Annotated in this window: 55 protein-coding genes and 1 riboswitch (2 of these 56 running past the window's edge); of the genes, 5 read left to right on the top strand and 50 right to left on the bottom strand. The window is 42.1% G+C overall.

Features of this window, described 5'->3' with window-relative positions; translation table 11 throughout:
* The 18 genes from L884_RS0107700 to hinT form a co-directional block, all read right to left on the bottom strand.
* Window positions 1–753 carry the 5' portion of an efflux RND transporter periplasmic adaptor subunit gene (locus L884_RS0107700; RefSeq protein WP_051435585.1) on the bottom strand. The gene continues 408 nt to the left of window position 1, outside the view, so only the first 753 of its 1,161 coding nucleotides appear in the window; its start codon is at window positions 751–753; its stop codon lies beyond the left edge, outside the window.
* Between the two features lie 119 nt (window positions 754–872).
* Complete coding sequence (locus L884_RS0107705; protein ID WP_051435571.1) at window positions 873–2,039, bottom strand: efflux RND transporter periplasmic adaptor subunit; 1,167 nt, start codon at window positions 2,037–2,039, stop codon at window positions 873–875.
* Window positions 2,036–3,085: an HlyD family secretion protein gene (locus L884_RS0107710; RefSeq protein ID WP_028766953.1), complete on the bottom strand. Its 1,050-nt coding sequence runs from the start codon at window positions 3,083–3,085 to the stop codon at window positions 2,036–2,038. The genes L884_RS0107705 and L884_RS0107710 overlap by 4 nt, the downstream gene beginning before the upstream one ends.
* On the bottom strand, window positions 3,075–3,761 hold the full coding sequence (locus L884_RS0107715) for an ABC transporter ATP-binding protein (protein WP_028766954.1): 687 nt from the start codon (window positions 3,759–3,761) through the stop codon (window positions 3,075–3,077). Before L884_RS0107715 ends, L884_RS0107710 begins: the two co-directional genes overlap by 11 nt.
* Before the next feature lie 528 nt (window positions 3,762–4,289).
* Entirely contained in the window at window positions 4,290–4,601 is a 312-nt protein-coding gene (locus L884_RS0107720) for a hypothetical protein (protein WP_245603087.1), read from the bottom strand.
* A gap of 664 nt (window positions 4,602–5,265) precedes the next feature.
* Window positions 5,266–5,670 (bottom strand): hypothetical protein, encoded by a 405-nt coding sequence (locus L884_RS0107730; protein ID WP_028766957.1) that lies wholly within the window; start codon window positions 5,668–5,670, stop codon window positions 5,266–5,268.
* Between the two features lie 198 nt (window positions 5,671–5,868).
* A complete protein-coding gene (locus L884_RS0107735) occupies window positions 5,869–6,477 on the bottom strand; it encodes a GNAT family N-acetyltransferase (RefSeq protein WP_037410568.1) in 609 nt (202 codons plus the stop codon).
* Window positions 6,478–6,588: 111 nt separating this feature from the next.
* Window positions 6,589–7,137 (bottom strand): NAD(P)H nitroreductase, encoded by a 549-nt coding sequence (locus L884_RS0107740; RefSeq protein ID WP_028766959.1) that lies wholly within the window; start codon window positions 7,135–7,137, stop codon window positions 6,589–6,591.
* Window positions 7,138–7,270: 133 nt separating this feature from the next.
* Window positions 7,271–7,867, bottom strand: a complete 597-nt coding sequence (locus L884_RS0107745; RefSeq protein ID WP_028766960.1) for an HvfX family Cu-binding RiPP maturation protein — start codon at window positions 7,865–7,867, stop codon at window positions 7,271–7,273.
* A gap of 135 nt (window positions 7,868–8,002) precedes the next feature.
* Entirely contained in the window at window positions 8,003–8,848 is an 846-nt protein-coding gene (locus L884_RS0107750) for a DUF6279 family lipoprotein (RefSeq protein ID WP_028766961.1), read from the bottom strand.
* A gap of 317 nt (window positions 8,849–9,165) precedes the next feature.
* Complete coding sequence (locus tag L884_RS21870) at window positions 9,166–10,302, bottom strand: phosphotransferase (RefSeq protein WP_084221413.1); 1,137 nt, start codon at window positions 10,300–10,302, stop codon at window positions 9,166–9,168.
* On the bottom strand, window positions 10,299–10,964 hold the full coding sequence (gene pnuC / locus L884_RS0107760; RefSeq protein WP_028766962.1) for a nicotinamide riboside transporter PnuC: 666 nt from the start codon (window positions 10,962–10,964) through the stop codon (window positions 10,299–10,301). Before pnuC ends, L884_RS21870 begins: the two co-directional genes overlap by 4 nt.
* A 116-nt stretch (window positions 10,965–11,080) precedes the next feature.
* Complete coding sequence (locus tag L884_RS0107765) at window positions 11,081–11,341, bottom strand: YkoF family thiamine/hydroxymethylpyrimidine-binding protein (protein WP_028766963.1); 261 nt, start codon at window positions 11,339–11,341, stop codon at window positions 11,081–11,083.
* A gap of 86 nt (window positions 11,342–11,427) precedes the next feature.
* Complete coding sequence (locus tag L884_RS0107770; RefSeq protein ID WP_028766964.1) at window positions 11,428–13,563, bottom strand: TonB-dependent receptor; 2,136 nt, start codon at window positions 13,561–13,563, stop codon at window positions 11,428–11,430.
* 52 nt (window positions 13,564–13,615) lie between these two features.
* Window positions 13,616–13,745: riboswitch (TPP riboswitch) on the bottom strand.
* Window positions 13,746–13,880: 135 nt separating this feature from the next.
* Window positions 13,881–14,270 (bottom strand): YcfL family putative periplasmic lipoprotein, encoded by a 390-nt coding sequence (locus L884_RS0107775; RefSeq protein ID WP_028766965.1) that lies wholly within the window; start codon window positions 14,268–14,270, stop codon window positions 13,881–13,883.
* Between the two features lie 54 nt (window positions 14,271–14,324).
* On the bottom strand, window positions 14,325–14,795 hold the full coding sequence (locus tag L884_RS0107780; protein ID WP_028766966.1) for a PaaI family thioesterase: 471 nt from the start codon (window positions 14,793–14,795) through the stop codon (window positions 14,325–14,327).
* Complete coding sequence (locus L884_RS0107785; RefSeq protein WP_028766967.1) at window positions 14,788–15,288, bottom strand: PaaI family thioesterase; 501 nt, start codon at window positions 15,286–15,288, stop codon at window positions 14,788–14,790. Before L884_RS0107785 ends, L884_RS0107780 begins: the two co-directional genes overlap by 8 nt.
* Window positions 15,285–15,641, bottom strand: coding sequence for a purine nucleoside phosphoramidase (gene hinT, locus L884_RS0107790; RefSeq protein WP_028766968.1), 357 nt, complete (start codon window positions 15,639–15,641; stop codon window positions 15,285–15,287). The genes L884_RS0107785 and hinT overlap by 4 nt, the downstream gene beginning before the upstream one ends.
* Before the next feature lie 191 nt (window positions 15,642–15,832).
* Here hinT and L884_RS0107795 point away from each other — a divergent pair, with 191 nt between their 5' ends.
* Window positions 15,833–16,246: a helix-turn-helix domain-containing protein gene (locus L884_RS0107795; RefSeq protein WP_028766969.1), complete on the top strand. Its 414-nt coding sequence runs from the start codon at window positions 15,833–15,835 to the stop codon at window positions 16,244–16,246.
* Between the two features lie 68 nt (window positions 16,247–16,314).
* On the opposite strand, the gene L884_RS0107800 is transcribed toward L884_RS0107795, so the two are convergent.
* The 22 genes from L884_RS0107800 to bioB form a co-directional block, all read right to left on the bottom strand.
* A complete protein-coding gene (locus tag L884_RS0107800; RefSeq protein ID WP_028766970.1) occupies window positions 16,315–16,764 on the bottom strand; it encodes a hypothetical protein in 450 nt (149 codons plus the stop codon).
* Window positions 16,764–17,153 (bottom strand): hypothetical protein, encoded by a 390-nt coding sequence (locus L884_RS0107805; protein ID WP_051435573.1) that lies wholly within the window; start codon window positions 17,151–17,153, stop codon window positions 16,764–16,766. Before L884_RS0107805 ends, L884_RS0107800 begins: the two co-directional genes overlap by 1 nt.
* Before the next feature lie 144 nt (window positions 17,154–17,297).
* Window positions 17,298–18,146, bottom strand: a complete 849-nt coding sequence (locus L884_RS0107810) for a CsgG/HfaB family protein (RefSeq protein WP_028766972.1) — start codon at window positions 18,144–18,146, stop codon at window positions 17,298–17,300.
* Window positions 18,147–18,148: 2 nt separating this feature from the next.
* Window positions 18,149–18,562, bottom strand: a complete 414-nt coding sequence (locus L884_RS0107815; RefSeq protein WP_051435574.1) for a curli assembly protein CsgF — start codon at window positions 18,560–18,562, stop codon at window positions 18,149–18,151.
* A gap of 12 nt (window positions 18,563–18,574) precedes the next feature.
* Entirely contained in the window at window positions 18,575–19,030 is a 456-nt protein-coding gene (locus tag L884_RS0107820; protein WP_028766974.1) for a CsgE family curli-type amyloid fiber assembly protein, read from the bottom strand.
* Window positions 19,027–19,662, bottom strand: coding sequence for a LuxR C-terminal-related transcriptional regulator (locus L884_RS0107825; protein ID WP_028766975.1), 636 nt, complete (start codon window positions 19,660–19,662; stop codon window positions 19,027–19,029). Before L884_RS0107825 ends, L884_RS0107820 begins: the two co-directional genes overlap by 4 nt.
* 93 nt (window positions 19,663–19,755) lie before the next feature.
* A complete protein-coding gene (locus L884_RS0107830; RefSeq protein ID WP_169731783.1) occupies window positions 19,756–20,379 on the bottom strand; it encodes a curlin in 624 nt (207 codons plus the stop codon).
* Between the two features lie 211 nt (window positions 20,380–20,590).
* Window positions 20,591–21,739, bottom strand: a complete 1,149-nt coding sequence (locus L884_RS0107835; protein ID WP_028766977.1) for a tetratricopeptide repeat protein — start codon at window positions 21,737–21,739, stop codon at window positions 20,591–20,593.
* 167 nt (window positions 21,740–21,906) lie between these two features.
* Window positions 21,907–23,763 carry a bifunctional protein-serine/threonine kinase/phosphatase gene (locus tag L884_RS0107840; protein WP_084221414.1) on the bottom strand — a complete coding sequence of 619 codons (1,857 nt, stop codon included), beginning with the start codon at window positions 23,761–23,763 and terminating at the stop codon, window positions 21,907–21,909.
* 4 nt (window positions 23,764–23,767) lie between these two features.
* Window positions 23,768–25,234 (bottom strand): NarK family nitrate/nitrite MFS transporter, encoded by a 1,467-nt coding sequence (locus tag L884_RS0107845; RefSeq protein ID WP_028766979.1) that lies wholly within the window; start codon window positions 25,232–25,234, stop codon window positions 23,768–23,770.
* On the bottom strand, window positions 25,235–25,606 hold the full coding sequence (gene nirD, locus L884_RS0107850; protein ID WP_028766980.1) for a nitrite reductase small subunit NirD: 372 nt from the start codon (window positions 25,604–25,606) through the stop codon (window positions 25,235–25,237).
* Window positions 25,603–28,212 (bottom strand): nitrite reductase large subunit NirB, encoded by a 2,610-nt coding sequence (nirB, locus tag L884_RS21875; RefSeq protein ID WP_037410572.1) that lies wholly within the window; start codon window positions 28,210–28,212, stop codon window positions 25,603–25,605. Before nirB ends, nirD begins: the two co-directional genes overlap by 4 nt.
* Before the next feature lie 352 nt (window positions 28,213–28,564).
* Entirely contained in the window at window positions 28,565–29,128 is a 564-nt protein-coding gene (locus tag L884_RS0107860) for an ANTAR domain-containing response regulator (protein WP_028766981.1), read from the bottom strand.
* A complete protein-coding gene (locus L884_RS22605) occupies window positions 29,115–30,461 on the bottom strand; it encodes a hypothetical protein (RefSeq protein ID WP_051435576.1) in 1,347 nt (448 codons plus the stop codon). Before L884_RS22605 ends, L884_RS0107860 begins: the two co-directional genes overlap by 14 nt.
* On the bottom strand, window positions 30,454–31,512 hold the full coding sequence (gene cobA / locus L884_RS21885; RefSeq protein WP_245603088.1) for a uroporphyrinogen-III C-methyltransferase: 1,059 nt from the start codon (window positions 31,510–31,512) through the stop codon (window positions 30,454–30,456). Before cobA ends, L884_RS22605 begins: the two co-directional genes overlap by 8 nt.
* The gene (locus L884_RS21890; protein ID WP_051435578.1) at window positions 31,509–34,481 is read right to left on the bottom strand and encodes a nitrate reductase; all 2,973 of its coding nucleotides are present in this window, start codon (window positions 34,479–34,481) and stop codon (window positions 31,509–31,511) included. The genes cobA and L884_RS21890 overlap by 4 nt, the downstream gene beginning before the upstream one ends.
* A gap of 752 nt (window positions 34,482–35,233) precedes the next feature.
* Window positions 35,234–35,581 carry a tetraheme c-type cytochrome CctA gene (gene cctA, locus L884_RS0107885; protein ID WP_028766982.1) on the bottom strand — a complete coding sequence of 116 codons (348 nt, stop codon included), beginning with the start codon at window positions 35,579–35,581 and terminating at the stop codon, window positions 35,234–35,236.
* A gap of 289 nt (window positions 35,582–35,870) precedes the next feature.
* Window positions 35,871–36,734, bottom strand: coding sequence for a protease HtpX (gene htpX, locus L884_RS0107890; RefSeq protein ID WP_028766983.1), 864 nt, complete (start codon window positions 36,732–36,734; stop codon window positions 35,871–35,873).
* A 372-nt stretch (window positions 36,735–37,106) separates the two neighbouring features.
* Window positions 37,107–37,772: a dethiobiotin synthase gene (bioD, locus tag L884_RS0107895; protein WP_028766984.1), complete on the bottom strand. Its 666-nt coding sequence runs from the start codon at window positions 37,770–37,772 to the stop codon at window positions 37,107–37,109.
* A 23-nt stretch (window positions 37,773–37,795) separates the two neighbouring features.
* The gene (locus tag L884_RS0107900; RefSeq protein WP_028766985.1) at window positions 37,796–38,566 is read right to left on the bottom strand and encodes a methyltransferase domain-containing protein; all 771 of its coding nucleotides are present in this window, start codon (window positions 38,564–38,566) and stop codon (window positions 37,796–37,798) included.
* A 37-nt stretch (window positions 38,567–38,603) separates the two neighbouring features.
* On the bottom strand, window positions 38,604–39,797 hold the full coding sequence (gene bioF / locus L884_RS0107905) for an 8-amino-7-oxononanoate synthase (RefSeq protein ID WP_028766986.1): 1,194 nt from the start codon (window positions 39,795–39,797) through the stop codon (window positions 38,604–38,606).
* Window positions 39,798–39,909: 112 nt separating this feature from the next.
* Entirely contained in the window at window positions 39,910–40,962 is a 1,053-nt protein-coding gene (bioB, locus tag L884_RS0107910) for a biotin synthase BioB (protein WP_028766987.1), read from the bottom strand.
* A gap of 218 nt (window positions 40,963–41,180) precedes the next feature.
* Between bioB and bioA the strand changes: the two genes are divergently transcribed.
* Window positions 41,181–42,521: an adenosylmethionine--8-amino-7-oxononanoate transaminase gene (gene bioA, locus L884_RS0107915; protein ID WP_028766988.1), complete on the top strand. Its 1,341-nt coding sequence runs from the start codon at window positions 41,181–41,183 to the stop codon at window positions 42,519–42,521.
* Between the two features lie 405 nt (window positions 42,522–42,926).
* On the top strand, window positions 42,927–45,020 hold the full coding sequence (gene fusA, locus L884_RS0107920) for an elongation factor G (protein WP_028766989.1): 2,094 nt from the start codon (window positions 42,927–42,929) through the stop codon (window positions 45,018–45,020).
* Between the two features lie 135 nt (window positions 45,021–45,155).
* Here the strand turns inward: fusA and L884_RS0107925 are convergent, their stop codons facing one another.
* Both L884_RS0107925 and cobB read right to left on the bottom strand, forming a co-directional pair.
* A complete protein-coding gene (locus tag L884_RS0107925; protein ID WP_028766990.1) occupies window positions 45,156–45,614 on the bottom strand; it encodes an AAA family ATPase in 459 nt (152 codons plus the stop codon).
* Between the two features lie 39 nt (window positions 45,615–45,653).
* The gene (gene cobB / locus L884_RS0107930; RefSeq protein WP_028766991.1) at window positions 45,654–46,373 is read right to left on the bottom strand and encodes a Sir2 family NAD+-dependent deacetylase; all 720 of its coding nucleotides are present in this window, start codon (window positions 46,371–46,373) and stop codon (window positions 45,654–45,656) included.
* A gap of 268 nt (window positions 46,374–46,641) precedes the next feature.
* Between cobB and fur the strand changes: the two genes are divergently transcribed.
* Complete coding sequence (gene fur / locus L884_RS0107935) at window positions 46,642–47,073, top strand: ferric iron uptake transcriptional regulator (protein WP_028766992.1); 432 nt, start codon at window positions 46,642–46,644, stop codon at window positions 47,071–47,073.
* 60 nt (window positions 47,074–47,133) lie between these two features.
* Here fur and L884_RS0107940 read toward each other — a convergent pair whose 3' ends face one another.
* Complete coding sequence (locus L884_RS0107940) at window positions 47,134–47,634, bottom strand: GNAT family N-acetyltransferase (RefSeq protein WP_028766993.1); 501 nt, start codon at window positions 47,632–47,634, stop codon at window positions 47,134–47,136.
* Window positions 47,635–47,781: 147 nt separating this feature from the next.
* Between L884_RS0107940 and L884_RS0107945 the strand changes: the two genes are divergently transcribed.
* A complete protein-coding gene (locus tag L884_RS0107945) occupies window positions 47,782–49,434 on the top strand; it encodes an FMN-binding glutamate synthase family protein (protein ID WP_028766994.1) in 1,653 nt (550 codons plus the stop codon).
* Between the two features lie 68 nt (window positions 49,435–49,502).
* On the opposite strand, the gene L884_RS0107950 is transcribed toward L884_RS0107945, so the two are convergent.
* The 7 genes from L884_RS0107950 to L884_RS0107980 form a co-directional block, all read right to left on the bottom strand.
* Window positions 49,503–50,423, bottom strand: coding sequence for an AEC family transporter (locus tag L884_RS0107950; RefSeq protein ID WP_028766995.1), 921 nt, complete (start codon window positions 50,421–50,423; stop codon window positions 49,503–49,505).
* Window positions 50,424–50,693: 270 nt separating this feature from the next.
* On the bottom strand, window positions 50,694–51,002 hold the full coding sequence (locus tag L884_RS0107955) for a hypothetical protein (RefSeq protein ID WP_028766996.1): 309 nt from the start codon (window positions 51,000–51,002) through the stop codon (window positions 50,694–50,696).
* 278 nt (window positions 51,003–51,280) lie between these two features.
* Window positions 51,281–52,153: a succinate--CoA ligase subunit alpha gene (gene sucD / locus L884_RS0107960; protein ID WP_028766997.1), complete on the bottom strand. Its 873-nt coding sequence runs from the start codon at window positions 52,151–52,153 to the stop codon at window positions 51,281–51,283.
* The gene (gene sucC / locus L884_RS0107965) at window positions 52,153–53,319 is read right to left on the bottom strand and encodes an ADP-forming succinate--CoA ligase subunit beta (protein WP_028766998.1); all 1,167 of its coding nucleotides are present in this window, start codon (window positions 53,317–53,319) and stop codon (window positions 52,153–52,155) included. Before sucC ends, sucD begins: the two co-directional genes overlap by 1 nt.
* Before the next feature lie 78 nt (window positions 53,320–53,397).
* Window positions 53,398–54,594 carry a 2-oxoglutarate dehydrogenase complex dihydrolipoyllysine-residue succinyltransferase gene (gene odhB / locus L884_RS0107970; RefSeq protein WP_028766999.1) on the bottom strand — a complete coding sequence of 399 codons (1,197 nt, stop codon included), beginning with the start codon at window positions 54,592–54,594 and terminating at the stop codon, window positions 53,398–53,400.
* 33 nt (window positions 54,595–54,627) lie between these two features.
* Window positions 54,628–57,447, bottom strand: coding sequence for a 2-oxoglutarate dehydrogenase E1 component (sucA, locus tag L884_RS0107975; RefSeq protein ID WP_028767000.1), 2,820 nt, complete (start codon window positions 57,445–57,447; stop codon window positions 54,628–54,630).
* 206 nt (window positions 57,448–57,653) lie between these two features.
* On the bottom strand, window positions 57,654–57,671 hold the 3' end of the coding sequence (locus L884_RS0107980; RefSeq protein WP_028767001.1) for a succinate dehydrogenase iron-sulfur subunit. 690 nt of this gene lie beyond the right edge of the window; 18 of the gene's 708 nt are visible here — the last part of the coding sequence; the start codon falls outside the window, past its right edge; the stop codon is at window positions 57,654–57,656.

A 57,671-nucleotide genomic window follows, 5' to 3' on the forward strand; every position in this document is an offset into this window, starting at 1 on the left:
AGCTAAGCCCAATGCCTCAGACTCAAGCACATATAATTTTGCCTGCATCTTTGAAGTATCTGGTAATAAGCCGATAGCCATGCCAGACCACATCATATCGCCAGCAACGGGTAACGCACCGTTCCAACCAGGCTGAGCGACAAATAAGCCATCGTGAGGTGCGACTATCTCCATCTGTTTGAGGTTACTTGAATAACGGTTTATTTTCGCTTTATGACCCTGCTGCTTAAGCTTAATAAGCTCTTGCTCCGCAGCAGCTTGAGACCCATGTTGATCTAGCCCCCAGCCATAGAAGTCCATTTTAGCTTCAAGATAATCTTGGTTACGCATCTGATCGATAATATCAATCTTGGTATACACCCGCTCATCTTCACTGAAAAACCTGTCAGCAAGCTCTTGCTCTTCGGCAGTCAACTTAGTATCGGTATTCAAGGTCTTATCAATGGTTTTGTCTTTTTGTGACTGGATCTGACTGTCTAAACCAAGCCTATCGTAATCTAGCTCTTCCATTTCTAAACGAAAGCTTTCACGGGTACCGTCCATTCTAGCAACGACATCGCCAGCCTTTACGCTACTAAAGTTATCCATTATCCATGCAAGCGACTGTGGTCCTCGTAAACCCATAGGTACATTGACTGTGGTGGAATTACTGGCCTCTAGTTCACCTGTTGCCGGTATATCAACTTTAAAGTCAGAACGATTGACATCGATTGTCAGCACGCCATCACTCGAAGGATCACTGCAGGCCGTCATCAACAATATTGCACAAGCAAACAGCCATGAGCGAGATAACAGCCATGAGGGTGAGCCAAGCTTAGTGCTAGCAACATAGCTTGAACTCTGTCTGCGACGATAAAACTTAAACAAATTCATCATGGTAACAGCACCTCATCTCCGACCGCTAAACCCGAGCTAATTACAGCCTGCTCTTTGCCCATAGCCCCTAAGACAACAGAATGCTTGCTATCACTAAATAATCCGGGCTTTAGCACATATGCTTTGCCTCTATCGTAATGTACTGCATCTAACGACAGTAGCAGCTCGGGCGTTTGGTTTGCGATATCAATGCTAATCTTTGCTGTCATACCTGGGCGCATCAACTCAGTATCGACTTGGTCAATACTGGCTACCGCATCAAAAATAACTAAAGGAACATCTTGATTTTTAATACGAAATACTGCTCCCAACTCGGTGATTTTGCCATTAAAGGTTTTATCTGGGTTAGCATCTAAACGGATCTTTAGCGCTTGCCCCACCTTGACTCGGCCAGCTTCAACTTCGGGAATCGTCATGTTGACTTGCATATGCTGCAGATCAGGTATGCTGAGTACTGAGTCACCAACAAAAATATTCTGCCCTTCCGCTAACTTATTACCTTGTTGGTCGTTACCATAAACCACCATGCCATCACGCGGTGCGATAAGGGTTAATGACTTAATACCTTTTTTTAACGCTGCCACTTCAGCAGCAAACTTTTGCTGATCACCAGCTAGCATTTTCATTCGTTGCTCAGCGCTGCGGATCTCCAAATCAATTTTTTGATTAATTAACTTCACTCTATCTTTAGCAATGACCGCATCACGCAGGTATTTTTGCTGATCTATAACAGATACTGTTTCATCAGAAATATCGACCTTCATCTGGCTTTTTTCCTGAGTCATTTTCGCTTCAGCTAGCTCAAGTTTTAGCTCTTGTAACTTTTTGGCATTGCGCAGTTTTGAAGTTTCAATATCTTGGATTGTGGTCGCTAAATTAGCGGACTTCCCTGCGAGCCTTTGGGTTAAGGTTGATGTATCGAGCTGTGCCACTTTATCACCCTTTTTTACTTCAACGCCCTCAGGAGCTAACATTTTGACTTGATACTGCCAAACTCTACGTAAAGCTGGCGGCTTTAGGCTAGTAGTATTGGCTGAAACCAATTCTCCCGTGACCTCAATTTGCTGTTCAAGGATCCCTGACTCAACTTTTGTCAACGCCTTATCAGAACATCCAGTGAGCATTAATGTGATACTGCAGGCGATGATGGTTAATTTATTCATGATGAATGGCCCTCGGTTTCAACAAGCACACTCATGCCGGGAATAATTTCAACTTGCTGATTATTTTCAAACTTAATCGAAACTTTAAACCAGTTACTATCTCCCCATGCAGGCTGCTTACGCGCTTGACGGCTTATATCTTCGATACTGCCACTGAGTTGAATATCCGCTTGTGAGTCAAGCCGTAAATGTACTGGTTCACCAATTGTCAGCCGATCTACATCGACTTCATTAACCCAAGCGACCACTTCTAAATCGTTCAGCGCCGGAATATTAGCGACCTGTCGTCCAATTTGGATATTATCTCCGACCGAATACTTTTTATCGCTCCAAGGATCACGACCATATAAAACCGGACCAGCAATTTCTGCTCGTAACTCTAACTGCTCAATCCCTGATAACGCTTGAGTGAGCTCTAACTGAGCACGTTTTTTATCAATCGCTAATTGCGCAAGCGTTGCTACTGTTTTGTCTTCAACCTCAGATAAAGCTTGTTGTTTCTTAGTCAATTCTGAAGCGGCTTTTAACTGCTCGAATTGATTATCGGCATAGTCTTTAGCAGCAATAAACTCCGCCGGAATGGCTGCATCTAACTGCGCTTTCTCTAACTCAAGCTTGGCTTGTTTAAGGTCAAATTTTGCTTGTAACAGTTGGGCATTTAACTCAATAGATTGGCTTTGTTCTTGCGCGGTCACCCGTAAAAGTGTGCCTTCTAATTGCTCAATACGGTTGTCAATCTCACTTTTATCGAAAATAACCACAACTTGCTCTGGCTTGACTAACGTGCCTTCGGGGATCATCCATTGGATCTGATAACGCCAAGCATCACCAGCCTTAGGAACCAGAAAGGTTTGTGATACAACAGATGCGACTTGCCCAGTGAGCAACAGTGGCATTAACACAGGCTTATCTGCTGTTAAATGTTGTATTGGGGCTGTTGCAACTTGCTCTGTCGCTGCTGCAAATGACGGCGTTATCGCACTAACCAGTGAAGCCAAAGATAACGAAAGCAATACTGGCGAAGTAGACCTTAAATTAAGCCGCATTCTCACCTCGCTCTTCTATTTCAACAATATCGCCATCACGCATACGAATAATTCGTTGAGCATAAGCGGCGACCTCTTCTTCATGGGTCACTAAAATGATGGTTTGACCTGCTTTATGTAACTCAGTAAACAGCGCCATGATCTCTACTGAAGTCTTACTGTCTAGCGCACCTGTAGGTTCGTCGGCGAGTAGAATCGCTGGGCGATTAACTAACGAGCGCGCAATCGCAACCCGTTGCCTTTGACCACCTGATAATTGGTTCGGACGATGATCATGTCGAGAGCCTAAACCGACCCGATCTAATAATTCATGGGCGTAGGCAGGATCTTGATTAGGCTCAGCTGAATATCGCAGTGGCAACAATACATTCTGCAAAGCTGATAACCGCGGCAACAGATGAAAACTTTGAAACACAAAGCCAATCTCTTTATTGCGAACAGCAGATAATGCATCATCATCTAATTCTGCGACCTGTTGTTCATTGAGGCAATAACTGCCTGAAGTCGGCTTATCTAAGCAGCCAATAATATTCATTAACGTTGATTTGCCTGAACCGGAAGGCCCCATAATGGCAACAAACTCATTTCTGGCAATCGTAAAGCTCACTCCGTTGAGGGCTTTTACGCAACTATCACCCATTGGATATTCTTTGGCTAATTCATGGACTGTGATCATAACGGACTCATATAGCAAAGGCTCAAATAGCTAAAGGGTTACTAACCCCTCGCCAAGACAGATAGCGATATCATAACGCTAAGAACAAGACGGTTTAGCAACTGCTCTGCAAAATTTTGTAAATATTCGTAATACTAATGTATTAGACAGCAAATTTTAAAACATGTTACTTAAACACTTTTCAATTAAGGGCGAGTTGTTGACGTTATCATGTCAGCATGGGGATTAAGGTTGAGAATAAGGTATGACATTGCAGCTCCTTGCTATGCTTGTTCAGTTCCATTTGAATCGCTATATACGCTTGACTTAAGTCTGCAGTTAAATAGCTTTGGGGTTTATTATTTTTATAACTAACTACAGCTAATAAGTATGAGTTGCTCTGTATTTTAGCCGTATTTGAATTAACATCTGCAACACAAGCTAACGCTAACTTACATAAAAAACAACCTATTAACTAAATGAATATAATTCACTTTTCAATCCATGAATACTGGCATAGCTTGATTGAGTGTTGATTAAAAACCTAAGTCAAATTCCGCCAGCGAGTAAACCCAATGCAGTAAAAACGGCAATCAGTGCAAACAATAGCCAATGGAATAAACGTTTAAATGAAACCCAGGCATCACTGATAAAAACAATATAAAGCTGCCAGATTGCAAATAAACCAAAATTCAATCCTATAAAAATCAGCATACCGAAACTTTGCATTTCAGCGATTGCGGCAAAGGCGCAGGCAAATAATACAAAAGTAGATAGCAACAAAAACACCGAAACATAATGAAAAGCACAACGCAAAACGACTTTTGCGATGGGGTCAAAATCAGCTTGCATCATGGTCACTAAATACTGCTTCCGAGCGTATGTTAAGTGGACAATGCTTGCCACTAACGCTATACAGCCTGCAATCAGCAAGTAAAAGTTCATCACCTATCTCCTATTTATCAACAGCAGTGAGAAAATTATGCCTACGCTTTTGTATCCGGAATGCACATCTGAAGCTTGCCTAATACCAATTAGTACAAAGATTTGGTCGCTCAGCGAGAGTTTAGCGGCACTGAGACAAGGCAACGAGTGAAGAGCATAGTGATTCTACGTTCAAGCTTGTTAACGCAGGATCAGAGCCGCTAAAACTCGCCATTCTGGAGCGTTTTTGGCTGCCTACTTCTGCGTTGAATAACTTCACAAGGGAACAACCATTCTTTCAATTATTCGCCTTGAATTAGTTTGCCAAAAGCGCTCTGAGTAGATCAACTTCTTATACTAATTGGTATAAAGCACTAGCACAAACCAAGATAAGCATAAACAAGCCCTCATTGAACTCTGCGACAGCAGAGTAGTAGACAGGGCAATTAGGCAGATTATTACAAAGAGATTTAATACTAGCCGTTACAGCGTGAGGATAGTCAAAAAAACTTAAATCAATAAATATAAAAGCAGCTAAAGAGGCTGCTTTTATATTCATTCTATTACACAAACTACTTCGGTTTAAAAACCGCACACAATATTACATTGTCGCCATTGTCCAGTAATCAAGACGCTTTTCTGGTTGCGCGATAATGGTTTTACATTTTTCTTTATATTTACCCATTAACGGTCCAAGGGCGTTACTGTTAGGCATAGACGCTTTATGTTGTTCTAAAGCTTGACTAACGGCTGCTGAGACTTGCGCTTCAGTTTGATACTTTGAAGCAATTTCGACTGCTTGCTGACCAGATTGCTTTAAACGCTCTCCTACAGCTTGCATTTGCGGTGCATTCATTGCTGAAATAGCATCAGAAGCAATTTGGTAATATGCTGCACATTCAGCAAGTTCCTTGGTAAACGCTTCTTCCGCCTCGCCAGCAAAGCTGTTGAAAGACAAAGTACTGACACTCAGTACCATTACTACGAGTTTTTTCTTAGCAAGCATTTAATCAACTCCTGTAATTTTGTTGCTATTATCTCTTTCTACTTTAGTTCTCTCTGAATATCAAGATTGTGCGGGCTTTATGAATTTACTATTCAAACGCTTAGCAAATATAAAAGTCAGCGTTAACAACATCCCTAAAAAAACCAAGGTTCCCTTTAGTATAGAGCTACAGTAAACACTGCAGCTCAACTAATAGGGTTATTGCACTGCCTCTTGGTAGCTGGCAAGCTTCTGCTTTAGCCCTTGCTTAACGTCAGGCCATTCTGTGTCAATTATTGAATAGACAACCGTGTCTCTAATGGTGCCATTTTTAAGAATTTGATGATTACGTAAAATGCCGTCTTGAGTAGCACCTATTCGGCATAACGCTTCTCGCGAGGCTTGGTTTTGAATATGAGTTCTAAACTCAACAGCCATGACATCCAAAGTTTCAAAGGCATAACTTAAGATGAGTAGCTTAGCTTCAGTGTTTACCGCGGTGCGCTGCGCACTTTTAGCATACCAGGTATAGCCTACCTCTAAACGTCGATGCTGTTGCTGCCAACGACAAATTCGAGTGCTACCAATCACCTCTCCGGAGTGACGACAGCGCACGGCAAATGCAAGTGCTTCACCTCGCGCTTCGGCTTCCATCGCCGTCATGATATAGGCTTTCATATCATCAGGGTGTGGCACCTTGGTGTACCATAGCTCCCATAAGTTTCCATCTGCGACAGCAATACTTAATGCGGCTTGATGTTCTAGGGTCAGCGGCTCAAGTACGATATGTTCGCCAACTAAGTTGGCGTCTTTTTGTTCTACTTTCAACACAACCTCCTGTCTAATGCTGGTCTAATTAGATTTTAACTAGCTTATTTTATCTTTGTTATTAACTAGCTTTGACAATACATACTCTAAGCTAACTTAAACAAGAATTTGTTATAAATAGCGAGCGAAGCTCATACCATCTTTAAGGTTTTTTGTTGGTGCGTTAACAACTGGTGTACCTAAATACAGAAAGCCAACTATTTGATCATGCTCGGTTAAACCCAACGCTTGATGAACATTACCATCAAAGGCCAGATCACCAGTGCGCCAAATTCCGCCTAGGCCTTGTGCAAATGCCGCTTGTTGCATGGCCATCACCGCACAGCCAGCAGCTAAATGTTGTTCGATTGCAGGAACCTTTGGGTGGGGTTGTACTTTAGCAACAACGGTGATCACCATTGGCGCTCGCAGCGGCATGTTACTCACTTTAGTAATAAAATCAGGATCTGCGCCTTTTTGCTTTACTGCATCGACAAAAATTTGCCCTAAACGTGACAAGCCTTCCCCCTCAGCAATAATAAACTCCCAAGGAGTTAAGCCAGCATGATCCGGCGCGCGGGTCGCAGCATCAACTATGTGTTGCAACTGCTGCTTTGAGGGCGCTGGGTTGGTGAGCCGAGGAGTCGATTGTCGAGTCAATAATAATTCTAATGCGTCCAACTGATTGTCCTTAATAAACATGTTACGAAAAAAGAATTACTCACGTACGCCGTCAGAATATCAAGTGCACAAAAAAAATCCCACCTATTTAGTGGGATTTAATCAAATTTAATATTATCAACAAATAACTTAGTTAACTTGTGAGACCATTGCGCTTAGCAATATAATAATCGACACTGGTATAGCGACCTCCACCGACAAAAATAAGCGCTAACAACATAAATAAGTAGGTTATCGCAAACTCAATACCATTGTTTAAAATCACCAAATTACCCGAACTCGTTAACCACTCATAGTTGCCATGTATTTGTAAGATCTCTTTGGCTTTTGCTAGTTTCTCAGCAGAGGCCAGTACCTGTTCATTGGCTAACCAAGAGCTTGGATCGGCAATTGCCAACCAGCCATTTTGAATATGTACGCTAAAAGCAGCAACAAACATAGTGAACGCCAGTGGTATCGCTACCAGACGTGTACCTAAACCTATGATCAGCAATGCGCCACCGAAAAACTCTGTGCCAGCGGCAAGTGCTACCATCAGTTCAGGAAATGGTAAGCCTAGGCCCCAATCTGGATTACCAAACCATGCCGCAGTATCACTGAAGTTTGACAGTTTATTATATCCAGCTTGCATCAGTACCGGCGCTAAATATAACCTAAGTGCTAACGGTGCAAGCCCCTCTATGACCTTAAGTCCATTCAAAAACTGCTGATAAAGTTTAACTAGTTGCATCTCGCTCCCTCTTTGCTTGAAAACTCAGACCAAAGATAGCAATCCATCTGCTGTGTTTATCTGAGTCAGTGACAAGTACCTTGAAAAGAAAGACCTAGGTAAGCCATAGTTTATTGCATTAAAACAAAATTTAGATTACTCACTATCTTCACTCAGCTCGATTAAATCTTGTTGTAACGCAGCCATTTTGTTTAAAAAGTATCGCTTTTGCTTGGTACTCGCCTGTTCATTTAATAATATCAGTAGCTGACCAAATTGCGCTGTGTTGTCATCTAGCGCCTGTTTATAAGCCTTTGAACGCAGTTTATCTGGCTCAGTTAGTAACACGGTGAGGCTATGGGAAAGTGCCTTTTCATTTTGTCTGTTCTTAAGAGCCTGCACCAAGAGACGGGTCCATTCATGTCGATACTCTAACCACATATCGAGTGTCGAGCCTCGCGCTAAATTGTATTGATGAATTGCCTCTTTTTGCTCTTTAGACAAAGTCCCAAGCCACTTTTTTATCCGTTTATTAATGCGCTCGTCAGCCATTTCAACTAGTTCAGCCTGAGTTTTTCCTAGATATTTTTCATTTAGCTCTTGCTCATCAGTTTTTAGTTGGGCAATCACTTCAGCGACTTGTTCATCGGAGAATGAAGCGACAATTGGTAATAGTGAAGGCAATAAATAATCAAAAGTACGTGACCAGTGTTTTTTTGCTTCATCTACATGCTCAGCCCAAACGGCAGGCGTCATCGATTGCTGTTGTAGTGCCGAGGATAACTTAGCCAGTTGTTGTTCATATCTCGGCAGTTCTTCACTTCTATGCCAAAGCAAAAACTGCTGCAAAGCATCATCAAACAGCACTTGCTGCTCGGAGTTTAGTGTCACATATTGTTCGAGTTTCCACTCAATCGCCCAATCTAAAAAGTAGTAACTCATTTTTGTTGAACACGCTACCAGACCAAATATCAACAAAATGGCTATTACGAGTTTTCTCATTAGCCCTCCAGAGATTTACTATTTTATCTGCTTCTTAACCTAGCATAGAACAGTACAAATAAAGCGCACAGATACAAATTGTTGTAATGATCGACTCAGAGCATTTTTGGGCGAAGGCGAATAAACGAAAGAATGCTTGCCCCAATGTGCGGTTAATCAACGCAGCAATTGACAGCCAACAACATGTCAAATGACGATAAAATAGATATCTTGATTGATATAAGGGTTAGATTTCAGTTTATATATTGTGGGATATCAAACAAAGCCGCTAAAAGCGGCTTGTTTGAAATGCTATAGCTAGATGCCAATTCAAGTTGTTAAGCCTGACTTATCAGCGTTAAATATCGCTGCGCACAGGCTAAGTATTCTTCAGCAGAATTTAGCTTATCCGTATTAATATTAACGCCCTGCTCATTAACTAAGTGATCAAATACCATTTGTAGTGCCCAACAAACAGCAAATACCCAATACAGATCCACTGCCGCATCGACACAATGAAGCGCAAGATGATTAAGATTCACATTGCTGGTTAAATACTGCTGAATAAGCCACTGACACTGAATTTTTGACAACGAATGACTCGCTAACACCGCAGCCAAATCACATAGAGGATGAGAGCTACAAGCATATTCAAAGTCAATACAGTTGAGTTTATTGTCCACCAGCAAAATATTAAATGGATTAAGATCTCTATGACTATATTGCTGACGGATCAGGCAGCTATTTAAGCGCTGCAGCATATGTTCAACCTGTACTGATTTAGCGTTCAGCTGTTCATAGACCTGTTGCCAACTTTTGAGTAAAGATAATTGCCGCTTTTGTATTGAGACATTGTTAGCCACTCTCTGAGTATGGCAAATAACAGCATCATGTACGTGACTTGCCCCGTTGACAATTTTTACCTGCATTGCTTGAAGTCGTTGAAGATAAGTACGCCACTGCTTGTCAACAGACATCTTGTTGTCAGGCTCTGGTAACTTAGATAAACCATTTAAAAGCGTGAGTAGCAAACGTTCTGCTGAGCAATCTAGCATTAACGCATGTTGACCTTGCGGTTTAGGTTGTTGAGCTGCGATACCTTGGTCTTTTAACCCCACGAAGTCAGCAGCATTTTCAGCGCTAAATATACTCCAATCCATTTGTGGCTGCGGATAAAACTGGCTGACATAAAATTGGTTGCATGGACTAATATAAACCATTTTCGGTGCTAAACCTGCCGCAGCGGCGACTTGCCAATTCGCAACTTCAGCATTGCGGTCACAAATTTGTGAGCTTGCCCAGCTGTTAACCCTCAGCACCCACTGCCCTTCGCCTTCATGGCTTGGATGAGTGCCGCGTACATAGAAATTTTGATTACTTAAGCCATTGTTTAGCGGCGCTATCTCGCTCAATTGCGTTAGCTGTGCTTGCCTTAAGTAACTCGCTAGCAATGCTCGGGATCCTGTGCCACTCAATTAGGCAACTCCGAGGATAAACTATTATTTTGTAGTGATTGCTGATCTTCCATTTTATTGCGCCACATATAATAGCCAAACACTACCATACCAAGATAAAGCACAAATAACACAGCTGTTAACATTAAGCCCTTACTAACATATAAATAGATTGAAACTGCATCAATCACGAACCAATAAAACCAGTTTTCTAACACTTTTTTTGCGACCAAATAGGTCGTCATTACGGCAAAACAAGTGGTTGCAGCATCTAAATACGGCAGTGATGCATGGGTTTGGGTTGCCATAAAATGACCAATCGCTAACGCGATTAATCCTGTAATCACAATGATCTTAAGGTGAGTCATTGCACTCCAAGAGACAATATTCACCCCCTCATGTTCTTTGCCACCTCGTGTCCACATCCAATAACCGTATATAGCCATTGCCATATAGTAGACATTAAGCAGCGACTCCATTAATAGTGCAACATTCCAAAACAAAACCGTGTATATCGCAGTGCTAATAAATGCAGCAGGCCAACACCAAATGCTACCTTTCATTGCAAAAACTAAATAGGCTATAGCCAATAAGACCGCTACGGCCTCCCAAGCAGTAAGCGCTTGTGCCTCACCTAGAGCTGTTGTGATGCTATTGACTATCGATAACCAAAACTCGGACATAAGCAACGCCTTGTGTTTAACCTAAAGCTTAGGCCAATTAACCACTAAACTAAAAGTGGCCACTATGCATACCAGAATAAGGCTTAAAGCAGAGTGGCCATGCTTTGATATCGTATTTATTCGCTATGGCTTAAATTCAGCTCACCACCAATAAACTTACATACAAAAACTGCTTTACCGAACTTTTCATGAGCAGCTTGCATCTCAGTTGCCAGCATTGACATTACATCGCTATATTCGCCAACAACCTGAGTCGCCATGGCATTGGTGACACGTTGAATATTGTCATAGCTATCAACACGAGCAATAAACCATTTAATTGGATCTAGGTAGTTATCTTGTAAAGGATAACAACTGATCTCTGCTGTTAATTTCATAGTAAACCTCAGCCACTTTCAGGTGGCATAAAAAATAGTGTTTAATAACACCGGAGAACAAATAATTGTGTAAAAAAGTTATCTATTTATAAAAACTTAACGTTAAACGTGACACCAATTTGACGCGGATCACCATAGCGAATGTACTGCTTATCAGCCCAGTCTAGATCCGGCTCATTACCAAAGTAGAAGCCGCGGACGCCATACTGTTCATCAAATAAATTACGTCCCCAAAGGTAGGCCGACCAGATATCAGCTTCATAGCCAATTTTGGCATTAAATATATGGTAAGCATCTGATTTAGACTCGTTACTATCTGAGTAATAAAAGTCACTCTTACCGCTGGCGTTAACATTGGCAAACCAGCCGTTATCGCTGCGATAAGTGGCACCTAAACTAAAGGTAAAGTTAGGCGAATGAGCAAGCTCTCGACCGGAAAGGTCAACAATGCCACCATACTTATCTTCATATTGGTAGTCACCGTAAGCTGTCTCTAACCAACCAACACTGCCGTAAAGCTGTAAGTTATCAGTGGCGTACCAATTGCCATCAAGCTCTGCGCCATAGTTATGCGAACTACCGGCATTTTCGGTAAACAGAATAAAGTTACCTTCTTCACCTGGCACTGTTGACTGTTGCGATGCTGCGACTTGTTGATCTTGTCTATCCATAAAGAAAATCGCTAGATTAGTATTCGCAGCACCATCTAGCCAAGTCGATTTAAGGCCAATTTCGTAGTTATAAAGGATCTCAGTGTCATATTCTTTTTTATCGGCAAGTTCTACTGGTAGCGACATATTAAAACCACCTGCCTTGTAACCACGAGCAACGCGAATATAAGACTCATGTTCATCGCTTAACGCTTTGCTTAGGGCAATATGACCGCCCCACATGGTTTCACTTGGTTCGAATGCATCGCCGGCTGAGTCGCTGTAGTCACTGTCACGACGCTCTACGCGCAAGCCAACAGATAGTGCATAGTTAGCACCTAGATCAGAATCTAACTGGCCAAATAACGCATAGTTTTTCGCCCGATACTCTGCAGTCAATTGGCTGTAGCTATCCACAGTATGGTTATCTTCTTGCAGATCCATACCATAAATACCGACTAACCAATCAGTACTGTCAGCGAAGATCCGTCCCGCTTCAGTTGAAGATAATCTAAATTCTTGAGTAATGGTTTTTCTTTCGCCCTGCTTATCCCAGTTATATTCATACTCGCAAGGCGCACCATCACAGTCTCGACTGCCCCAATAATCAGGGTTTGCCCAGTCACCATCATAGTTATGGCGGGTATCTGATTGCGCAAATGACGTCAACGATGTTACTTGGAATGAATCGGCACCAGTATAGGTAAACTTAAGCGATGAACCTGTGGTTTTTTGCTTATCTTCACCCGGTGCATCAGTTAAGGTATCGAAACCGTTATTATCTAAAGTCCAAACATCATAGCCGTTGTCATAATTGGCATGCAGCACGGTTAAATCTATCTCTAAATCATCCGTGGCGTACCAACGCAATTTTGCGCGACCAGTAAACTCATCACGGTTATTAGTATCACTGCGCCCAAGATATAGATTGTCTCGATAACCATCTTGTTGATGCTGTTGTAGCGACACTCGATACAGCAAGTTACCCGAACCGGTGACAGGTCCCGAACTAAAACCACTAAAGGTTTTTAAGTTATCGTCGCCGAATGAGACTTCAGCGCCATGTTCAAATACATCGGTCGGATCATTACTTTTTAAGTAGATAAGCCCTGCGAGCGCATTCGCACCATATCGGGTTCCTTGCGGGCCTCTTAGTACTTCAACTTGCTGTAAGTCATACATACTTGATGCCATACCTAAACCAGATAGATCGATGTCATCTACCACAAAGCCAACAGAAGAGTTAGGTGCCCCTTGATATTCCTCTTGTTCTCCGACACCACGGATCTGAAAATATTTAGGCCGCGAACTACCACCAGACCAGTTAAAGTTAGCTATGGTATTGAGAATGTCTTCAAAGTGCTGTGCACCTTGGTCTTCAATTTGCTGCTGATCAATAACCGTCACGCTTGACGGCATTTTTTCTAAGGCTGAACCGCGAAAATCGGAAGTAACCACCATGACTTCGATTTCATCATTTAATGGTGTACTCGATTGTGCAAATGCATTGGGAGCAGAGACAGCCGCAATAACAGCCAGCGCAACAGGTGAATAAGATTTATAGTTAAACATAGGACCTCAAAGTAAATTTTTGAGATCCGGCAACATAAAGAAGCGATCGGGAAATGACATTGTGGCCCATTCCTACGCCGGTATTAGCCGGATCAGGTTCAAAGGGTTCGTTTTGCAACATCTCAGTCAAGCCGACAAATCAAACTTTTGATTGATAGACTTTAACACCCCTTGGCGAGCGCGATTATACATGAATTTTACAACTCGATGACAGAGTTCTTAATCTTTACGTACTCTATGCATAAAAAAACGCCAGTTTGACTGACGTTTTTTTAACAAGCGTATTAATCATTACATAGTAGAGCAAATATGCTGGATTAATTTGAAAATGCTTTTCTTACATATAGCTCAAAACGGGCTGCATTGGCATTGGGCGCAACTGCACTTACTTGTAGTTGCTGCTTGCCATGTAGCTTAACCGATTTCCAACTCACACCTTCATCGTCTATTGTCATGCCACTAACATCGAACCAAGTAAATTTATACTGGAGTCGCAGATCAGTTGAAACTTGACTAATAATGGTGCCGGTACCACGTAAAAAACCAGCTTCAGGTCTAGCCATAATATTGGCAACTTGAACTTCTCTGGCAAAACTATTGTTATCTACGCGCACTTGACCATTAGAGTCAGCCATGACTCCAGCAGTATGTGGCGCACAAGCCGCAACAACAGATGCGACCAATAATCCTATCAGTATTTTTTTCATTTCAAGCCCCTTTGCTGCAATACCCAGTATGAGTTTATATAAGTTAGCATTAAATCAATCGATCAAGAAGTGCGCTCTCGCTGTGGCAATTAAATGCTTACGATTTGTTTGCCAACAATTAATGCTCACATTGGCAACTCTGCGACCTTGTCGGGTGATTTTACACTCGGCAAAACTGTCTTTATGGTAGCCAGCTCTTAAGTAATCAATTGAAAAATCGACAACTTTTGGTACTTTAGTGGTTTGCATAAATACCATAAGCTGCACAATTGCCGACATTTCCATAAAGCCTGCAATTACACCACCATGCAAAGCGGGCAAAATAGGGTTACCTATATTGTCGTCTTTCGCTGGTAACTTAAATACTAGCTCATCACCAAAGCGCTCAACTCCCATGCCTATAAACTTGGCATAAGGTACATGCTCTAAAAGATGGCCGAAATCATTAAGTTCTGTCGCCTTTTTTACGATACCTTTAACGTCGAGTTTTATGCTTTCATCTGTAAGGCAAGATCCACTATTCATTACTTCCCCCCATTAGAGCTTGTCTAAACTCCTCACCTACCATCTCAGGGCTGATGCGCATAAACGAACCAACAGCATGAGCAATGGGATCATCAATTGAATCTTGGTAAGCAATCGCTCGCGTAAATGCGACACTCGAGGATAATTTATAGCACTGGGCAAAACCATAAACAGGTTTATGGGGTTCTGCTGGCTTCATATAGTCAACGCGTAAATCTAATGTTGGTGAGATCTCAAGTAAGCCAAACTTATCAAAAATAGAGCAAACAACCGCACAACCACTCGCTGTATCCATTAAGGTGGTGATCACTCCACCATGGATCACTCCGGTATCTGGGTAACCAACAAGTTGTTTATCGTAAGGCAGCTCCATTAAAACATGGTTGCCACTGCCTTCAAGTACTTCAAGTTTCAACTTGCGACACTGAGTCAGCTGGTCAACGAATCGACTCGCCATTTGAGTCAGCGCGTCTTTTTCATCGCCGATATTCATGCACTAGGGCTCAACATTGGGCCTAAATGATGGCCGCCCACTAAATGCATATGAATATGGAATACCTCTTGCCCACCATGCTTGTTGCAGTTCATGATCAGGCGATAGCCATCTTCTGCTATCCCAGCCTCTTGGGCGAGTTTTGCAGCAACAGACATCATACGACCAAGGGCTTTCTCATCAGATGCTTTAATGTCATTAGCTGTCGGAATTAAATGATTTGGAATAATAAGAATGTGTGTTGGTGCCTTAGGGGTTATATCTCTAAACGCGGTAACAAGTTCATCTTGATATAAAATATCTGCTGGAATTTCACGTCGAATAATTTTACTAAATATGGTTTCTTCGGCCATTTTTTTGCCCTCAAAAGGAAATAACTAAGCATAGTATACGCTAAAATGCCTCTATGGCGATGCTCGAATATCATTTCGTCAAACGCTGTAAAGTAACAAGTTGTACACAGATTAAACAGATGTATATACAATGTGGTTGACTTTAATTTGATTAGCGCATCTAATGTTCAAAAATATGTTGGAATTTGACTATGCTTACCGAAAAAGAATCCGCTCTACTTGATGCTGCAACAGAACTCGTAAAAGAAAAGGGTATGATTGCTCTAAATATGTCAGATGTACATAAAAAAGCAGGCTACTCCCGTGCAGCACAGTATCAATCGTTTAGTGATAAAAATGCACTACTCGCAGCTTTGTGTATGCGTGAGTTAGTGAGTAATACTCAAGCCATTGAAGACAAACGATTTGATGATTTAACCGGTGACTTTTCGGTCGTTTTAAGACCTGTTGTCTATCGCTATTTAAAGCTATCAGATCGATTAATGATTGATTCAGCATTCTCACTCATGCTCACACAAGTTCGCTCACTACCTGAGGATGATAGGTTTAACTTCTTAAAAAGTGGTTACGAATTCTTGAATAAAGAGCGTGAAATGAGCCGATAACTTTCGGTGTTCGATCCGCTACTAGCTAAATATAAAAGAGCCAAATACATGGCTCTTTTTAGTATAGATTAGCCCACCTTACTTAACCGCTTAAATCGCGTCACATTCGACTCTGTACTCTGTGCCCTTACAGCCAAAAACACTTTATAACAATCTGAGCAAACATAGCGACCCGATAGCGTGTTCTTCGTTTCAAACTGATTACAGAAGCTACATAAGCCAAAATTGATAGCCTTCTTTTGCATACAAGAGGCGATCGGCGTCTGAGTTACCGGCCTAGATGGAATAGACTCCGTAAGCATTAGCAGTTTTTCACTTATACCAACCAACAGCAAATTAAACAGATATATTGTTGAGGCAATAATAACCGAGGCGATCATGGTCATGATACTGAGCTCAGAGCCCTGACTTTTAAGCACAAAAACTAAACCTGCGATACACATTAACAAGGCTAAACTGGTCAATGCTTTAGCTATTAATGGTAATTGCTCGCTAAGCTCTAATTGCCTGTTGACCATTAACCTAACTCTTTAATTAAGTAAACCACACCATCTTTTTCATATACATTTTTAACTTCATTGCCCTCTCCTAATACGACAACTTGGTTACCGTTTTCAGTGACTGCATTCCCCGCCGCATCCAAAACAATCGCTATGCCTAATGCGGTCACTAATGGAGAGCGGTAAGCGTGATAATGATGGTGATGTTTAGGCACAACAATGACCTGAGTCTTTTTATAGGGTTTTCTGATTTTTTGGCACTTGATCCCACCAGCACGATCACAGCCAATTGTCGCAGCTTCAACAGGAAAAGAGCTAACAGCTAAAAGGCTAACCGTGCTGGTTAAAACTAAACAATTAGCAAAAAAAAACCTTCCTAGAAAAGTCAAACCCGTTATCAATTTCATTTGCCACCTCTTATCACTATTAAGATGTGAAAGAGTATAAACCACAAATGTACACATGTATAGACAAAGAGGTAGCAAGCCGCGTAAATTTATTTCCAACATTAAAAAAGGGCATAAATGCCCTTTTAATCGACTTACTCATTATTACCCTTGGTCAATCCGCGCTTGAACTCGCTCGGGAGAGTGAGCCTCTAACCAATATTTCTGTAACACAGGGTTATTTAATCCTGCTTGCGCGTCAGCAAGATTCCAAGCACGCTTCCAAATACCATCAGCAATCATATGAACAACCGCACTTTCAATTGCTTGTGCCACACATAAACTAACAGGCTCATTTGATGTATAGCCGACTTCTGATTCGAGCAGTTCTTGTGCATCAATAAACTTAAACACTCCAGCTGTTAGCTCTTTAGATAATACTGACTTCGTTGTTGTCACACTGCTTAGTAATCGACCAGTACGAATATCAACTGCCCTCAAATTCACCGTAACACTATCCACTCTAAACTGGCTTGATGCACCGATACCTAAATACCTGGCACCGGCTCCACCTGTACGCACATTGGTATCGTAGGCAACAATACCGCCTTCCATCAATATTTGTGCAGAATTTAACTGACTCAGACTATTAGCATCACCTTTAAGCCCTGCACGCAAAATTTTCCTTTCAGTTAATAAGTTTTGCAATCCTTCACGCTCAACCGGAATAAACCAACTGGAATCGTTTAATGCCTGCGCTAAAAATGCTGTACCACTTTGCGGTACGGCCGTTGAAAAATTACTTGATGGAATAGGTTTATATTGACCTGTTTGATCACGAAAATCGTAAACAGCAGCGACCATACTCCCCTGAGGACTAGGTAAACCAATTAAGTCATAATAGGTGTCACTTTTTGGCATTAAACTCGTTGAAGGCTCGATTTGCTCTAGTTCACTTTTGGCAGTGCAAGCGCTCAAACAACATATCATCAATAGTGGAATTAGCTTTCTCATTGTTAACCTGCTCCCGTACTGCTATCTACCAATCCACCAACTTCAATAATCGTCGTCTCTCCAGTAAGCACATCGGTAATATGTACTAAGAGTGCACCATCTTCATTAACGACTTGAATCTCAAAGTCATCGGTTTTCAGGTAACCTTCTCCACCATTAGCCGCATCATTAAAAAGCTGACTCATTAGTCTTGATTCTAATGAGCTAGCTAGACGCTCTAATGCTGTTGGCGGCACATAACTCGAGCCTCCAGTATGCTTATTCTGTGCAGAGGCGTTAGATAACAAGTAAGAGCCATTTAAGTAGCTGCCGCCAAAATTGGGATTGACCGGGGTATAAATTAACTGAGTCGCTTGGGCGCTGTTAGCTACAAGCCAAAATCCCCCGCTAATAACCATTATTGAGATTTTTTTCATGGACATTCCTTGTTAAAACTCATCTGCAGCAAGATCTGGATCGAGAAACTTTGTCCAACTCGCTTGCTTCTGCTGTTGCTTCAATTTTTGGTTTACGTACTTTGCTGCCGACATTGCTTGTTCATCAATATTACGACTAGCTGGTGATACAACCGTGATATAAACGGGTTTCCTATTCAGTAAAATACTGATTTTACTGCCGCTACGAGCAGTTGCTTGCTCTACTATCGTTAAGCCTGAATGGCGAGTTACACCACCAATATCCCGATAATCTGCAACAAATTGGCGATAAAACCTATGTCCAAAGCGAGTCATTGCACGATTAAGGATCAAGCCATCAATCAAGTCTGTCTCTACTCTAGGCGGCTTATCACTAGTGCTGTTTACTGTTAACGACTTATTAAGCGTTATCTCTTGGGCATAAAGACTGGAGCAACAAAGCAGTAAACCTAACGGCCAACGACTCATTGCGTCACTTCGTGCAAATTAGTTTGCGCCCAAGCGATTGCTTGGCCTCGGCTAGATACACCTATCTTTCTAAACGCTCGATAAAGATGCGTTTTGATAGTACTTTCACTAACAAATAGCTGATTAGCGATATCAATATTAGTGCTACCGCTTCTTAGTACCTGCAACACTTCTCGTTCACGAATAGTGAGTGTTTCTACATCATCGGTAACAGCATCTTTAGCGTTGCTAGATTCGATCAAATCCTGAGGAATAATCACCTTACCTTTAACGATTTCAACCATCCCCTCACCAATCTGCTCAAGTGATGCATCTGAATAAAACACCCCAGCAGTTACTGACGCTTGTATTAAAAAGCTGACATCAACTTGTTGTGGAAAATGGAGAAATACGACTCGCGCTACATTGCTTCCTTTCTCAATTTTGCGCTGGATTTGGTAGGCTGTTTGTACATCAACACTTGCTAAATCAATAAGAATGATAGTAATGCGGCTTTCCAGTAAATCTCCATTAAAATGTTCAGGTGAAACACTGTGTAATTTAACCAAAAACTCTTGCGGCCATCGCGTATTAAGGAGATCTGAAAAGAGATGTGAACGAGTGACGACCACCCAATGTGTAACTTTAAACATAAATTGCCTCCGTGTACCTTTTACCATCCATGTGCGTTACAGTGTAATACATACGCGTAACATACCTAAAACAAATATTGGATTTATGTTCTCCTAATTCGTGACGTATCCTTGAGTTATCTGAGCTGATCGGTTTTGCCCATATTGGATAACAGACACTGCATGCCCTGTACCATTTTGATAAATAGTTACCTCACTTTGCTCACCAATTTGTAAAACCGATGCTCGGTTGTCATTACCTTGCTGATTTAAGTCTAAGCTCAAAAAAGCACCTTGTTGAGAAGAGATAAGCACGTTATTAAAGCCATTTTGCAATATGTCAGCTTCGACTTCAGCGCCATTTTGATGCGCTAGAACAAAGTTACGACCACCGACCTGATCTACATTTATCTGAGTAGCCACACCACTTTGGCTTAAGATTGCTGTATTCGATCCCCCTTGCTGACTAACTCGACCGTTTAGATCACTGCCATTTTGCAAGATGGAAGCCTGATTATTAAAGCCACTTAACTCATCGACTTGACTAAGGTCTTCAGTCGCTTGTGTCGCTATAGATGTCAGTAAGCCTGTTGCGATAACGCTACTAATAAGCAAAATACTGCAAACAGAGCTTAATTCTTTATAAACCTTGAGGTAATTCATTACGCGACGATCAACCTTAACTCGAGCAAATTGAGATAACGCGGTCATTATGTAGGTAATTAATCTCTGCTTCATCAGACCTGAGTATGAAAGGCTGTGCATCATTAAGGTTATTTAGCGGAATAAAATAAGACTAAACTACTAGTCGTGAACCCTAAGTATTACATGGATGAATATCAGAATATAAAGTAATGCTCGGTATTATTTGATAAATCGCAAATGGGCAAAGGAACTTAACAAAGGTCCTTCGCTCACAGACAAATGCGAATATAAGAGCCAGCTTTTATCATTGCAAAGATGTAAGCCAATTTAGCTTAGCTAAATAAACGTCTTTATCTTCACTAGACGATGAGTGCGTAAGAGCTAACGAAATAGCTTTTTTCGCTTGTTGAGGTTCGCCTAATTGAAAGTGTACCTGTGCTAAATCGTAATAAGCTCTATGGAAATAAGAGGTGTTTTTCAAGAATTTATTAAGGTATATCTTAGCACTTTGATAGTCTTGCTGTGACATCGCATCTACAGCTTGCAAATACCATGCGTAAGGACTTTGCTCATCAAGCTTCAACAGTTGTTGTTTAATAAGGTTAGCTTGTTCTGTTCTTCCTTGTAAACGAAGCAAAAAGTGATAATTACTTAACAAGTAAATTTTATTATCCGCCACTTCTAATCCGTAACGATACAGTTTTTCAGCTAACTCCAGCTCACCTAACTTTCTTAAAACAACTGCCTGCATATTAATAGCCGGTTCATAAGCTGGCGCCATACTTAAGCTCTTATTTAATAATCGATAAGCGTAATCCAGTTTTCCCTCAAATATTGCATCTGCGGCTAGATTTCGATAAAACATCGCAAAAAACTCATCTTGATCTATTATTTTCCCACCACGATCGTATTTATCAGGAAAGTAATCAATTTTGACTCTGTTCCTACCAAACAGGGCTTCGTTCTGATTTTCAACCGTTTCATACATAAATGTTCGAACGTGATCGGATGTCACTGCGACGTTATCAGAAATATCAAGCAATACTGGCATGGTATGCATAACCTGAAAACGCAGCTCCACTTGCAGTTCATTAGCAATCGCAAACGTTAACATGGCTAGTGCCATGCAGTTACCGCCATTATCGACAAGCGACTGACTTGCGAAATAATTTTTACCTTGATAATTAAAATTAACTAACCGCTTTTTTATGTACAACATAGCTTGCTTATAATTAGCTAAGTTAGCCACATGCTCTTGTTGAAGAAATTCTTGCAATGCAATTATTTGCTCAGGACTTAAACGATAAAAATCCTCTGGTGTCGGAATAGTCTGCTTAGACGTCGCTGCAACATAGTCTAATTTGGGTAGTATTGGCGTGGAGTAATTTGTGTCTGTTGTTGCCTTGCATCCATGTAACAGAATCAATAATGGTAAAAAAAACACCAGTCGCATAAAACATTCCTTTGTATAAATCTATTGCCCTAGCTCACAACTAAAACTATCACTGTCTAGCACTATTATGATGACTAGGCATAGATAGTTGTTAATCTGCGATGTCTATCGAAGATTAAAGCCTACAATAAACAGAACACGCTTTTAAAGCATTAACTTAAGTAATATTAAAACATGACTAACAATAAAATCACCAGTAAAAATATGCTACTTAGGCTCTGCCAGAACAATAGTGGCCGCCTTGCTATCAAAGGTCTAGTTTGGTTCGCTTGATGCCACTGTTGTTCTGGCGTTCTCATATCATAAAGCCATTCACTCGTATCAGAATGCCTTTTACTGGCATCTATGTTTAATGACTTTCTGATTGCGTAATCCATCCAGATTGGCACCAAAGGATTAAGCTCATAGCTCGGTGTATATTGTAGTTTATAAAAATCCTCTAACTTTTTGCACCCTGCTTGTTTTGCTTTAAATGGTAATTCTCCTGTAAGCATCTCAAATGCGATCACAGCCAGAGAATAAAGATCAGCTTGATGACTTCCCTTGTAACGCAACATTACTTCAGGTGCTGAATAGTCTGCAGTACCAAGAACTTGTTCCCCTCCCACAGGGGAGCTAATTTCAGCAACTCCTTTTATAAAACAAGCTCCAAAGTCAATGATTTTGACTTGCTCATCACCATCAATTAATACATTTTCTGGTTTGAGATCTTGATGCAGAGTATCCCTTCTGTGAAATGCCCTCACGCCTGCTTCTATCTGAGTCAAAATCCTTAGTACAGTTTTGGGATCAGGCTTAGGATTTTTCCGTATCCACTGTTTTAGAGTCATCCCTTCTATGTATTCTGTTAAGTAATACAACGCTGTTTTCGTCTTGCCTATATCGCGAATTGCAATAACCTGCGGGCTTCGGATCCGCTCGCCAATCCAGCTTTCCAGTATAAAACGCTCGATATAAGCAGGATCATCTTGATAGTTAAGTGATGGGGTTTTCATACTTGCAAGCTGACCTTGCATATCCTCAATAAGGTAAACTTGGCTACGTTGACTTTGATAGATAGTTTTCAAGATGGTGTAACCGTCAAGTTTCATACCTACACTTAATGCTGGTGGAAACGGCATTTGAGTAAGGCTACCGTGCAGATCATCGATGCTTAGTTCAGGTAACGCATTAACACTAATACATTGGCAACTAACGTTATCTATCGAGCCGTTATTGATTGCCGACTCTACAAGCTGTTGACTCAGCTCCTCACAATCGGCGTCAGTAAATGCTCTTTTATCGTTAACTAAACGAGCTTCAATTATGCCTTTAATATTGATATCGTCTAAAACATCATGTACACCATCAGTCATTAATAGATAAATATCATTAACCCCTAGCGCAATAGATTGATAATCCACATCAATATTTAGATCTAATCCTAATGCTCTCGCTAAATATTTATTGCCATGCCCTACGAGACTGACATGATCATAAGAAAGCCTTTGAAGTTGCCCTTCTCGGTAGCGGTAGATCCGTGAATCACCAATATGCAACATATGTAAATGACAGGATTTAAACACTAGCGCACTAAAAGTACATACATAGCCACGCCTTGCATCTCTGTAATCTTGACCAAGCCCGTAAAGCCAACGGTTTAATGCTGTAAGTACTTTTGAACTCGATTTCTTAACTGACCATAGGGCAGGAGTTGAATAATAATCGGCTAGAAAATTACTCACACTTATTGCTGAGGCCGCAGCACCTTTTTCCGCTAGACTAACCCCATCACTAATTGCAGATACTGCCCCTTTGGTTGTCAGCAAATGGCCGTTAGGAATACGGATCCCAATCGCGTCTTCATTTTGCGCTTTAGCCCCTTTATCTGAAAACTGACCAGCTGATAAGCACAGCTTTGCTTCCGTTGCAAAAGGAAAGCAGTGCTGTTCACTATCAACAGATGACTGATTTAGGATGACTGACGTAACCTCTGTGCTTGCACAAAGGCGAGTTACCTCGCCAGACAATTGCGTATTAGCCATCCTCTTAACTCACACTAATTAATGTCACTTCTCCATCATCACTAACTTCTGCAATATGGCCTTTAGGCTCAGCCATAAAGAACAGTGAACAGAAACCGAATACAGCGCTAGCTGCGATAACATAGAAAAAAGTTTGAGTAGATACCATGGAGTAAACGGTAAGGAAAAACACTGCGCCCACATTACCGTATGCACCAGTCATACCTGCTATTTGGCCTGTAAGGCGTCGCTTAATTAGCGGCACAGCAGCAAACACGGCGCCTTCGCCACTTTGCACAAAAAAAGAGCAAAGCATTACCATGGCAATAGCAAAAGGTAATCCCCAGCTACTGTCTATTTGCGCAACACCAAAATAACCTAATGCAAGCCCTGCGGTTAATATAAGCAGTGTTGATTTGCGGCCAAAACGATCACTTAACCAACCGCCGCCAGGACGAGACATTAGGTTCATAAAGGCATAAGAGGATGCCACCATGCCCGCTTGTGCCATACCTAATTCAAATGTTTCGGCAAAATACAGAGGAAGCATTGACACAATTGCGAGTTCAGAACCAAAGGTTGAAAAATAGAGTACGTTTAGTACTGCCACCTGTTTAAACTGATAGCGTTCAAACTTTGGTACTTGACCAGTAAATACCTGTTTGTTTACATTAAATGTTTGTAGCAGATCTGCCGCTAAAATAGCAAATAATAACAGATAGATGCCATTAACCATGTTATCTGAAAGCATAGCAACCCCCGCAGGAGAGAGCTTCCAAGCCAGTAAACCTAAGGTGGCATACATAGGCAGTTTCATCACCACCAGCAGGAAAAAATCACCTTTACTACTGACTTCCATAGCTCCAGCTTTCTTAGGTGTAAAATAGGTTGAGCCTTTAGGTGTATCGGTCACATTAAAGTAATAGACAAAAGCAAAAATTAAGCTCATCAAACCTGTTAAGCCAATAGCATATCGCCAACCATCTTGCCCACCAAATGCAAGCGCTACCGCGGGTAAGGTAAAAGCCGCAGCAGCAGAGCCAAAGTTGCCCCAACCACCATATATTCCTTCAGCAACGCCTAACTCCTTAGCTGGAAACCATTCACTGACCATACGGATCCCGATCACAAAACCAGCACCAATAAAGCCAATAAAAAACCGCGCTAAGGCAAGCTGTTCGAAGCTAGTGCCTAATGCAAACATAAAACAAGGAATGGAGCATAACCCCAGCAATAATGAATATACTCTTCTGGGACCAAAGCGATCAGTAACCATACCTATGATAACTCGCGCAGGAATAGTCAGCGCAACATTTAAAATAAGTAGAGTCTTAATTTGCGAGTTAGTAAGGCCAACACTGTCGGCAATAACACTTATAAGTGGCGCTGCGTTAAACCACACTACAAAGGTGATAAAAAATGCCATCCAACTTAAATGCATCACTTTCATCTTGCCACTAAAACTAAAGAGATTAAATTTTTGACTACTCATTTACCCCTCCCCCCTATGGCTTGACTTCTGTTCTCTACTTGTAGGCGCTGATGTGATTTTGGCTAAAATTTTTCCTTGCAGTTTTTTTACCTCATAGCAGTTAACGCTCAGTACAGCGCTTTCTAAGCACTGCCCAGTTCGCAAATCATAATGCTGTTTATGAATTGGGGAAGACACATACATTTGATTATCAAACTCACAAATTAATCCTCTGGATAAAACGCTTACACCTGTTGCAGGATCTATATTATCAAGTGCGAATATGCCTTTCTCGCCCAAATTAAACAAGGCTATCGCTTTCCCTGAGGCCCATGCAGCTATGCCTCTATGACTTGGCAGAGCTGCTTCTTCACATAATGTTACCCAACTCATACTATGACCTCCTGTTCTTCGATTATAGACACGGTTATATCTCCAGCCCTACTTGCTGACTGAGTCACCGCAGAGAATGTTTGCACCTCTGACTGCATTGGAAATTTCTGTTCGCGCAGATATTGGTAAGAGCTTTGACTGTGTGCAGGCGCATCTTGAGGATTGACAAACTCATCGAACCGACTAAGGAAATGTTTATCATTTAAACTGGTCTGCCACTCACACTGATAGCTGGCCACCACCTTTTTCATCTGGGTTTCAAGTTCTACTGCGAGTCCAAGTTCATCATCGATAATCACTGATTGCAGATATTCGAGGCCACCGGATAATGACTCCATCCATACAGAAGTGCGCTGTAATCTCCCAGCTGTTTTTGAATAAAACATTAAGATCCTGTCGATATAACTGACCAACTGCGCTGTCGATAAGTCAGTCGCAAACAGGTCGCCATGACGAGGTCGCATGCCACCGTTACCACAAACATAAAGGTTCCAGCCGTTTTCTGATGCAATCACACCAATATCTTTACTTTGAGCTTCTGCACATTCTCGCGTACATCCTGATACGGCCATTTTAATTTTGTGGGGGGCACGTAGGCCCTTATAACGATTTTCTAAAGCTATGGCTAAGCTAACTGAATCTTGTACACCATAACGACACCAAGTATCGCCAACACAAGATTTTACCGTACGTAGGGATTTTCCATAGGCATGACCGGTTTCAAATCCAGCGGCAATCAACTGTCGCCATATTTGAGGTAGCTCAGACAATTGCGCACCAAACATATCTATTCTTTGGCCACCTGTGATTTTGGTGTAAAGGTCAAATTTTTTAGCGATTTCACCTATCGCTATCAATTTATCAGGTGTGATCTCACCACCGGCAATTCGTGGTACAACCGAGTAGCTGCCATCTTTTTGCAAATTACCTAAATAAGCATCGTTGGTATCTTGAAGCGCCACATGCTGCTCTGAAAGCACATAATCATTTTCTAATGTGGCAAAAATAGATGCTGCTAATGGCTTACAGATCTCACAACCAAGCGCTAAAGTTGATGCCCCTGCTTTAGCATGTTGCCTATAAAGCGTGTTAAAATCTTTAATGCCTTCAACTTGGCACAGATGGAACAAGCCTTGCCTATCATGCTCAAAGTGGCAACATATACCCTGCTCTGTTGCTATACCTTGTTCAGTCAGAGCCTCATCGATAATTTGTTCAACCACTGCTGAGCAGCCACCACATCCTGAAGCGGCTTTAGTACAAGCTTTAATTTCCGTTAAGCTTTGCTTTCCTCCTTGTACTTGTTCGCAGATAGCTGACTTGGTAACTTGATGACAGGAACATACGATGGCATTGTCTTTTAGACTAATAGGTTCTGAATTGTCTGCCAGCAGCAATGTCGCTGCTGGAGCGTCCAGAGGCTCTGCAGCTAAATATACGTTTAATAAACTGGCATATTCATCAACATTACCAACCAATACTGCTCCTTTTAAATATTCGCCAGCTTCATCAAGCCAGAGTTTTTTGTAGATCCCTCCCTGCCTATCAAACAACTCTACATATTGCGCATCTTCGAAACCGCGACTTTCACCGATGGAAGCCACATCAACTCCCAGTAGTTTAAGCTTGGTACTCATATCTGCGCCTTTAAACTGACTTGGCGTATTATTGAGGTAGTCTGCTGTGATTTGCGATACAACGACATCTGCCATTTGGTAGCCAGGAGCCACTAAACCGAATATTTTTTGCTGCCATAAAGCACATTCACCAATAGCAAAAATATCGGTAATTGAAGTTTGGCAATTATCATCAATGACAATGCCACCTCGCTCCCCAACCTCAATACCGGCTTTTCTCGCGAGGCTATCTTGGGGACGGATCCCCGCAGAAAACACCAACATATCTGTCTCAAGAAAACTCCCATCACTAAAGATCATACGATGACGTGCATTCTCACCATCAATGATTGCAGTTGTAGCTTTGTTTAGATGAACACCCACACCAAGTGCCTCAATTTTCTGTTTTAACAGCTCGCCGCCGTGATCATTAAGCTGCACAGACATTAACTGAGGCGCAAATTCTACAACATGAGTATCAACTCCTAAGGATTTCAGCGCATTAGCAGCCTCAAGCCCAAGCAGTCCGCCGCCAACTACAACCCCAGAACGAGAGCGCTTAGCCGATTGCTCAATGGCCTTTAGATCGTCAATAGTCCGATACACCAAACAATCAGCCCTATCATTACCATCAATAGGTGGCACAAATGGGTATGAGCCTGTGGCTAGTACAAGTTTGTCGTAACTCATCCGTCCTTGCTCAGTGACAACCTGTTTACTAGCAGTATCAATCGCCATTGCTTTTTGGCCTAAATGCAAATTGACACCTTGCTTTTTATACTCAGCTTGGCTGGTTAACATCAAACTATTCGCATTCCCCGATTCAAAGTATTTTGATAGTTGAACGCGGTCGTACGCTGCTATTTGCTCTTCGCCTAACACTTGAATATCGTAATACTGACTCATTTGTTGCTGACACAGTTGCTCAATAAAGTAATGGCCGACCATGCCGTTACCCACTACGAGTAATTTCTGTTTTTTTTGTTTCATATCATGCTCCTGTGTTAACCCTTTAAGGCAAACAAAAAGGCGCCACTTCTCTATAGAAGATGGCGCCTTTGCCCGAAACTCATTACATTTTTATAAACGCTTATACAGCCAGTTAATTTAAAATCGTTTTAATATCACTACTTCAGCACTACTTGTGTTCATGCAGATAAGAGCGCATCACTTAATCTTTTGCAAGGCCTGCGCCAGCTTAAACACCCCAACTACAAACCATACAAACTACTGTTTTAAAAGAGTTAATATTTTTTGTATCTCTTCATGGCTTTTCTACTCAGGTAACAAACAGTTTTACTTGCACTTATTTGGATCACTATAGAGCATCGACAGTGCACAATTATTTACACAACTCTTTTGCCACAGCTGCGAGAGTGCTCCCCTGCTGCATAGCATATCGCTGCAATTGTCTATGCGCTTGCTGCTCATTAAGCCCAACTGATTGCAATTTACTTTTAGCTTGGTAAATACTTTGCTCAGTAACCAATTTCTGCTCGAGTTGCGCGATTTTAGCCAGTGTGTGATTTGCCATTTTAAAGCGCAGCAATGCGAGTTCTATCACAGCATTGATGCGACTAGCGCATAATGTTTGGGGTATATATGTTATGCGCCCACAACGTAGCAAGCCAGTTAGTTGATTTTCATTGACCTTCTCAGTACAAACTATCAAACTCACCGGCGAAAAATGCATTAAGCGAGCAATAAACGCTAAATGGCCCTCAGTGATTGTTTTAAGGGTTAACAACAGTAAGTCCGATTTTGCTGCAAAATGTATACGTTCACATTCGAATAAACTCGATACCCTCAGCATTTGATGCCCCGCTTTATGTAATTCACTCATATAACATTGATTGCGATACGTTGACTTAGCTTGCTGCCCTTCCGTAAAACTAATAATGCGCATCTGCAGGCTCCTCTTGCTTATTATCACTGCTTAATCTTTTATATTCCTTGGAAACAAAGCGACTTTTATTGTCAGTATTATTTATCTTTTCAAGACGGTTTAGCTGATCTGGGCAGTTTATTAGCTCTGGGTTGCTAATATCTCTAATTAAATGAGGAAGGCTCTGCTTGGTTATATACTCAGCTTGTGTACGGGCATCACTCAGAGAGAGCGATGGTTTTATTAGCAAGTTTAGTGCGGTTAGCGTACTTTCAATAATCGCCTTTACACGCATGCGCTCATTTTTATCAATAACACTTTCTTTCTCAAGGTCGCTATTAACTACTTTGGTAGGTAAATACAGGGTATTGCAACCTTTCAAGATTGTTAACCAATTTGCAGACAAGTGTTTGTCTAGTAACTTATCGCCTTGCAGCATATCTAAACCTGCTGGTTGATTGATGATTAACACTTGATCCACGCCGCTGACGTCAACAGATTGGCAATGATCGTTCTCCCACGGAAATATATACAACTTAGTGCTGCATCTTGGGTTTATTTCGGCTTCGCCTTGATAGCCTTTAAAAATTAACACTCTTGACTCAGGCTCATACTGCGCCAAAAGCTGCGCTATCTTAATATGCTGCGATGCTAAACCACGGTGAAAATAACTGCGTATACCCAATTGAGCATTAGTAGGGTTCACGCAACGTATTGCTGTTTGGTAGAGGCTCCTTAACCCCAATTGCTGATGAAGGTCCTTAAAGATATCGGCAAATACACTGAGTTTATCTGCATTGACATAACACACCCCATCTCGGTCTAATATAGACTTAGCTTCTGCGGCTGAGTTGACCTCAACGATACCTAACGCTTTAATAACATCGCCCACATGATGACGATGACGCAATATGCGGTTGTCACCATGGATAAGTATTCGCTCACCTTGTTTTGCTAAAGCTTTGGCGCAAAAGAGCATATATGGTAGCTGATCACGTTTACCTGCATAGCAGGGCCAATCAATGGTTGTATTTAGCGATAACCACTGCGGATCAACGCTTTGCTTCAGCGCGAGTGTAACTCCGGTGACCTCTTCGGCGCTTTCACCACGAACTCGCATTAACATAAGCGCTGTACTTAATTGAGCCTCAGAAGCAACACCAAGCTTAAACCCATGTAGTAGTTGAAAACTTTCATTAACGGTTAAGCTTCGCGAACCCTTTTTGCCTCGTCCCAGCGCTTTGATAAGTTTTATATAGCCGGCCTTATCAATCTGCTCGTTAAGTTTGCAGTTACCAATGTGTCCCATAGATAACTTGCCTGTTGATCCCCAACTTAAATCTGGCTTATCCATATACACCCTCATTAGCGGCAACCGATTGTGAACAAAACGCCAAACAATGTTCAAGCTCAGCACCAATAGTGACCACTTCACCCACAATAATGAGTGTCGGCCCTGCTTGCTTGATGTTCAGTGCAGCTTGCGCCATTTGATCAACACGACTAAAACTAATTGTCTGTTTTTGCCTTGCACCATTGGTAATAAAAGCAACAGGTAATCTACCGTCTGCACCAGCTAACATTAATCGCGTTGCAATTTCTAATGCCTTCTCTTTACCCATATAGAAGGCTAAAGTACTATTTGCTGAAAGTAAGCCTTGCCATTCATCTATAACAGATTGCTCTCTTTGATCATTGCATCTCTGGCCTGTGACAAAAGTGACACTTCGAGCAACTTTTCTATGAGTCAGTGGGATGCCACTACTTGCTGCGCAACCTAAAGCCGCGGTGATCCCAGCGATAAACTCACTCTTAACCCCCCGTTTAGCTAAAAACAGCGCTTCTTCACTTCCGCGACCAAAAACATTAGGGTCACCGCCTTTAAGTCGTACCACTTTTACTCCCGTGATAGCTAATTGATAAAGGCTTTGATTAATCTCATCTTGAGTACTACTTTTTTGAGCGAATCGCTTACCCATGTAGATAAGTCGACAATGTGTTGCAGCCAACTGTAGAATCTCTGCACATACTAGATTGTCATACACGATCACATCCGCCTGTGTAATGACCTGCACCGCTTTTAAAGTAAGTAACTCAATTTCACCACAACCAGCTCCTACAATTTGTACAGTTTGACGCTGTTTGTTGAAGGTTTTATTCCGCTCAGTTCTCTTAAGGCACTGTAAAACAAGTTGTTTTAGCTGCTGAATCTTTGCCTTTTTATTAGTATTTTTAACAGCAATTTTCCTAAGCAAAAAAAAGTTATTAGTGTTGAGCTGTATGCTAAATGGAGACGTGGTCAATTGTTGTCTACTAAACTCATCAACCATTTCTGACAGTTTGGGTTTTATACTGCTCAGAGACTTGAGCAACATCTGCTTAATAAATTCGATTCCCTGCATCATGCCACCTCTTGCGTCGTCATATTCGCAGCGCTTAGCGCTGCTCTAGCTAGCTCAGTGACTTGATTAAGACAGCTGCCACACGCCGCGCTACAACCCAGTGCCTGCTTAGCATTATTGACCAATTGGTTAACTTCTAGCAGCTCACGGTTAGCACTTTGTATTGTCTCAAGCATATTGGCTGAGATTGCAGTTTCAGTGATGCCATTACAAGCACAAATTAACCTACTACCACCTGCTTGAATAAGCCTAGATAATTTGTTTAGCCATTTATTATCAACGCATTGATTAAGCAAGGCTTGCACAGCATTAACATCAACTTTGACTTCTTTACTATCAGTGATACATATACCAATCACTATGCCTTGCTGGATTGAGCACTGGATCGTACAACCTGAAAACTGCCATTCCAAAGTTTGCACAGCAGTGTTTGAAATACCAACTTTACTGCAAAACGCTTTATTATTAATTTCAGTACTTTGTGCTGCAAAATGATAGCAAACACCTTGATTAATTGTTTGTTTTACGCACCAGCTAAGACCTGTGAGATCGACAGCGGACGCGCCCCAAATGGTCCCTTGAAGCACGACTGGATAGCTCTCAAGCTTTACCCGTTGGTGTTTAAAGCCGGGTTGCAATGACAAAGGGTCTATATTGCTTTGCAATAGTTGGTTTACACCGGCGCTTTTACTAAATTGAGTTGACCAATGCATAGTACAAAAACCTGCACCCGGTAAAATTGATTTATCAGCAACGGCCCTTACCAGCATGGTTTTTTTTAAGTTAATCCCAGTAAGCTTAACGAGATCGCCTGAAGCCATCTGCAATTGGGTCAAGGTTAAAGGATTAAGCAAGATCTCAGGTTGATAATCACTCGCCGATAAGCTGGGAATATGACCGGTTCGCGTCATAGTGTGCCATTGGTCTCTCGCTCTGCCTGAGTTAAGCCTGACGCTATTCTGAGGTGACTCTTGATGCTCTACTTGTGTTAAAAAAGGAGTTGCTATGAAGTTTGCCAAACCATCGTTCGTTGAAAAGCGCCCTTCTTGATACAGCCTCTGTTGCGACAAATATTTGGTCGGATTTCGAGCTTTTTGCTCAAGGAGTCTATTTGTTTGCTGTTCAGATTTAACTTTTACTCTACTATGATTTACCAAGCTACTCGTTAGCTCGCTATTTTTGTGTATTGGCCACTGAATAGGTTCTAGGTCATTGTAATCCTGTTCGCTTATATCACTCAGCCCAGCTAGGGTAAATCGCTTATTAGGAAAATGACGAACCACTTTATCAGTAAGCATTGCGTGCTCTGCAAAAATCTGATGACTATCGGTAAAATTAAAACCTTGTTTGAATCCAAGCGCCTTAGCAACTTCGCAAATGGCCCACCAATCTGCTTTTGACTCTCCTTGGGGAAGAACAAAACGACGTTGGCGGCTAATTGTGCGTTCACTATTGGTCACTGTGCCCGATTTTTCAGACCAACCTTGAGCAGGTAAGAGTAGATCTGCATATTTGGCAGTATCTGTTTCAGCTGTAATATCCGACATTACAACAAATTCACAGCGTTTAAGTCCGCGCTTAACTATGGCGGTATCGGGTAATGATACCAATGGATTAGTCCCCATGATCCATATGGCTTTGATTTCCCCCAATGCCATCTTACTGAAGATCTCTGTCGCGGTGAGCCCTTTGCTTTTCACTACAGACTCTGTTTGCCAAAACTCACTGAGCAACCCTCGTTCCTGTAAAGTAAATCCCATATGGGCTGCAAGTTGGGTCGCCATGCCACCGACTTCACGTCCGCCCATGGCATTTGGCTGACCAGTTAATGAAAAAGGTCCACAACCTGGTTGACCTATATCACCCATCGCCAAGTGACAGTTAATTATGGCATTGCAAGTGTCTGTCCCTGTGAGAGATTGATTCACCCCTTGTCCACTAGCAGTTACAACTTTATTCGACGCCAAAGCCTGAGGAGCAGTCACAGTATAGAATTGATAGAAGCAGTTAATATCCTCAACTGTTAACCCAGTTTGCGCAGCTACTTCCTTAAGAGAGTTACATGAATTTGCTGCGTTAACTGCATCGGAAAACCCTTGAGTATGACTATGAATGTAATCAATATTTTTCCGATTTGAGTTACTAATTGCACAAAATAGTCCATTAAATAGAGCGAGATCGGACCCCGGTAACAGTTGTAGATGCAGATCTGCATAAGACGCAGTTGCTGTTTTACGCGGGTCAACAACAACTAACTTTGCTCCCGTCTTAGCTCTGGCCGCAAGAATTCGTTTAAACAATACCGGATGTGTCCAAGCTGTATTAGCCCCAACAAGAACGATAACGTCAGCTAATTCAAAATCCTGATAACAACCTGGGACAACATCTTCTCCGAAAGCGCGAGTATGTGCTGTAACCGCAGAGGACATACACAAACGTGAATTAGTATCGATATTTGAGCAGCCTAAAAACCCTTTAGCGAGTTTATTTGCAACGTAGTAATCCTCAGTAAGCATTTGTCCCGATAGGTAAAATGCTATTGAATTGCTTCCATGCTGCTTAATAATACTGTTAAACTTTGAGGCTATTTTATCGATAGCCTCTTGCCAGCCAACTGTTTTACTAATATTAGCTGGTACAGCATTAGTCTCAGCCGCAGTCTTATCATAGCCGTATGGACTTTGTCTTTTATTTAATCGCGGATAAAGCAGTTTATTGGGGAAATTGATCCCTTCAAGCAAGCTCATACCTTTAGCGCATAAGTATCCTAAATTAGCGGAATGTGATGTGTCGCCATCTAGCTCGATATACTTCACATAGTCCTCGTTAGTTGATGACAAATCGGGCTTTTCAGTAAACTTATCCGATTGACTAATAGAATCTTTGTTTTCTATTTCCTCTGATCTCCTGCGATGGATCTCGATCCCGCAGCCTACACCACAGTAAGCACAAGTAGTTCTACAGCTTGGCATTTACGCGTCCCTCTATGAAAGTCTTATAAGAGATAAGCAAATAACAAGCCAAAAATTAAACAACTGTTTTAATGGTGAAAAGACAATATAAAGGGTTAACGACTCATGGCAGGAATCAATAGCTGCCCAATTTAAGTGCATTTGTATGCACTGACGGTGCACATAAAAGCCCACGAATCGGTATTTTTTGCAGACATTGAGGTTTAATCATAAAAAAGTGGGGGCGGCGGTGTTTTTATACAAATAACAATGTTAAATACACCACTACATAAACGAACCAAATAAGGCAACAGGCTGCTTGATATCGAAAGATATAACAAAATAATTGGTTAATGCCGCACATACAAAAATATTAATATCGAGCGTTAATACCAATTAGTATAAGAAGTTGATCTACTCAGAGCGTTTTTGGCGAACTAATTCAAGGCGAATAATTGAAAGAATGGTGCTCCCTTGTGAAGTTATTCAACGAAGAAGTAGGCAGCCAAAAACGCTCCAGAATGGCGAGTTTTAGCGGCGCTGATACAGCGACTCTTGATAATAAAGAGGAAGCTTGAACCTAGTTCAACTATGCTCTTCACTCGTTGCCTTGTCTCAGAGCCGCTAAATTCTCGCTGAGCGACCAAATCTTTAAACTAATTGGTATAACTCAAAGTTCAGTAATACTAACGATTTGATATATTGACGAATTTCAGTCACAAAAAAGCCAGCTGTTCAGCTGGCTCAATTTAGAGTTTTGAATAAATTCAAAATTACTTAAGTATAGACTCTGCAGTACGGCCATCATCATGACAGCTGTCACATGTTGGCTTATCACCTACGTTCATTTCATGTGGCGCATGACAGTCTGCACACATTAGCATGCCATCATGTGGTTGGTGAACCGCATCCATTTCAGCTAATGTACCGTGACAAGCTTGGCACTGTTCAAATTCGTATTCACCATCAGCAGATGGCGAACCGTCAGCGTGACACGCCTCACAGCCATCCATTTCTGCATGCATTTCAGCAAGTTCTTGACCTTCAGCGAAAACTGAAGGAGATAATGCTAGCGCAGCAAAAGCCGCACCAAAAATTACGCTTAGTAGTTTATTGCTCACAATTGTATCCTCATTTAATAATCACATAGTGAAAACTTATATGTCAGGGTGTTTTCATCTTGCGACTGTATTTTTTTAGCACGACTTAGATTAATTTAGCTAAGCATTATCTAATCCGCAACTAATTTAGCTGCAAGATCATATCATTGTGAATTTTGCTAAAACGTGCGCTCAATCAAATTCCCCCTTGGAATTTGCGCATTTTCACTAATTATCTAATTGAATTTGAGCAATAAAAAAGCGGTTTAAGCTTTATCAGCTTAAACCGCTTAATTTAAAAAATACTAAATTAGCGAGCGCGTAACGCTGCAATTCGCTTTTCTAATGGCGGGTGGCTCATCATTAATTCAGCCATAGATTTCTTACCAGTGATGCCTAGTGCAGACATAGATGCTGGCATAGCGCCAGCCTCTGGGCCACTGCGTAATCTTTCTAATGCTGCAATCATCTTCTCTTTGCCAGCTAAGCGCGCCGCACCTTCGTCAGCACGGAACTCTCGAATACGTGAGAAGTAAGCAACAATAATTGACGCCAAAATACCAAATAACATATCTAGCACAAACACTACTGCCATATAAGCAAACATGCCTAGGCCTTCACCCTCTTCGTCATTGCTGGCAACAAAGTTATTAATAATACCGGCAACCACACGGGCAGCGAAGATAACGAATGTGTTTACCACACCTTGGATCAAGGTTAGGGTTACCATATCACCGTTAGCAACGTGACTAACTTCGTGAGCAAGTACTGCTTCAATTTCATCTTGGCTCATGCCGTATAGCAAACCGCTACTTACAGCTACCAAAGAGTTGTCTTTACTTGGTCCTGTTGCAAAAGCATTAAGCTCTGGAGATTGATAAATTGCGACCTCAGGCATTTTGATCCCAGCTTGCTCTGCTTGACGAGCAACAGTCTCAACTAACCAACGTTCAGTATTATCACGTGGAGTCGTGATAACTTCACATCCCATGGTCTTTTTAGCCATCCACTTTGAAATAGCTAAACTAATAAATGCACCACCGAAACCAAAGATGGCTGCGAATACAAGCAGTCCGCCCATTGTTGAGGTGTTAACACCAAGAATAGACATCACAATTGATGCCACTAATAAGATCGCCATGTTAGTAGCAATCAATAAAAATATACGCTTCATTTAAGCTCCTGTTGGATACAAAGTACCTGATATGTACTCTCTTAAAGACATAATATGTCTGCAATACAAGAATTCAAGGGCAGAGAGTAAAAATTATCTCTGGTCGCTTCAATAGTAGACGACTTCTCACCACTTTATATCAGATGGGCAAATTCTAGGGGGAGTTCATTAATCTAAGATTAAAATAATCCGCTTTAAGCTTTTATTCTATGTGTCGTCGATTAATCTTTTTTAACAATGGGATATGTTAAACACGCAAACATGATCACTGCAGCCAATTCGAGTAGATAACCGTTCTCTTGATAACTGTGTTAGCCGTTATCAAGAGAAACTTTTCACGCTGGCAACTAGTAAACTTAGCAACAACAGTCGTTAAGACAACTGAGTAAGATCTAGATATTCAGCAACCGCCGAAGCAGAGGGTTCTGCTAAATACGGAACATAACCTATAAAAGGTGCTTTTAACGTGTCTTTTAGGAACGCCAAGTTTTCTTGTTGATTAGCCATGTCAGGATCCACTTGATTAGCGATCCAACCTGCAATATTTAAACCATCAGCTCTAATGGCTTCAGCGGTAAGTAATGCATGATTTAGGCAGCCCAATTTCATGCCAACAACCAAGATCACTGGTAACTGCATTGATTGCACCACCTCAGATAAAAAGTGACCTTGGCTAAGTGGTAGACGCCATCCACCAGCACCTTCAATTACACAAAAGTCTGCACCTACATACTCAGCCATTTTTAATTGTGCAGCTATGCGATTTGGCAACAAATCAACCCCCTTGTCTGCCGCCGCAATATGCGGAGCGATAGCAGGTTCAAAAGCATAGGGATTAATATCTTCATAAGGCAGCTTAATTGTTGAAGCCTCTATTAGTGTTAGGGCATCGCTATTGCGCAAACCATTCTCAGTTACAGCGCAACCTGAGGCTATAGGTTTAAAGCCTAAGGTCTCCCCTTTCGCTGCTGTTAATAAAGCAGATGAAATCAGCGTTTTACCGCAGTCTGTATCGGTACCGGTTACAAAAAAAGTCATGTTATCTCCAAGACGCAAAACGACTAGCGCTTTTTACGCGCCTTAATAAAGCTAATGTTATATGTTAGGGGAAGGCCCTCTGGGGCTCGGTTTAACTCTGCCTTAGCTTGCAACGCTTGCCAATCTTTGCGTCCTCTCAATGTGACTTGAGGCAAATTAGTTGAACTCGTTCGAATCACGATGCCAGCACCAACGCCTTTAATTGACTGTAACATAGCTTTTAGATCATCAAAGTGAACCGTTATCGCTTGGGTATCGCACAATTCAATATCCCAATGCTCATCATCGAAACAAGCTTGTATTTTAGATGGCGCAATAAACTGATTGATTTTAAAGCCAAGCTCCCTCAGTTGAAACAAACTGTCCTGAGACACTATGCTTACATTTAGTTCGCCTGTAACCTTTAACACCCTATTAGCCTCAGCGATTGCAAGCCCTAAGTTGTCACACCATTGTAAAGCCACATTAGAGTAGATCCCATCTACACTTGCAGCAGCTAAAGGCAGGTTTTGAGCGTCACCGCAAACTGCAAGGTAACTGGGAAAGTTAGTGGAGAGTTGACGCAACATGCCTGGTGCGATGTCCAAACTTGTCACTTGCTTTAAGCCTTCAATATGGCCAAAGCAAGTACCTGGCCCCGCTCCAATGTCTAGCAAATGTTCACAAGCAGACATTTGCGCAAGTAAACGTTTAGCCGACTCCTGCTGCAACACATCGTAACTATGGTAATTATTAGCAGCGGCAGAAAAATTCGTTGCCACCAGCTGCTTTAGTCCATTTGATCCTTTTTTCACTGCTTTGGATCCTGCTCTGCTAAGGTCTTATCATTAATTAATCGTTATTTAGAATATCTGCGAGTACGTTCACTAACGCTGAAATATCTTGCTGACAATGATTAGCATTAAGTGTCAATCTTAGTCTTGCACCACCTTGCGGTACGGTAGGTGGCCTAATAGCCCCCAACCAGAAACCATGTTCTTTTAATCGCTTTGCAACAGCCATTGTTTTTGCACTGTCACCTAAAATAATAGGCTGAATCGCCGTTGTTGAACCGGTTAACTCAATATTGTTTTCTTGGCACTGCTTACGAAAATAATCAATATTTTCATCAAGTTTAGCCCTCAATTCAGGCTGCTTTTCAATTACTGTTAAAGCAGTGTAAGCTGCAGCAGCACTTGCTGGTGACAGTGCTGTCGAGTAGATATAATGCCGAGCGTTAGCGACTAAAAAATCAATCAAGGCTTGGCTACCAAGAATTGCAGCGCCTTGACCACCAAGCGCTTTACCGAAAGTAACTAATTGGGCATCGATTTTGATATCTGCATTTAGCCGTGTTGCACCAAAGCCATCTTCACCAATAACACCAAAGCCATGGGCATCATCAACAATTAACCATGCACCATGTTGTTGGCAAAGGGCTGATAGTTCAACGAGTGGCGCAATATCACCATCCATACTGAATACACTTTCAGTGATTAATGCCGTTGGTCTAAATCGCTCAAAGTAAGATTTAGCGCTCTCGACATCGTTGTGACTAAAACGTTTAAGTTTGGCGCCACTATCTTGAACACCATCAATCACTGAGGCATGAATGAGTTTATCAGCGACAACCAGATCATTAGCTTCAAATAAGGTTTTCATTAATGCGTTATTGGCACTAAAACCCGAACAAAACAACAGCGCAGCCTCATGACCAGTGACATCACACAATGCTTGTTCAAGTTTTGCATGAGCCTGCGTATAGCCAACAACCAGTGACGATGCTGTACTGCCCACCCCATAATCTTTGGCCCCTTGATACAGGGCCTCAGTTAATTCATTTGAAGTCGCTAACCCCAAATAATCATTACTACTAAAATTAACATAAGGTAAGGCATCAACTTCAAAGTAATTGCTTTGATTTGGATCTAACACTAACTTGATACGTTGCCTTAATAAACCTTGTTGTTTCAAGGCAAGGTTGCGGTCGACAATGCGCGTGGCAAGCGTTTCGGTTGCTTGGAACTGGTTGGAACTCTCTGACATTGATTATGCTCAGTTTAACAGCGAAAGGTGCTTACGCCTTAACAATGCGTAAAACGTAAGCGTATGTATTATTGGGTTAATGCTATTTAAAAGCGCGATATTATTAGTTCGTTTATAACGCTGCCGCATCGTAAAAAGCTGATTGCTTTTTATCTTGCTGAGCCGCCGCTTTGGCAAGCATTGCTTGATCTTGCTCTTTAGTCGCTGCAATACCTTGCTCAGGGTGCAAGCCTAACTTTCTAAATAAGGCCATATCATCATTTTCTTCAGGGTTCGGCGTGGTCAGTAACTTACAGCCATAGAAGATAGAGTTGGCGCCGGCAAAAAAGCACATAGCTTGCAACTCTTCGGTCATGTTTTCACGACCCGCCGATAAACGCACTCGTGATTTAGGCATAGTGATCCGTGCAACCGCAATAGTACGTACAAATTCCAGCGGATCTAAATCATCTAACTTTTCAAACGGTGTGCCTTCAACTTTAACTAACATGTTGATAGGTACTGAATCTGGGTGTTTGTCGAGATTGGCCAATTGCTGAATTAAGCCGGCACGATCGGTCGCCTTCTCGCCCATTCCCACGATACCACCTGAACATACTTTCATGCCTGATGCTCGCACATTGCTTAAGGTGTCTAAACGATTTTGATAGGTACGCGTTGTGATCACATCACCATAGTATTCAGGAGAGGTATCTAAGTTATGGTTATAGTAGTCTAAACCCGCCTCTGCCAGCGTGTTAGCCTGCTCTGCTGACAACATGCCTAACGTCATACAAGTTTCCATACCAAGCGCTTTGACTTCTTCAACCATGGTCTTTAAATATGGCATATCACGCTCTTTGGGGTTACGCCAAGCTGCGCCCATACAAAATCGAGAAGCACCTGCCGCTTTAGCACTGCGCGCTTCTGTTAAAACGGTTTCCATCGCTAATAATCGTTCTTTCTCAAGACCAGTATCATAGCGCGCACTTTGAGGGCAATATTTGCAGTCTTCAGGACATGCACCGGTTTTAATCGACAATAGGCGACTTATTTGCACCTCATTTGGATCAAATTCTTGGCGGTGAATAGTGTGGGCTTGGAATAAAAGATCATTCATTGGCAAAGCAAAAAGCGCTTCAATCTCTTCACGTTTCCAATCATTTCTAAGTTGTACTTCTGACATTTTGTTCCCTTATGCTCCACTGTTTATTCAAATCACTCGAGACGATGTTGTTAAAGGTAAACATTACCATTTAAACTTGCTGTATGTTTATTATTAAAAAACAAACAACTACAGATAAAAAGCGAGTTGAAATCTTCAATATTTTTCTTGCTTAGCATACCTGCAACCCTTAACCTGTCAATGTCATCCTATTTAAAAGGTTTACTAGTGGTTAATATATGAACACACATCATCAGTCTACGACAAACAGTATCGACCTTCAATTTGATAAAGATCATTTGTGGCACCCTTATACATCCATGACCAATGCTTTGCCCGCCTATGGAGTAATAGCTGCTAATGGAGTAGAACTGCAACTCGAAAACGGTAAAAAGTTGATTGATGGCACCAGTTCTTGGTGGGCGTGTATTCACGGTTATAGTCACCCAAAAATTGTAGCTGCAATGCAGCAGCAGACAGCGCAACTAAGTCATGTCATGTTTGGCGGTATTACTCATCGTCCAGCTGTTGAACTAGCCCGTTTGCTAGTGGATATGACCAGTCCAAAGTTAACCAAAGTATTCTTAGCTGATTCAGGTTCTATCGCAGTCGAAGTCGCCATGAAAATGGCATTGCAATATTGGCAAGGCAGAAGCCTACCTAGTAAACAGAAAATCCTTACTATCAAAAATGGCTATCATGGCGATACTTTTGCAGCAATGAGCGTCTGTGATCCTGAAGGTGGCATGCATACCATGTTTGGCGAACTTGTCACTAAACAGCTGTTTGCTCCAGCGCCTCAATCAAAATTCAATCAAGCGTTTAATCCACAGGAACTGGATGAGATCAGCGCTATATTTGCAGATAACCACCAACATATCGCGGCGTTACTTGTTGAGCCAATTATGCAAGGCGCTGGCGGAATGCGTTTTTATCATCCAGATTATTTAGCTGCCCTACGACAACTTTGCGACAAGTATAATGTGTTACTTATACTCGATGAGATTGCCACCGGGTTTGGCAGAACAGGTAAACTGTTTGCCTATGAACATAGCGCAATCGAAGCCGATATCTTATGTTTAGGAAAAGCACTAACTGGTGGCTATATTTCTTTAGCGGCAACCATGTGTACAGACGAAGTCGCTCAAGGTGTTAGTGGCTCCCCTGCTGGAGTATTTATGCACGGTCCAACCTTTATGGGTAATCCGCTAGCCTGCGCAGCTGCAGTTGCAAGCTTAGAACTCATCAAGGAAAATCATTGGCAACAGCAAATTGGCGCGATTGAAGCTCAGCTTAAACAAGAGTTGGCAGAAGCTGCTGATTATCCGAATGTCGTGGATGTAAGAGTTTTAGGCGGTGTTGGCGTATTAGAAATGAGTAACACACTTGATACTGCTCAGCTGCAACAACAGTTTGTTGATTTAGGTGTATGGATAAGACCTTTCTCCAACCTTATCTATATCATGCCACCTTATTGTATTAGCTCTACCGACTTGAGCAAACTAACCACCGCAATGAAAATAGTGGCTAAACAGACCGAACTCCCCAATGCAACAGGTGAGTTTATTAGCCACGGTTAAAGGGTTCCTCTGTAAACGCTAGCTATTGTTAACGCAACTTTATCACGACCCAATGACAAACTCTGACGTCATTGGGTAGCTAGCTAATCAACACACAGCTGAAACGATCGAATCCAACATCATCCTAGCCAAAATGACCCGTCTGTGAACAGACGAAGTCGCAACAAAGCGAAAATAAATTCGATCACAACAACATTTGCTCAATTTTTAGCGCAAAAAACTGCCAGCCCTCAGCCAATCTGTGTTTATCAATGGATTATCATCCTCATTTTTGGCTATAAAATGTGATTTTTTTATGATATTTCGTTTAATTTAGCCCTGAATGATAAAAATGAATAAAATAAATTGAAAAGTATTGCTATACTTGCGCGGAATTTTAGAACGTAACTCCAATAGAGTAGAAAAATGACTGATTTATCAAAGTACAGAAACATTGGTATCTTTGCTCACGTTGACGCGGGTAAGACTACTACAACTGAGCGTATCCTAAAGCTTACCGGTAAGATCCATAAATCTGGTGAAACCCATGACGGCGAATCAACAACTGACTTCATGGAACAGGAAGCTGAGCGTGGTATTACCATTCAGTCTGCTGCTGTTAGTTGTTTTTGGAACGATCACCGTTTCAACGTTATCGACACCCCTGGCCACGTTGACTTTACAGTAGAAGTATACCGTTCTCTTAAAGTTCTTGACGGTGGTATTGGTGTATTCTGTGGTTCTGGTGGTGTTGAGCCACAATCAGAAACTAACTGGCGCTATGCTAACGATTCACGCGTTGCTCGTATCATCTTCGTAAACAAGTTAGACCGTATGGGTGCTGACTTCTTACGTGTTGTTAAGCAAACTAAAGACGTACTAGCTGCTAACGCTCTAGTAATGGTTCTACCAATCGGTATCGAAGACGAATTTACTGGTGTTGTAGATCTACTTACTCGTAAAGCATGGGTATGGGACGAGACTGGCGAAGCTGAAAACTACAGAATCGAAGACGTTCCAGCTGACATGGTTGACATGGTTGAAGAATACCGTGAACAACTAATCGAGTCTGCAGTTGAGATGGACGACGACCTAATGGAAGCTTACATGGAAGGTGAAGAGCCATCTATGGAAGACATTAAGCGTTGTATCCGTGCTGGTACTCGTAACATGACTTTCTTCCCAACATACTGTGGTTCTGCATTCAAGAACAAAGGTATGCAGCTACTTCTTGACGCAGTTGTTGATTACCTACCAGATCCAGTAGAAGTTGATCCACAGCCTCTAACTGACGAAGAAGGTAACGAAACTGGTGAGCACGCTCTAGTATCTGTAGACGAGCCACTAAAAGCACTAGCATTCAAGATTATGGATGACCGTTTCGGTGCACTAACATTCGTACGTATCTACTCAGGTCAGCTACGTAAAGGCGACACGATTCTTAACAGTGCTACTGGTAAGACTGAACGTATCGGCCGTATGTGTGAAATGCAAGCTGACGAGCGTAACGAACTTGATTACGCACAAGCTGGTGACATCATCGCGATCGTTGGTATGAAGAACGTACAAACTGGTCACACTTTATGTGATGTTAAGCACCCTTGTACTCTTGAAGCAATGGTATTCCCAGAGCCAGTAATCTCTATCGCTGTAGCACCAAAAGATAAAGGTGGTTCAGAGAAGATGGGTATCGCTATCGGTAAGATGATCGCTGAAGATCCATCATTCCGCGTAGAAACTGACGAAGACTCAGGCGAAACTATCCTTAAAGGTATGGGTGAACTTCACCTAGACATTAAGGTAGACATCCTTAAGCGTACTTACGGCGTTGAGCTAATTGTAGGTGAGCCTCAAGTTGCTTACCGTGAAACTATCACACGTGAAATCGCTGATAGCTACACTCACAAGAAGCAATCTGGTGGTTCTGGTCAGTTCGGTAAGATCGACTATGTTATCCGTCCAGGCGAAGCTAACACTGGCTTCACGTTCAAGTCTTCTGTTGTTGGTGGTAACGTTCCTAAGGAATTCTGGCCAGCAGTTGAGAAAGGCTTCGAAAGCATGATGAAGACTGGTACAGTTGCAGGCTTCCCAGTGCTAGACGTTGAGCTAGAACTAACTGACGGTGCTTTCCACGCAGTTGACTCGTCAGCTATCGCGTTCGAAATCGCTGCAAAAGGCGCATTCCGTCAATCTATGCCAAAAGCTGGTGCAGAACTTCTTGAGCCTATCATGAACGTTGACGTATTCAGCCCAGAAGACAACGTAGGTGACGTAATTGGTGACCTTAACCGTCGTCGTGGTATGATCAAAGACCAAAACGCTGGTGTAACTGGTGTTCGTATTAAGGCTGACGTACCGCTTTCAGAAATGTTCGGTTACATCGGTTCACTACGTACTATGACTTCAGGTCGTGGCCAATTCTCTATGGAATTCGCTCACTACGCACAGTGTCCAAACAGCGTTTCTGAGAAAGTTATCGCTCAAGTTAAAGAAAGAAAAGCTGCTGAAGCTAAGAAGTAATTATTAATTTAATTATGGCTCTTTAGAGTTTCATTCTTTAACAAAAAGCCTGTAGATGAAAATCTACAGGCTTTTTTATTAGCACATTGAGTATTGAACTTTTGTCATAGACATAAGCAACATCGGCTAACCACTTCAAATAACCTCGAATGCCCGTGCCATACGGCTAATACTTGCTAACGGTACCCGGTGTTTATTGCGATCGGCACACAATAGTTGATGCTCTTTATTTTGCGGTTCGCCCACCTGCTGAATTTGTACTTGATAGCCCTCTGCTTTTGCTGCTTTACAGTACCCCTCAAACTCCCACTGCGCCATATTTGTGTTATCACAAATAACCACAGGCACTTTATTGGCGATTGCATGAATAAAGCGTGTTAAGTTCAGTTGGTGATATTTAGATAGCTGCTTAGGATTAAAACGGTACTGCCCTTCTTGATAAAAAAACTCATCTGTTGAGCAGACTTTTACTTGCTCATGAGCAGCAGATTTTGGCAATGATTTTATATACTCGTCCACCCAGTAACTCTTACCACTTCCCGGAAGGCCACGCATAATTATCGCTAAACCTTGGAAATCAGTTTTTTTTGTCATCAGTTTCTATTCCTAAAATACGTTAATAGTGGCAAACAGTTAGTTACTCAGGATCTTTCCTTGCAGAATATCCTCAACTAGCTTTGGCACTATTTCACTGGCCTTGCCTTGAAGGTGATATTGAAATTGGCTATGGCGGTCTGCTTCGACCAAGTTAATCTCTACCGTTTGCGCACCATGATGATTAGCCGTATCAACAAAACCTGCCGCCGGATAAACCGTGCCAGATGTACCAATAGCAATAAATAAATCACAGCTATCGAGCGCATGTTGAATTCTATCTAAACCAAATGGCATCTCACCAAACCATACAACGTGCGGCCGCAAACGCTGGGCAGGAATACAGCAGGTACAAGTATGTTTTGGTCCAAAAGGTTCTGTTAATAAAAACGTTTGCTGCGAACGCGGACAACGACCTTTTGAAAGCTCACCATGCATATGTAGAAGCCGTTGTGAACCAGCCCTTTCATGCAAGTCATCAATATTTTGCGTCACAACCAACAGTTCACCTATAAACTCTTTCTCAAGTTTTGCTAAAGCCATATGACCCGCATTAGGCTCAATCGCGCCATTATGGAATTGCTGCCATCTATCGTTATAAAAACGCTCTACAAGTAACGGATCGCGGGCATAACCTTCGGGCGTCGCCACATCCTCAATTTTATGCTCTTCCCACAGCCCATCTTGATCTCTAAAGGTACGTAATCCAGACTCGGCTGAGATCCCTGCTCCGGTTAAAACGACAATCTGCTGGTACATCTACAGTCCTTTTTATTGCTCTTTATTGTTATTCTGCCTTTTTGTAGCTCGAGACAACATTAGGCGTTAGTATAAACAGGCAATAACAATACAAAAAGTATGCTTAAATTGCTTGTTTTATATCTAGTTAATAGTTTTTCTTTGGTAAAGACGCTTTATTGCTAGATCAAAGGTTTAAGTTTTCATTTTGTACACATATAATGGTTTGAATACCCACAAATGAACTGATTAACTTATGGCTAATCGTTCTGCAATCAAGAGATCAATAATGACAGATGGAAATCAAGCGCTAAAGAAAGCGGGTTTGAAAGTGACCTTACCACGAGTCAAAATTTTAGAATTGATGCAAGCGCCAGAGAATCAACACATTAGTGCTGAGGACCTCTATAAGAAGTTACTCGACATGGGTGAAGAGATTGGTCTTGCTACTGTATACCGTGTGTTAAACCAATTTGATGATGCAGGTATTGTCACCCGTCACCATTTTGAAAGCGGCAAAGCTGTTTTTGAACTTTCCTCCCAGCATCACCATGACCATTTAGTTTGCCTATCATGCGGTAAAGTTATTGAGTTTTCTGACGAAGTCATTGAACGTCGTCAAGACGAAATCGCGATGAAACATAATATTAAGCTAACAAACCACAGCTTATATTTATATGGTGTATGTACTAACGATGAGTGTGATCACGGCGACGCGTAAAACAGCAGCCAAGCATAAAAAAACCAGCCCTATGGCTGGTTTTTTTATGCAACACTGACCTTAAAGTTGCTTATGAAACACATTCACTTTATGGCCCATAAATTTCGCTCTGTTGCGCTCTTTCATGCCGACTTTTCTGGCAACGCCCTCTGAACCTTTATTGCCTAACAAAATAAGTGCGATAGCCTCATGGATGTCATAATCTTTAAAACAATCTAATGCAGCAGCTCCAGCTTCAAAACCAATCCCCTGCCCCCAATACTGCGGTAAATAGCGATAACCAAGTTCAACTTCATTAAACTCTGTGATAAATGTTGGTCCACAAAAACCGATCACTTTACCATCAGCTTTATGCTCTACAGCCCAACGCCCATACCCGCGCTCTTGGTAGTTTTTAGTGATTACATTTTCAAAAATTTGCTCTGCTTGAGACAAGGATGTCATTGGCTCTCCAGGAATATAAGTTAATATCTCTGGAATACTGTTCAATAAAAAAATTGCCTTGGTATCTTTTGCCTCAAAATGCCTTAGGATCAACCTATCCGTCTCAGTGATAATCACAATCCCCTCCATTTGCTTTCTTCACTGCTTATCCATCTAATATACTCACATTTTGCTTAGTTTAGAAAGTATTAAAACAAGTTTGCTTAAACGTTAACAATAGCGTTCAATAAAGCAAACTAAAAGTCAGTAACAAAGGATTGCAATATGACAATTATGCAAAAGGTCTATTGGTTGATTGCCACTTTAGGCAACGTACTTGCTATCAACTATATGCTAAACAGTAGCAATACGTTGTCGCATATCGTTTTGTTGATGACCTTAACTTATACAGTTGTTGGCTATTTCGATATGTTTCATAGCCGTCACACACTAAATAGACTTTATCCAGTGGTTGCATATCTGCGTTATTTCCTCGAGTCCTATCGTGTCGAAATTCAACAATACTTTATTGCAAATGATACCGAAGAAACGCCTTTTAACCGCGAGCAGCGTTCGTTAGTTTACCAAAGATCTAAAAATGTTAGAGACACTATCGCTTTTGGTACACAGCAAAACCTCTTAGAAGATAATTACCTCAGCCTATGGCAATCCTTACACCCTAAAAAAGTTAACGATACAGCAAAACGGATAGAGATCGGGGGACCCGACTGTAAACACCCCTACAAAGCTTGCTACTTTAATATTTCAGCAATGAGTTTTGGCTCGCTCAGTGCTAATGCCATTGAATCGCTTAACCTAGGCGCCAAGAAAGCAGACTGCTATCACAACACAGGTGAAGGCGGCGTGAGTCCATATCATTTAAAGCACCAAGGCGACATCGTTTGGCAAATTGGCTCTGGTTTATTTGGTTGTAGAGATGACGCAGGTAACTTTAACCCTGATACTTTCAAAGCTATGGCGACACGGCCACAAATCAAAATGATTGAAATTAAGCTCTCTCAAGGAGCAAAGCCAGGTCATGGAGGTGTACTGCCGGCTGCTAAAATTACCGAGGAGATCGCTGCAATTCGGCATATCCCTAGAGATAGAGATTGTGTTTCGCCAGCAGTAAACCCTGAGTGTACCACCCCAAAAGCGTTACTCAATTTTGTAAAAAGGCTCAGAGAATTAAGTGGCGGTAAACCGGTGGGATTTAAGCTATGTGTAGGTAATCCTGTTGAGTTTTTAGGCTTATGTAAAGCCATGATTGAAACAGGCATTACCCCTGACTTTATCACGGTTGATGGTGCAGAAGGCGGTACAGGTGCAGCACCAGTAGAATTTACCAATCGCCTTGGCATGATGTGCTTAGAGGGAGTGTACTTTGTACATAATGCCTTAACTGGCGCAGGCCTTCGCGATAAAATAAAAATTATTGCTTCTGGTAAAACGGCTTCAAGTTTTGATCTACTAGCCAAAATTGCGATGGGAGCAGATACTGTCAATGCTGCAAGAACCATGATGCTTTCTCTAGGCTGTATTCAATCACGTCATTGTAATACCAATCTATGTCCTACTGGCATCGCCACTCAAGATCCTGCTCGCAGCAAAGCACTTAATGTTATCGCTAAAAGTGAGCGGGTTAAAAACTACCACCAAAACACCCTAAAAAGCTTTTTCGAATTAGTTGGCAGTATGGGGTTAGATTCACCGGAAAAACTACAACCACATATGCTAAAACGTCGAACTCCATACGGACTGCTCATGTCGGTTGGTAGTCTAATTGAGCCTATACAAAAAAATGAGCTAATCAATGGCACTAAACTAGCCGGGCCATGGAACACCTGGTGGCATTTGGCACAAGCTGACGATTTCTATTCAGAAGATGTATATATACTGTCACCAGCAGAGCTTTCAAGACCCCGTAAACAAATATAATACCAACTGCTCTAGATCTGCATCCGTTTAACTAAACATGCTCTAACAAACAAACCTAAGCGTACAAGCTAAAGCAAGATAGTTAACCATATACTCATGGTCAAGGTTGATAATAACGTTGAAAGCACCACTGTGCTGGCGACTACTGGCTGTAGCGCTTGCACCTGCATGGCAATAAGATAAGCGTTAACCCCTAACGGCGAAGCGCTCAGTAACACAACTATTGCAAGTTCAGTCGAGGCTAAATCCAATAGATAATGGCCAGTAACATAAACACATAGCGGCAATAAGATAAGTTTGATTGAGGTGGCAACCAATGCAAAATGCCAGTCGTTAGTGATTTTATAAAAACTTAAGTTAGCCCCAAGAACAAACAAGGCACACGCTAACGCGGGTTGGCTAAGTAAACTCAGCGCGCTAAATAACTCATCATTTAAGGGCACATTAAATAAATTCAATATCAACCCTAGAGTTATACTTAACACTATTGGATTAACCACAATCCCTTTTAGACTATTCCTGAGACCATGAGCAGTTGTCCCAAACCGAGCGCTCAATAAAAAGGTCATTGCGAACAACAAGGCACTGTGGAATGTAATAATGGCGAAAACATTCCCCATTACTCCTTCGCCTAACGCCCCTACAATCAAGGGTAAGCCAACAAGAATAGTGTTGGAGTAACTACAAGATAATCCAAACATCGGCGACCTAGCAGAAGCTCCATTGTCCTTTGACCAATAATACAATCCACTACCAATAGCGAATATCGCCAATACTGGTAGATAGAATGCTAAAAGGCTCTCTAGTGCAAAGCTTTTTACTAAATCAGCGTTGTACATATTGCAAAACAAGAATGCAGGAATCGATAGGTAGAAAGTAAACAAACTGATCCCGCCGATGTGCTCTTTTCTAAAAGGTCCTTTAGCCGTTACAAAGTAGCCTAAGCTGGCCATAAACAGTAATGGAACAATAATCGACAGCGTAGACATCAACTTTAACCCTAGCATTTTAGTGAATTATTTGCAGGCGGATGATAACAGAGTCAATTACCGTGGACATATGGTTAAAACGAATTTAACTAAGTGAAGGATCGAAACCGTGTTATGAGAGGACAAAATACAACGGGGATTTGTGAGTAAATTAAACAAACTCAACTCTATGAAGCGAGCTAAACTAACAGCTAACAACGAACATAAAAAAGTAAAATAAAGCGCTCTCGTTAATTTATTGCGACTACAAGCCTTGTCACTTTCGGCTAACTACTTACTGGAAATATTTAACGGTATGACGTTACAGAAGATCTCCTTTTCAAACTGTTGTTCTAAACGATCTCGCCAACACTGTTTGTTAATCGGCACTAAGTAGAAATGCTCACGAGATGTGTCAGTGACGAACGCCAGGTTATGGCGCATCAGCTCAAAATGAATATCGTTTACAAACTCAGAAGAAAAGTTCTGACGTCCTGTTAACTGGTTAATATCTTTACGCGTAAGTGCGACACCTTCATTCATATCGCCAAATCTTAATCTTAACCAATCTGAAAACTCTTTCGCGCTAACCATCGACATAAAAACTACCTACAAGTTCCCTATAGATAAATTAGGTATAACAGATTGTTAAAACTACGCCATTATTTGGCTTAAATTAGGTGTATTTATCGCCATTCGTTCTAGTTAGCAGAGTAAGTGTGAAATTAAACTCTAAAAATAACCAGCAAACCCTCGATGTTTACGCTCTAAGTTAGTATAAAGATTGCCTCGCTGAGCGAACAAATCTTTATGTAATCATCGCTTTCAAAAAACCAATAAAAAAGGCGCCATTGGCGCCTTTTAACGAGGTTAATTAATTACCAACCTGTTTTTGTACGTAGAGCACTACCGATATCTGCAAGTGAACGTACAGTAGTTACGCCTGCCGCTTCAAGAGCCGCAAACTTATCTTCTGCAGTACCCTTACCACCAGCGATAATCGCGCCAGCATGGCCCATACGCTTGCCTTCAGGTGCAGTAACACCAGCAATGTATGAAACTACAGGCTTAGTTACGTTCGCTTTGATGTATTCAGCAGCTTCTTCTTCCGCAGTGCCACCAATTTCACCAATCATTACGATTGCTTCTGTTAGTGGATCGTTTTGGAACATTTCCAATACGTCGATGAAGTTAGTACCAGGGATAGGATCACCACCAATACCTACACAAGTAGACTGGCCAAAACCTTCGTCAGTTGTTTGCTTAACCGCTTCGTAGGTTAATGTACCAGAGCGCGACACAATACCCACTTTACCAGGCTTATGAATGTGACCAGGCATGATACCAATCTTACACTCGCCAGGAGTGATAACACCTGGGCAGTTCGGACCAATCATGCGAACGCCAGTTTCTTCAAGTTTAACTTTAACTTGAAGCATATCTAGCGTTGGGATCCCTTCAGTAATACAAACGATTAGCTCAATACCGCCGTCGATTGCTTCTAGAATTGCATCTTTACAGAAAGGTGCCGGTACGTAGATAACTGAAGCTGTAGCGCCAGTCACTTCTACCGCATCTTTAACAGTGTTAAACACTGGCAATCCAAGGTGAGTTTGACCACCTTTTCCTGGAGATACACCACCAACCATCTGAGTACCGTAAGCAATAGCTTGCTCAGAGTGAAATGTACCTTGACCGCCGGTGAAACCTTGACAGATAACTTTAGTATCTTTGTTAATTAATACAGACATTATTTGCCCTCCGCAGCAGCTACAACTTTAACAGCAGCGTCTGTTAGTGACTCTGCAGCAATAATGTCAAGACCTGAGCTTGCTAATACATCGCGACCTAGGTCAGCGTTAGTACCTTCAAGACGCACAACTACAGGCACTTCAACACCCACTTCTTTAACTGCGCCAATGATGCCTTCAGCAATCATGTCACAACGTACGATACCACCAAAGATGTTCACAAGAACCGCTTTAACGTTATCGTCAGATAGGATGATCTTAAATGCTTCAGCAACACGCTCTTTAGTCGCTCCGCCGCCTACATCCAAGAAGTTCGCAGGCTTGCCACCGTGTAGGTTTACGATATCCATCGTACCCATCGCTAGGCCAGCACCGTTAACCATGCAGCCAACGTTGCCGTCTAGTGCAACATAGTTAAGCTCGAACTTAGCAGCATGTGCTTCACGTGCATCATCTTGTGATGGATCGTGCATTTCACGGATTTTTGGTTGACGGAATAACGCGTTACCATCGATACCAATCTTGCCATCAAGACAGTGGATGTTGCCTTCGTCAGTGATCACAAGCGGGTTAATTTCTAATAGTGCGAAATCATGATCTTCAAACATTTTCGCTAAGCCCATAAAGACTTTAGTGAATTGCTTCATTTGAGTTGGGTTTAGGCCCAACTTAAAGCCAAGATCACGTGCTTGGTATGGCTGTGGACCGGTTAGCGGATCGATAATCGCTTTGTGGATTAGCTCTGGCGTTTCTTCAGCCACAGTCTCGATTTCCACACCACCTTCAGTAGACGCCATGAACACAACGCGACGTGTAGCACGGTCTACAACTGCACCTAAGTACAATTCATTTGCAATGTCAGTGCAGCTTTCTACTAAGATTTTAGCAACTGGCTGACCTTTCTCATCAGTTTGATAAGTAACAAGGTTCTTACCTAACCAATGTTCAGCGAATGCGCGGATCTCTTCTTTATCTCCAGTGACTTTAACGCCACCTGCTTTACCACGGCCGCCAGCGTGTACTTGACACTTAACAACCCACATATCACCGCCAATATGGCCCGCTGCTTCTACTGCTTCTTGGGCAGTATCACATGCAAAACCTTCTGACACTGGTAAACCATATTCGGCAAATAGAGATTTTGCCTGATATTCATGCAAATTCATGATGATCTATCCATTATACTTCTTGTGTATTTCAACAGGCCCAAATGGGCCTGCACGAGGGTATTGTTTGTTCTTGGCCTATAGGTCAAGTAACAAACGAGTTGGATCTTCTAGGAAGTCTTTAATAGCCACCAAGTAACCAACTGATTCACGACCATCAACAATACGGTGGTCGTAAGAAAGCGCTAGGTACATCATAGGCAGGATTTCAACCTGACCATTTACTGCCATTGGGCGATCTTTAATGGCATGCATGCCTAAGATTGCACTTTGTGGCAGGTTCAAAATTGGCGTCGACATTAGCGAGCCAAATACACCACCGTTAGTCACGGTGAAGTTACCGCCAGTCATATCATCAACGGTAAGTTTGCCGTCGCGACCTTTAATTGCGAGTTCGCGAACAGCACGTTCGATGTCAGCAAGGCTCATCTTATCAGTGTCACGTAACACAGGTGTCACAAGACCACGAGGAGTCGATACCGCAATGCTCACATCAAAATAGTTATGGTAAACAATATCGTCACCATCAATTGACGCGTTAACTTCAGGGAAACGCTTCAATGCTTCAGTTACCGCTTTCACATAGAAAGACATGAAACCTAAGCGAATGCCGTGGCGCTTTTCGAAAATCTCTTGATATTGCTTACGAATATCCATAATAGGCTTCATGTTAACTTCGTTAAACGTAGTTAGCATGGCCGTTGAGTTTTTCGCTTCAAGTAGACGGTTAGCAATTGTTTTGCGTAGACGTGTCATAGGTACACGCTTTTCGCTACGCTCAGCAAGTGGCGCAACCGCTGCTGGAGTCGCAGCCGCAGGCGCAGATGCTGCTGGCTTGTTTTTCACAAACGCTTCAACATCTTCTTTAGTAATACGTCCGCCAACACCAGTGCCTTTAACAGCACTTGCATCAACATTGTGTTCAGCTATTAAACGACGTACTGACGGGCTTAGTGCATCATTAGACTCATCTGTTGCTTCGGCAACTGGCGCTGAAGCTTCTGCTTGCGCTTTAGTCACTTCTTGACCTGCAACTGCGCCCGCAACAAAACTTGCGATAACGGCTTCACCAAGAACAGTGTCACCTTCTTCCGCTAGAAATTCAGAAATTTGACCATCTTCTGGTGCAACAACTTCTAAAACCACTTTATCAGTTTCAATATCAACAAGGATTTGATCACGAGAAACTTGCTCGCCAGCTTGAACATGCCAAGTCGCAATAGTTGCATCAGCAACAGATTCTGGCAGTACGGGTACCTTAATTTCGATACTCATGGATTACGATCCTTCTTATATAATGTTCTATTACTACAGCTTTAATGCACTGTTGATTAATGATTCTTGTTGCTGAGCGTGCAATGCAGGGTAACCGCATGCTGGCGCAGCTGAGGCTTCACGACCGGCATAACTCAATTGAGCTCCTGCAGGAATGACGCTCCAGAAATGGTGTTGACTACAATACCAAGCACCTTGGTTTTGTGGCTCTTCTTGACACCAAACGAAATCTTTAACATGGCTATATTCAGCAAGCGCTGCTGCTGCTTCTTCGTGTGGGAACGGGTAAAGCTGTTCTACACGGATCAGTGCCACATTTTCTAAGCCTTCTTTACGGCGGCGCTCTAGGAGCTCAAAGTAAACCTTTCCGCTACAAAATACGACTCTATCGACTTTACTTGCATTTAATTCATCAATTTCGCCGATAATGTTCTGGAATGAACCTTCAGCAAGTTCTTCCATACTAGAAACGGCTAATGGATGACGCAGCAATGACTTAGGTGACATAACCACCAAAGGACGACGCATAGGGCGTACCACCTGACGGCGCAGCATATGGTAAACCTGTGCCGGTGTAGATGGCACACAAACTTGCATATTATGGTTAGCACAAAGCTGTAAGAAACGTTCTAGACGTGCGCTTGAGTGCTCAGGTCCCTGACCTTCATAACCATGAGGTAGCAACATTGTAAGACCACATAGACGGCCCCACTTTTGCTCGCCAGATGATAGGAACTGATCGATTACCACTTGTGCACAGTTAGCAAAGTCACCAAACTGCGCTTCCCACAAAGTAAGACCTACAGGTTCAGCGGTTGCGTAACCATATTCAAACGCCAATACTGATGCTTCAGATAACACTGAGTCAGTAATATCGATTGGCCCTTGCTCATCAGCGATATTACGCAGTGGCATATACGCAGTAGCATCATTTTGATTATGCAGCACCGCGTGACGATGGAAGAAAGTACCACGACCAGAGTCTTGACCTGTAATACGAATGCGCTTGTTATCTTCAAGAATAGACGCATAGGCTAAGGTTTCAGCAAAGCCCCAATCAAGCAGCTTCTCACCAGAGGCCATGGCTAAACGATCTTTATAGATCTTAGCTACACGTGATTGCAACTTGTGGCTTTCAGGCACATAACTAATTTTTTCAGCTAAATGCTTAACACGGTCAATCGGTAACTTAGCATCGTAACTGTCATCCCACTCAGCACCAATGTATGGACTCCAGTCAACAGAATGCAACGTCATTGGACGCCACTCTTTAACCACACAGTCACCACCATCTAGCGCATCACGGTAATCGTTCACCATAGCAGTAACCTCGTCACTACCTAAGGTGTTTTCAGCGATTAAGCGGTCTGCGTAGATCTTTCTTGGTGTTGGGTGCTTCTTAATTTTTGCATACATAAGAGGCTGAGTAGCACTCGGCTCATCAGCTTCGTTATGGCCATGACGGCGATAACAAACTAAATCAATCACCACATCACGCTTGAACTCATTGCGGTAATCAACAGCAAGTTGTGCAACAAAGGCTACCGCCTCAGGATCATCTGCATTAACGTGGAAAATCGGTGCCTGCACCATTTTCGCGATATCAGTACAGTACTCAGTCGAGCGAACGTCTTCAGTTAAGTTAGTGGTAAAACCAACTTGGTTGTTGACTACGATGCGGATACTGCCACCGACTCTAAAAGCACGAGTTTGTGACATGTTAAAGGTTTCTTGCACAATGCCCTGACCGGTAATCGCCGAGTCACCATGAATGGTAATAGGCATCACTTGGCGGCCAGTATCACAACCACGACGGTCTAAACGCGCACGCACAGATCCCATGACTACTGGGTTAACAATCTCTAAATGAGATGGGTTAAAGGCAAGCGCTAGGTGAACATTACCACCTGGCGTTTCAAAATCAGATGAGAAACCTTGGTGATACTTAACATCACCACTACCGTTAATATCGCTGTGCTTACCAGCAAACTCATCAAATAACTCAGAAGGCTTCTTACCAAGAATGTTAACTAATACGTTTAAGCGGCCGCGGTGTGCCATACCAATAACCACTTCTTTGGTACCAGCATCACCTGCACGGTAGATGATTTCACGCATCATAGGAACAAGTGCATCGCCGCCTTCAAGTGAGAAGCGTTTTGCACCAGGGAACTTAGCACCTAGGTATTTTTCCATACCTTCTGCGGCGTTAAGACCTTCGAGAATTCGGGTTTTATCTGCTTTAGAGTAATTTGCCGCACCGAGAGATGGCTCAAGACGTTGCTGGATCCAACGCTTTTCATCAGTATCGGTAATATGCATATACTCGGCACCAATAGAACCACAATAAGTCGTTTTTAGTGCTTTAACCAGATCTTCAAGCTTCATGGTTTCACCACCATGAGCGAACGATCCCGTATTAAACTGGCGCTGCATATCATCGCTATCTAAGCCATGAAATGCTGGGTCTAACTCAGAAACCTTATCTCGCTTCCATATGTCAAGCGGATCTAAATTGGCATTCTGATGACCACGGAAACGGTGCGCGTTGATCAGCTGTAGGACTTTAACCTGTTTTGCATCGACTTCATGATCGGTCACCTTAGGTGAACCTTTTTGACGTCCTTCTAATGCAAGACTGCGGAAATAGTCACGTACTTTAGAGTGGGCAGCTTCAGGTACATCTTTTGACGTACCGTTAACTAGAGGGAGGTTATCAAACACGACACGCCAGTCTTCTGTTACTGACTGCGGGTCGACTTGATAGGCTTCATACATCTCTTCTACATAGGTCGAATTTGCGCCATTAAGGTGTGACGATTCGAGCCAGGCTTTCATGATGCCTTGGTGCATTTCTATTCCTTTCAAACTGTATACACGTGCTTAGCCAAAGTCATTAATACAGACGGTTCGAGTCATCTCTAATGTCTGTAATCTCTGTAGCCCCTAGAGTTCCAGATCTTATTTATATTTGTCTTCCTTGACACAAAAAGAGTCACTCTCCACATAAGAAAGTGACTCATATAGAGCTATATCAATATCGGCTCTTGGTACTGCATTTAAACGGCTCTCTGTAG

The sequence above is a fragment of the Shewanella fidelis ATCC BAA-318 genome (assembly GCF_000518605.1).
Classification (GTDB): Bacteria; Pseudomonadota; Gammaproteobacteria; order Enterobacterales; family Shewanellaceae; genus Shewanella; species Shewanella fidelis.

Bases quoted from the DNA above. Each gene is read 5' to 3' on its own strand.
- L884_RS0107705 (WP_051435571.1), bottom strand. From the start codon at position 2,039: ATGAATAAATTAACCATCATCGCCTGCAGTATCACATTAATGCTCACT.
- L884_RS0107710 (WP_028766953.1), bottom strand. From the start codon at position 3,085: ATGCGGCTTAATTTAAGGTCTACTTCGCCAGTATTGCTTTCGTTATCT.
- L884_RS0107715 (WP_028766954.1), bottom strand. From the start codon at position 3,761: ATGATCACAGTCCATGAATTAGCCAAAGAATATCCAATGGGTGATAGT.
- L884_RS0107730 (WP_028766957.1), bottom strand. From the start codon at position 5,670: ATGCTTGCTAAGAAAAAACTCGTAGTAATGGTACTGAGTGTCAGTACT.
- L884_RS0107745 (WP_028766960.1), bottom strand. From the start codon at position 7,867: ATGCAACTAGTTAAACTTTATCAGCAGTTTTTGAATGGACTTAAGGTC.
- L884_RS0107750 (WP_028766961.1), bottom strand. From the start codon at position 8,848: ATGAGAAAACTCGTAATAGCCATTTTGTTGATATTTGGTCTGGTAGCG.
- pnuC (WP_028766962.1), bottom strand. From the start codon at position 10,964: ATGTCCGAGTTTTGGTTATCGATAGTCAATAGCATCACAACAGCTCTA.
- L884_RS0107765 (WP_028766963.1), bottom strand. From the start codon at position 11,341: ATGAAATTAACAGCAGAGATCAGTTGTTATCCTTTACAAGATAACTAC.
- L884_RS0107770 (WP_028766964.1), bottom strand. From the start codon at position 13,563: ATGTTTAACTATAAATCTTATTCACCTGTTGCGCTGGCTGTTATTGCG.
- L884_RS0107775 (WP_028766965.1), bottom strand. From the start codon at position 14,270: ATGAAAAAAATACTGATAGGATTATTGGTCGCATCTGTTGTTGCGGCT.
- L884_RS0107780 (WP_028766966.1), bottom strand. From the start codon at position 14,795: ATGAATAGTGGATCTTGCCTTACAGATGAAAGCATAAAACTCGACGTT.
- L884_RS0107785 (WP_028766967.1), bottom strand. From the start codon at position 15,288: ATGAATATCGGCGATGAAAAAGACGCGCTGACTCAAATGGCGAGTCGA.
- hinT (WP_028766968.1), bottom strand. From the start codon at position 15,641: ATGGCCGAAGAAACCATATTTAGTAAAATTATTCGACGTGAAATTCCA.
- L884_RS0107795 (WP_028766969.1), top strand. From the start codon at position 15,833: ATGCTTACCGAAAAAGAATCCGCTCTACTTGATGCTGCAACAGAACTC.
- L884_RS0107800 (WP_028766970.1), bottom strand. From the start codon at position 16,764: ATGGTCAACAGGCAATTAGAGCTTAGCGAGCAATTACCATTAATAGCT.
- L884_RS0107805 (WP_051435573.1), bottom strand. From the start codon at position 17,153: ATGAAATTGATAACGGGTTTGACTTTTCTAGGAAGGTTTTTTTTTGCT.
- L884_RS0107810 (WP_028766972.1), bottom strand. From the start codon at position 18,146: ATGAGAAAGCTAATTCCACTATTGATGATATGTTGTTTGAGCGCTTGC.
- L884_RS0107815 (WP_051435574.1), bottom strand. From the start codon at position 18,562: ATGAAAAAAATCTCAATAATGGTTATTAGCGGGGGATTTTGGCTTGTA.
- L884_RS0107820 (WP_028766974.1), bottom strand. From the start codon at position 19,030: ATGAGTCGTTGGCCGTTAGGTTTACTGCTTTGTTGCTCCAGTCTTTAT.
- L884_RS0107825 (WP_028766975.1), bottom strand. From the start codon at position 19,662: ATGTTTAAAGTTACACATTGGGTGGTCGTCACTCGTTCACATCTCTTT.
- L884_RS0107830 (WP_169731783.1), bottom strand. From the start codon at position 20,379: ATGAAGCAGAGATTAATTACCTACATAATGACCGCGTTATCTCAATTT.
- L884_RS0107835 (WP_028766977.1), bottom strand. From the start codon at position 21,739: ATGCGACTGGTGTTTTTTTTACCATTATTGATTCTGTTACATGGATGC.
- L884_RS0107840 (WP_084221414.1), bottom strand. From the start codon at position 23,763: ATGGCTAATACGCAATTGTCTGGCGAGGTAACTCGCCTTTGTGCAAGC.
- L884_RS0107845 (WP_028766979.1), bottom strand. From the start codon at position 25,234: ATGAGTAGTCAAAAATTTAATCTCTTTAGTTTTAGTGGCAAGATGAAA.
- nirD (WP_028766980.1), bottom strand. From the start codon at position 25,606: ATGAGTTGGGTAACATTATGTGAAGAAGCAGCTCTGCCAAGTCATAGA.
- nirB (WP_037410572.1), bottom strand. From the start codon at position 28,212: ATGAAACAAAAAAAACAGAAATTACTCGTAGTGGGTAACGGCATGGTC.
- L884_RS0107860 (WP_028766981.1), bottom strand. From the start codon at position 29,128: ATGCGCATTATTAGTTTTACGGAAGGGCAGCAAGCTAAGTCAACGTAT.
- L884_RS22605 (WP_051435576.1), bottom strand. From the start codon at position 30,461: ATGGATAAGCCAGATTTAAGTTGGGGATCAACAGGCAAGTTATCTATG.
- cobA (WP_245603088.1), bottom strand. From the start codon at position 31,512: ATGATGCAGGGAATCGAATTTATTAAGCAGATGTTGCTCAAGTCTCTG.
- L884_RS21890 (WP_051435578.1), bottom strand. From the start codon at position 34,481: ATGCCAAGCTGTAGAACTACTTGTGCTTACTGTGGTGTAGGCTGCGGG.
- htpX (WP_028766983.1), bottom strand. From the start codon at position 36,734: ATGAAGCGTATATTTTTATTGATTGCTACTAACATGGCGATCTTATTA.
- bioD (WP_028766984.1), bottom strand. From the start codon at position 37,772: ATGACTTTTTTTGTAACCGGTACCGATACAGACTGCGGTAAAACGCTG.
- bioF (WP_028766986.1), bottom strand. From the start codon at position 39,797: ATGTCAGAGAGTTCCAACCAGTTCCAAGCAACCGAAACGCTTGCCACG.
- bioB (WP_028766987.1), bottom strand. From the start codon at position 40,962: ATGTCAGAAGTACAACTTAGAAATGATTGGAAACGTGAAGAGATTGAA.
- bioA (WP_028766988.1), top strand. From the start codon at position 41,181: ATGAACACACATCATCAGTCTACGACAAACAGTATCGACCTTCAATTT.
- fusA (WP_028766989.1), top strand. From the start codon at position 42,927: ATGACTGATTTATCAAAGTACAGAAACATTGGTATCTTTGCTCACGTT.
- L884_RS0107925 (WP_028766990.1), bottom strand. From the start codon at position 45,614: ATGACAAAAAAAACTGATTTCCAAGGTTTAGCGATAATTATGCGTGGC.
- cobB (WP_028766991.1), bottom strand. From the start codon at position 46,373: ATGTACCAGCAGATTGTCGTTTTAACCGGAGCAGGGATCTCAGCCGAG.
- fur (WP_028766992.1), top strand. From the start codon at position 46,642: ATGACAGATGGAAATCAAGCGCTAAAGAAAGCGGGTTTGAAAGTGACC.
- L884_RS0107945 (WP_028766994.1), top strand. From the start codon at position 47,782: ATGACAATTATGCAAAAGGTCTATTGGTTGATTGCCACTTTAGGCAAC.
- L884_RS0107950 (WP_028766995.1), bottom strand. From the start codon at position 50,423: ATGTCTACGCTGTCGATTATTGTTCCATTACTGTTTATGGCCAGCTTA.
- L884_RS0107955 (WP_028766996.1), bottom strand. From the start codon at position 51,002: ATGTCGATGGTTAGCGCGAAAGAGTTTTCAGATTGGTTAAGATTAAGA.
- sucD (WP_028766997.1), bottom strand. From the start codon at position 52,153: ATGTCTGTATTAATTAACAAAGATACTAAAGTTATCTGTCAAGGTTTC.
- sucC (WP_028766998.1), bottom strand. From the start codon at position 53,319: ATGAATTTGCATGAATATCAGGCAAAATCTCTATTTGCCGAATATGGT.
- odhB (WP_028766999.1), bottom strand. From the start codon at position 54,594: ATGAGTATCGAAATTAAGGTACCCGTACTGCCAGAATCTGTTGCTGAT.
- sucA (WP_028767000.1), bottom strand. From the start codon at position 57,447: ATGCACCAAGGCATCATGAAAGCCTGGCTCGAATCGTCACACCTTAAT.